General features: G+C 59.7%; 46 protein-coding genes and 1 tRNA gene (1 of these 47 cut by a window edge). 13 read left to right on the forward strand and 34 right to left on the reverse strand.

Translation table 11 applies throughout. The features are described from left to right. From uvrC to VWZ81_RS14325, 7 genes are all read right to left on the reverse strand, one after another. Nucleotides 1–817 carry the 5' end (the start) of an excinuclease ABC subunit UvrC gene (gene uvrC, locus VWZ81_RS14295; RefSeq protein WP_416543397.1) on the reverse strand. It extends 1,073 nt beyond the left edge of the window, so only the first 817 of its 1,890 coding nucleotides appear in the window; it begins with the start codon at nucleotides 815–817; its stop codon lies beyond the left edge, outside the window. A gap of 314 nt (nucleotides 818–1,131) precedes the next feature. Further along, nucleotides 1,132–1,908: an SDR family oxidoreductase gene (locus tag VWZ81_RS14300; RefSeq protein ID WP_416543398.1), complete on the reverse strand. Its 777-nt coding sequence runs from the start codon at nucleotides 1,906–1,908 to the stop codon at nucleotides 1,132–1,134. Nucleotides 1,909–1,943: 35 nt separating this feature from the next. After that, nucleotides 1,944–2,888, reverse strand: coding sequence for a calcium/sodium antiporter (locus VWZ81_RS14305; RefSeq protein WP_340544200.1), 945 nt, complete (start codon nucleotides 2,886–2,888; stop codon nucleotides 1,944–1,946). Further along, the gene (locus tag VWZ81_RS14310; protein WP_340544199.1) at nucleotides 2,885–3,082 is read right to left on the reverse strand and encodes a hypothetical protein; all 198 of its coding nucleotides are present in this window, start codon (nucleotides 3,080–3,082) and stop codon (nucleotides 2,885–2,887) included. The genes VWZ81_RS14305 and VWZ81_RS14310 overlap by 4 nt, the downstream gene beginning before the upstream one ends. Then, nucleotides 3,063–3,860 carry a S49 family peptidase gene (locus VWZ81_RS14315; protein ID WP_340544198.1) on the reverse strand — a complete coding sequence of 266 codons (798 nt, stop codon included), beginning with the start codon at nucleotides 3,858–3,860 and terminating at the stop codon, nucleotides 3,063–3,065. Before VWZ81_RS14315 ends, VWZ81_RS14310 begins: the two co-directional genes overlap by 20 nt. A gap of 223 nt (nucleotides 3,861–4,083) precedes the next feature. Next, nucleotides 4,084–4,845 (reverse strand): ABC transporter permease, encoded by a 762-nt coding sequence (locus tag VWZ81_RS14320; protein WP_340544197.1) that lies wholly within the window; start codon nucleotides 4,843–4,845, stop codon nucleotides 4,084–4,086. Next, a complete protein-coding gene (locus VWZ81_RS14325) occupies nucleotides 4,842–5,771 on the reverse strand; it encodes an ABC transporter ATP-binding protein (RefSeq protein ID WP_340544196.1) in 930 nt (309 codons plus the stop codon). The genes VWZ81_RS14320 and VWZ81_RS14325 overlap by 4 nt, the downstream gene beginning before the upstream one ends. A 195-nt stretch (nucleotides 5,772–5,966) precedes the next feature. Between VWZ81_RS14325 and VWZ81_RS14330 the strand changes: the two genes are divergently transcribed. Beyond that, nucleotides 5,967–6,623, forward strand: coding sequence for an NAD(P)-dependent oxidoreductase (locus tag VWZ81_RS14330; protein WP_416543399.1), 657 nt, complete (start codon nucleotides 5,967–5,969; stop codon nucleotides 6,621–6,623). Here the strand turns inward: VWZ81_RS14330 and pobA are convergent. Further along, nucleotides 6,620–7,801, reverse strand: a complete 1,182-nt coding sequence (gene pobA / locus VWZ81_RS14335; RefSeq protein WP_416537154.1) for a 4-hydroxybenzoate 3-monooxygenase — start codon at nucleotides 7,799–7,801, stop codon at nucleotides 6,620–6,622. The genes VWZ81_RS14330 and pobA overlap by 4 nt on opposite strands. A 90-nt stretch (nucleotides 7,802–7,891) precedes the next feature. On the opposite strand from pobA, the gene VWZ81_RS14340 reads away from it, so the two are divergent. Further along, nucleotides 7,892–8,764, forward strand: a complete 873-nt coding sequence (locus VWZ81_RS14340; RefSeq protein ID WP_416543400.1) for a helix-turn-helix domain-containing protein — start codon at nucleotides 7,892–7,894, stop codon at nucleotides 8,762–8,764. A 107-nt stretch (nucleotides 8,765–8,871) separates the two neighbouring features. On the opposite strand, the gene VWZ81_RS14345 is transcribed toward VWZ81_RS14340, so the two are convergent. From VWZ81_RS14345 to VWZ81_RS14385, 9 genes are all read right to left on the reverse strand, one after another. Further along, the gene (locus tag VWZ81_RS14345; protein WP_340544191.1) at nucleotides 8,872–10,218 is read right to left on the reverse strand and encodes a S41 family peptidase; all 1,347 of its coding nucleotides are present in this window, start codon (nucleotides 10,216–10,218) and stop codon (nucleotides 8,872–8,874) included. 3 nt (nucleotides 10,219–10,221) lie between these two features. After that, complete coding sequence (locus tag VWZ81_RS14350) at nucleotides 10,222–11,406, reverse strand: murein hydrolase activator EnvC family protein (protein WP_340544189.1); 1,185 nt, start codon at nucleotides 11,404–11,406, stop codon at nucleotides 10,222–10,224. After that, nucleotides 11,403–12,923 (reverse strand): 2,3-bisphosphoglycerate-independent phosphoglycerate mutase, encoded by a 1,521-nt coding sequence (gene gpmI / locus VWZ81_RS14355; protein WP_416540755.1) that lies wholly within the window; start codon nucleotides 12,921–12,923, stop codon nucleotides 11,403–11,405. The genes VWZ81_RS14350 and gpmI overlap by 4 nt, the downstream gene beginning before the upstream one ends. A 108-nt stretch (nucleotides 12,924–13,031) precedes the next feature. Further along, complete coding sequence (locus VWZ81_RS14360; protein WP_416543401.1) at nucleotides 13,032–14,114, reverse strand: bifunctional transcriptional activator/DNA repair enzyme AdaA; 1,083 nt, start codon at nucleotides 14,112–14,114, stop codon at nucleotides 13,032–13,034. A 138-nt stretch (nucleotides 14,115–14,252) separates the two neighbouring features. Further along, nucleotides 14,253–15,254 (reverse strand): endonuclease/exonuclease/phosphatase family protein, encoded by a 1,002-nt coding sequence (locus VWZ81_RS14365; RefSeq protein WP_416543402.1) that lies wholly within the window; start codon nucleotides 15,252–15,254, stop codon nucleotides 14,253–14,255. Then, complete coding sequence (locus VWZ81_RS14370) at nucleotides 15,251–16,297, reverse strand: ABC transporter ATP-binding protein (protein WP_416536388.1); 1,047 nt, start codon at nucleotides 16,295–16,297, stop codon at nucleotides 15,251–15,253. The genes VWZ81_RS14365 and VWZ81_RS14370 overlap by 4 nt, the downstream gene beginning before the upstream one ends. A gap of 12 nt (nucleotides 16,298–16,309) precedes the next feature. Further along, nucleotides 16,310–17,191, reverse strand: a complete 882-nt coding sequence (locus VWZ81_RS14375; protein WP_416536387.1) for an ABC transporter permease subunit — start codon at nucleotides 17,189–17,191, stop codon at nucleotides 16,310–16,312. 10 nt (nucleotides 17,192–17,201) lie between these two features. Further along, entirely contained in the window at nucleotides 17,202–18,083 is an 882-nt protein-coding gene (locus VWZ81_RS14380; protein WP_340544181.1) for an ABC transporter permease subunit, read from the reverse strand. A gap of 75 nt (nucleotides 18,084–18,158) precedes the next feature. After that, nucleotides 18,159–19,460 carry an extracellular solute-binding protein gene (locus tag VWZ81_RS14385; RefSeq protein WP_416543424.1) on the reverse strand — a complete coding sequence of 434 codons (1,302 nt, stop codon included), beginning with the start codon at nucleotides 19,458–19,460 and terminating at the stop codon, nucleotides 18,159–18,161. A gap of 264 nt (nucleotides 19,461–19,724) precedes the next feature. Between VWZ81_RS14385 and VWZ81_RS14390 the strand changes: the two genes are divergently transcribed. Continuing rightward, on the forward strand, nucleotides 19,725–20,738 hold the full coding sequence (locus VWZ81_RS14390) for a LacI family DNA-binding transcriptional regulator (protein ID WP_416537147.1): 1,014 nt from the start codon (nucleotides 19,725–19,727) through the stop codon (nucleotides 20,736–20,738). A gap of 35 nt (nucleotides 20,739–20,773) precedes the next feature. Here VWZ81_RS14390 and VWZ81_RS14395 read toward each other — a convergent pair whose 3' ends face one another. From VWZ81_RS14395 to pcaQ, 12 genes are all read right to left on the reverse strand, one after another. After that, a complete protein-coding gene (locus VWZ81_RS14395) occupies nucleotides 20,774–23,764 on the reverse strand; it encodes a Hint domain-containing protein (protein ID WP_416543403.1) in 2,991 nt (996 codons plus the stop codon). 378 nt (nucleotides 23,765–24,142) lie between these two features. Then, a tRNA-Gln gene (locus VWZ81_RS14400) sits at nucleotides 24,143–24,217 on the reverse strand. A 130-nt stretch (nucleotides 24,218–24,347) separates the two neighbouring features. After that, a complete protein-coding gene (locus tag VWZ81_RS14405; protein WP_416543404.1) occupies nucleotides 24,348–25,343 on the reverse strand; it encodes an NADPH:quinone reductase in 996 nt (331 codons plus the stop codon). 142 nt (nucleotides 25,344–25,485) lie between these two features. Further along, entirely contained in the window at nucleotides 25,486–27,150 is a 1,665-nt protein-coding gene (locus VWZ81_RS14410; RefSeq protein ID WP_340544173.1) for a tetratricopeptide repeat protein, read from the reverse strand. A gap of 395 nt (nucleotides 27,151–27,545) precedes the next feature. Continuing rightward, nucleotides 27,546–28,463 carry an MBL fold metallo-hydrolase gene (locus tag VWZ81_RS14415; RefSeq protein WP_416543405.1) on the reverse strand — a complete coding sequence of 306 codons (918 nt, stop codon included), beginning with the start codon at nucleotides 28,461–28,463 and terminating at the stop codon, nucleotides 27,546–27,548. 152 nt (nucleotides 28,464–28,615) lie between these two features. Beyond that, nucleotides 28,616–29,776 (reverse strand): ABC transporter substrate-binding protein, encoded by a 1,161-nt coding sequence (locus VWZ81_RS14420; protein ID WP_416536374.1) that lies wholly within the window; start codon nucleotides 29,774–29,776, stop codon nucleotides 28,616–28,618. 45 nt (nucleotides 29,777–29,821) lie between these two features. Next, nucleotides 29,822–31,765 (reverse strand): AMP-dependent synthetase/ligase, encoded by a 1,944-nt coding sequence (locus tag VWZ81_RS14425; RefSeq protein ID WP_416543406.1) that lies wholly within the window; start codon nucleotides 31,763–31,765, stop codon nucleotides 29,822–29,824. A 31-nt stretch (nucleotides 31,766–31,796) separates the two neighbouring features. Then, nucleotides 31,797–32,570 carry an ABC transporter ATP-binding protein gene (locus tag VWZ81_RS14430; RefSeq protein ID WP_340544168.1) on the reverse strand — a complete coding sequence of 258 codons (774 nt, stop codon included), beginning with the start codon at nucleotides 32,568–32,570 and terminating at the stop codon, nucleotides 31,797–31,799. Continuing rightward, complete coding sequence (locus tag VWZ81_RS14435) at nucleotides 32,570–33,337, reverse strand: ABC transporter ATP-binding protein (protein WP_340544166.1); 768 nt, start codon at nucleotides 33,335–33,337, stop codon at nucleotides 32,570–32,572. Before VWZ81_RS14435 ends, VWZ81_RS14430 begins: the two co-directional genes overlap by 1 nt. Further along, entirely contained in the window at nucleotides 33,334–34,419 is a 1,086-nt protein-coding gene (locus VWZ81_RS14440; RefSeq protein WP_260082436.1) for a branched-chain amino acid ABC transporter permease, read from the reverse strand. The genes VWZ81_RS14435 and VWZ81_RS14440 overlap by 4 nt, the downstream gene beginning before the upstream one ends. A gap of 4 nt (nucleotides 34,420–34,423) precedes the next feature. Next, complete coding sequence (locus VWZ81_RS14445; RefSeq protein ID WP_416543407.1) at nucleotides 34,424–35,299, reverse strand: branched-chain amino acid ABC transporter permease; 876 nt, start codon at nucleotides 35,297–35,299, stop codon at nucleotides 34,424–34,426. Between the two features lie 235 nt (nucleotides 35,300–35,534). Next, complete coding sequence (gene pcaQ / locus VWZ81_RS14450) at nucleotides 35,535–36,452, reverse strand: pca operon transcription factor PcaQ (RefSeq protein ID WP_416543408.1); 918 nt, start codon at nucleotides 36,450–36,452, stop codon at nucleotides 35,535–35,537. A gap of 86 nt (nucleotides 36,453–36,538) precedes the next feature. Here pcaQ and pcaC point away from each other — a divergent pair, with 86 nt between their 5' ends. The 4 genes from pcaC to VWZ81_RS14470 are packed head-to-tail and all read left to right on the forward strand — an operon-like array spanning nucleotide 36,539 to nucleotide 39,169. Continuing rightward, nucleotides 36,539–36,964, forward strand: a complete 426-nt coding sequence (gene pcaC / locus VWZ81_RS14455) for a 4-carboxymuconolactone decarboxylase (RefSeq protein ID WP_416536371.1) — start codon at nucleotides 36,539–36,541, stop codon at nucleotides 36,962–36,964. Next, on the forward strand, nucleotides 36,951–37,676 hold the full coding sequence (gene pcaH / locus VWZ81_RS14460; RefSeq protein ID WP_416543409.1) for a protocatechuate 3,4-dioxygenase subunit beta: 726 nt from the start codon (nucleotides 36,951–36,953) through the stop codon (nucleotides 37,674–37,676). The genes pcaC and pcaH overlap by 14 nt, the downstream gene beginning before the upstream one ends. Further along, nucleotides 37,676–38,323 carry a protocatechuate 3,4-dioxygenase subunit alpha gene (gene pcaG, locus VWZ81_RS14465; protein ID WP_416543410.1) on the forward strand — a complete coding sequence of 216 codons (648 nt, stop codon included), beginning with the start codon at nucleotides 37,676–37,678 and terminating at the stop codon, nucleotides 38,321–38,323. The genes pcaH and pcaG overlap by 1 nt, the downstream gene beginning before the upstream one ends. 9 nt (nucleotides 38,324–38,332) lie before the next feature. Then, nucleotides 38,333–39,169 carry a 3-keto-5-aminohexanoate cleavage protein gene (locus tag VWZ81_RS14470; protein WP_416540769.1) on the forward strand — a complete coding sequence of 279 codons (837 nt, stop codon included), beginning with the start codon at nucleotides 38,333–38,335 and terminating at the stop codon, nucleotides 39,167–39,169. A 296-nt stretch (nucleotides 39,170–39,465) separates the two neighbouring features. On the opposite strand, the gene cueR is transcribed toward VWZ81_RS14470, so the two are convergent. Then, nucleotides 39,466–39,876 carry a Cu(I)-responsive transcriptional regulator gene (cueR, locus tag VWZ81_RS14475; RefSeq protein ID WP_340544153.1) on the reverse strand — a complete coding sequence of 137 codons (411 nt, stop codon included), beginning with the start codon at nucleotides 39,874–39,876 and terminating at the stop codon, nucleotides 39,466–39,468. A 469-nt stretch (nucleotides 39,877–40,345) separates the two neighbouring features. On the opposite strand from cueR, the gene VWZ81_RS14480 reads away from it, so the two are divergent. Both VWZ81_RS14480 and VWZ81_RS14485 read left to right on the forward strand, forming a co-directional pair. Further along, nucleotides 40,346–41,461, forward strand: a complete 1,116-nt coding sequence (locus VWZ81_RS14480; RefSeq protein WP_340544152.1) for an S-(hydroxymethyl)glutathione dehydrogenase/class III alcohol dehydrogenase — start codon at nucleotides 40,346–40,348, stop codon at nucleotides 41,459–41,461. 164 nt (nucleotides 41,462–41,625) lie between these two features. After that, a complete protein-coding gene (locus VWZ81_RS14485) occupies nucleotides 41,626–42,291 on the forward strand; it encodes a GntR family transcriptional regulator (protein ID WP_416543411.1) in 666 nt (221 codons plus the stop codon). Between the two features lie 26 nt (nucleotides 42,292–42,317). On the opposite strand, the gene VWZ81_RS14490 is transcribed toward VWZ81_RS14485, so the two are convergent. The 3 genes from VWZ81_RS14490 to VWZ81_RS14500 are packed head-to-tail and all read right to left on the reverse strand — an operon-like array spanning nucleotide 42,318 to nucleotide 47,105. Next, complete coding sequence (locus tag VWZ81_RS14490) at nucleotides 42,318–43,826, reverse strand: SpoVR family protein (protein ID WP_416537135.1); 1,509 nt, start codon at nucleotides 43,824–43,826, stop codon at nucleotides 42,318–42,320. After that, nucleotides 43,813–45,150: a YeaH/YhbH family protein gene (locus tag VWZ81_RS14495; RefSeq protein WP_416537134.1), complete on the reverse strand. Its 1,338-nt coding sequence runs from the start codon at nucleotides 45,148–45,150 to the stop codon at nucleotides 43,813–43,815. Before VWZ81_RS14495 ends, VWZ81_RS14490 begins: the two co-directional genes overlap by 14 nt. Before the next feature lie 20 nt (nucleotides 45,151–45,170). Then, nucleotides 45,171–47,105, reverse strand: coding sequence for a PrkA family serine protein kinase (locus VWZ81_RS14500; protein WP_340544146.1), 1,935 nt, complete (start codon nucleotides 47,103–47,105; stop codon nucleotides 45,171–45,173). 704 nt (nucleotides 47,106–47,809) lie between these two features. On the opposite strand from VWZ81_RS14500, the gene VWZ81_RS14505 reads away from it, so the two are divergent. The 4 genes from VWZ81_RS14505 (at nucleotide 47,810) to VWZ81_RS14520 (ending at nucleotide 56,436) form a co-directional block, all read left to right on the forward strand. Beyond that, nucleotides 47,810–51,502 (forward strand): Ig-like domain-containing protein, encoded by a 3,693-nt coding sequence (locus VWZ81_RS14505; RefSeq protein ID WP_416543412.1) that lies wholly within the window; start codon nucleotides 47,810–47,812, stop codon nucleotides 51,500–51,502. Between the two features lie 100 nt (nucleotides 51,503–51,602). After that, a complete protein-coding gene (locus VWZ81_RS14510; protein WP_416537131.1) occupies nucleotides 51,603–52,907 on the forward strand; it encodes a TolC family protein in 1,305 nt (434 codons plus the stop codon). Then, nucleotides 52,904–55,270, forward strand: coding sequence for an ATP-binding cassette domain-containing protein (locus tag VWZ81_RS14515; RefSeq protein ID WP_416543413.1), 2,367 nt, complete (start codon nucleotides 52,904–52,906; stop codon nucleotides 55,268–55,270). The genes VWZ81_RS14510 and VWZ81_RS14515 overlap by 4 nt, the downstream gene beginning before the upstream one ends. Then, nucleotides 55,267–56,436, forward strand: coding sequence for an HlyD family type I secretion periplasmic adaptor subunit (locus VWZ81_RS14520; RefSeq protein WP_340544139.1), 1,170 nt, complete (start codon nucleotides 55,267–55,269; stop codon nucleotides 56,434–56,436). Before VWZ81_RS14515 ends, VWZ81_RS14520 begins: the two co-directional genes overlap by 4 nt. A 200-nt stretch (nucleotides 56,437–56,636) precedes the next feature. Here the strand turns inward: VWZ81_RS14520 and VWZ81_RS14525 are convergent, their stop codons facing one another. Next, a complete protein-coding gene (locus tag VWZ81_RS14525) occupies nucleotides 56,637–57,350 on the reverse strand; it encodes a trypsin-like serine peptidase (protein ID WP_416543414.1) in 714 nt (237 codons plus the stop codon). Between the last annotated feature and the right edge of the window lie 321 nt (nucleotides 57,351–57,671).

Genomic DNA, 57,671 nt, shown 5'->3' on the forward strand with positions numbered 1-57,671 from the left:
CGATCACATCGGCCTCTGCCACACCACGGGGGTTGATGCCCTGAGACGTCTGCACCTGAGTGAGCGCCTTGATCCGGTCGCGCAGGGCAGCGGCGCGTTCAAACTCCATGGCCTCGGATGCGGCGGTCATCTGCTCGGCGAGTTCCTCCTGGATCTTGGTCGAGCGACCGGACAGAAAACGTTCGGCGTCCCGTACGGATGCGGCATAATCCTCGGCCGATATCTCACCGGTGCAGGGCGCAGTACAGCGCTTGATCTGATATTGCAGACACGGGCGGGTGCGGCTTTCGAACATGGCATTGCTGCAATTGCGCAGCAGAAATGCCTTTTGCAGCTGATTGAGCGTCCGGTTTACGGCGCCCGCACTGGCGAAAGGTCCAAAGTAGCTACCTTTCTCACGCCGGGCACCACGGTGTTTCTTGATCTGGGGAAAGGCATGATCCTTTGCCACCAAAATATTCGGAAAGCTTTTGTCGTCACGCAGCAGCACATTGTATTTTGGCTTCAGCTGCTTGATCAGGTTCTGCTCCAGCAGCAGCGCCTCGGTTTCGGTCCGGGTTGTCAGGAACATCATCGAAGCGGTCGCCGCAATCATTCGTTCAATCCGCGGCGAATGGCCGGGACGAGAGTAATTCGACACCCGCGCCCGTAGATTGCGCGCCTTGCCGACATAGAGCACGCGGCTTTCGCTATCCAGCATCCGATAAACACCGGGCGAGTGGTCCAGTGTCTTCAGGTACTCCTGAATCACGGCATACCCCGTCAATGCCGGGGAAGATGCCGTTTCGGATGGGGTGTCGGGCTGATGGTCTGTCATGTTTCGAGATCTATGATTCCCGGGGCTGGTCTGCAATGTTAGCGCATCGGGATCAACAGCGAACAAATCCACCGATGCTGTGGATAAGTCTGGTAGTATCTTATGGCTATCCGCGATTTTTCCTTATTTTCGGCTGATTTCCAGCGTTTGCCTAATAATTAGGCACTATCATAAGTTATTGATTTCAATCGTAAAATTTTCCAATTGCTGACAAGTTTATGATTCCAAAAGGAATTTTGTAACGGATTTACGACGCGTTGACGCTACGTGCACAACTTCGCCGCTACCACTTTTGAACCAGGCCGCAGAGCCCCTTATTCCAACCCCACAACGTCGGGTGTTTCCCAGCTGAGATGCTGACCGCTGTCGATGCAGATCAGCTGCCCGGTGACCGAGGGTGCGCGCAGGAGATAGGCCAGAGCCGCGCGGATATCGGCCGGGTCAGCGCCGCGCTGCAACGGTGTATTTGCACATTGACGGGCAAATTGGCTCTCGCTCTGACGCGGGCCTTTCAGCGTTGGGCCGGGACCGATCCCGTTTACCCGGATGTGCGGGGCGAGCGCCTGTGCGCTGGTCCGCGTCAACGTCCAGAGGGCGGATTTCGCCAGCGTATATGTCATGAACTCCGGTGTAAGCTTGCGCACACGCTGATCGATCAGATTGATGACAGCGGCAGAAGCCAGCGGTCGCCCCTCATCGTCCATCTGCTGGGGCAGGTCCTGCGCGGCCAGCTGCTGTGTCAGAATGAACGGCGCGCGCAGATTGCTGTCCATGTGACGATCCCAGCTGCTGCGGGTCGCCGTTTCCAGACTGTCGTGCTCAAAGATTGACGCGTTGTTCACAAGGCAGGTAATCGGACCGCCCAGAGCCTCGGCAGCGGCGGGCAGCAGGGCGGCTGTCGCCGACTCCTGCAGAAGATCGGCCTGCAGGGTAACAGCCATGCGCCCCATGGCGCGGATCTCTTCCGCCGTGCGTTCCGCCGCATCTGCGGAACTGGCGTAGTGAACGGCGACGTCATAGCCACTCGCAGCCAATTCAAGTGCCATCGCGCGGCCAAGTCGCTTGCCCGCGCCGGTTACCAATGCCCGCATCTTGCTCTCTCCTCATCTGCCTGTTTGGCAATGAGTTAGAACAGCTGCACTAGGTAGACCACATAAACCGCCGATAAAATCACACCCCAGGTGCGGGTGATGTCCATTTTGAGAAAAACAAACGGCACCAGCAGCAGCGATGAGGCCAGCATCACCCAGAGATCCACCCGCAGGAAGGAGGGATCAACGCTGATCGGGCCGACAAAGGTGGCAACGCCGACAATTGCCAGCAGGTTGAACATGTTGGAGCCGATCACATTGCCCAGTGCCACATCCGCCTGCCGACGCAGTGCAGCCATGACGGTGGTTGCCAGCTCCGGCAACGAGGTGCCTATGGCCACCAGCGTGAGACCGATCACCGTTTCGGTAACGCCATAGGTCCGCGCGATGATCGACGCGTTGTCGACCAGCAGATCGGCCCCCAGCGGCAATCCGACCAATCCGAGGAACAGGTAGATCCCGATCCGCCAATAGGGCATATCGGGATCCGCCTCATCAATCTCGTCGAGGTCACTATCCTTGCCGTTGCGGCGATGGGCGCGCGCCTCGCGGAAGGCCACGCCCAGAACAACCGACAGCGCGCCCAGCAGGATAAGGCCGGACCAGACCGTGAAGGTTCCGTAAAACGCCAGCGCAATGAACAGAACCGATGCGATCAACATGAACACATAGTTCTTGCGGGTATCGCATTCGCTGGTGTGAAGCGATCGCATCAACGCCGGGATGCCGAGAACCATGAGGATATTTGCCGTGTTCGAGCCAACAACGTTGCCAAGGGCGATGCCGTCGGCATTGTCTCCGACAGCCCGGATGGAGATCAGCATCTCAGGCGCCGAGGTGCCAAAGGCAACGATGGTCAGGCTGACGATCAATGCGGGCACGCCGATCCGCAGGCTGAGGTTCACCGCGCCCCGTACTAGCGCATCCCCTGCCAACAGCAGGATGACCAGCCCAAGTCCAGATAACAGCCATGGCATCATTGCCGAGGCCCTCCATTCTTTTTGCAGGCACAGGGGCCTTTTCCGATCTTGAAGCGTCCGCAGCTGGCGCAGCGCCGCGAGGCCAGGCGCTTTTGCCCGGGCATCCGCAGCTTGCCGAACATCGCCAGCACAGCCATCACCACAAGAAACAGGGAAACGATTTTGAAGATCACGTCAGAGGCCAAACCGCGCATATTCAGCGCGTTCCTCGATACCGTTCAGCGCATCCTGCGCCATCTGCATACCGATCCGGCCCAACAGGGGCTTTTTGATACCATAGCGGCGGAACCGCACCTTGTCGCCGAAACGGGCCTGCATCTTGGGGCGCAGATGGCCGATGCCATCAATCAGCCCCAACGAGACCGCACGTCGTCCCAGCCAGATTTCACCGGTGTAGAGATCTTCGCTGGTGTCCAGTTTATCGCCGCGGCGATCTTTGACATGGGCGATGAAATTGTCGTGGATGTCCCCCAGAAGCTGCTTCAGACGCTTCACGTCCTCAGCGTTTTCCGGGCGGAAGGGATCGAGCATCGATTTGCTGCGGCCAGCGGTATAGACCCGCCGTTCGACACCCTGGCGGGCCAGAAAGACATGGGCGCCGAAGCCAGCCGATATCACCCCAATCGATCCGAGGATCGAGCTTTCGTCGGCCCAGATCTCATCCGCCGAGGCGGCCAGCCAATAACCCCCGGACGCGGCGACATCTTCGACGAAAGCGATGGTGGGAACCTTCAGTTCTTCGGAGAGGCGACGAATGCGGGCACCAATCAGGGCGCTTTGCACCGGCGAACCGCCGGGCGAATTGATTTCAAAGGCGACCGCTGCCGGCTTTCCCTTTCGAAAGGCGCGCTCCAACACCGGTCCAAGAGTGGCATCATTCAGCGCACCGCGACCGGCCATGCCAATGGCGCCATTGAGGCGCACAACAGCAACCAGCGGAGGCTTGTTCAAGAAAGGCAATCTCAGGTTCATGGCGCCGATGTAGAATGCCGACTGCCCTGAAACAAGGGATGGCACCGGAACGAGGCGAAAGCAGCAGCAAAAAAGCCGCGCACCTTGGGTAAAATTGCAACGTTCGCCACATACGTGCGGAATTAACCGGGCTTACCTTCCCTTGGGGCAGCGATGTTGCGGCTGCACCAAAGCCGCGCGGCGGGCGGGTTATGGTCCTATTCTGCCGCGCGGTTACTCAGGGTCAGGCGCGGATCCGCCAGCCGGTTTTGAAGATCCACCAGATCACCGCCAGGCAAAGCGCGGTAAAGCCGCCGATGGCCAGAAGGCTGAGCCCGACCGGCACGTCAGAGGTTCCGAAGAAGGACCAGCGAAAGCCGGAAATCAGATAAACCACCGGGTTGAACAGGGTGATTTTCTGCCAGATCGGCGGCAGCATCGAAATCGAATAAAAAGACCCGCCCAGGAAGACCAGAGGCGTGACAATCAGCAGCGGCACCAATTGCAGCTGTTCAAAGTTTTTCGCCCAGACCCCGATAATGAATCCCAGCAGCGCAAAGCTGACGCAGGTCAGCACCATGAACAGCACCATGGCGAGCGGATGCGCAATGGTCAGATCGACAAAGAGCGAGGCCGTCAGCAGGATCACCACACCGATAAACAGGGCCTTGGTGGCGGCGGCGCCGACATAGCCGATCACGATCTCAAGGAAGTTCACTGGCGCCGATAGCAGCTCGTATATAGTGCCGATGAACTTTGGGAAATAGATCCCGAAAGAGGCATTGGAGGTGGCTTGCGTCATCACGCTGAGCATGATCAGACCCGGCACGATGAAGGCACCGTAAGGCACGCCTTCGACCTGGTCGATCCGGCTACCGATGGCGGCACCAAACACCACGAAATAAAGCGAGGTTGACAGCACCGGCGACAGGAAGCTCTGCATCAGGGTGCGAAAAAATCGCGCCATTTCAAAGCGGTAAATGGAGGCGATTGCAGTCCAATTCATGTCGGTTCTCCTGAGACCAGCCCGACGAATATGTCCTCGAGGCTGGATTGCCGGGTCTGCACATCCGCCAGCGTCAGACCCGCGGTGGCCACGTCGTTCAGCAGGGCAGTGATGCCGGTCCGCTCGGCGTTGGTGTCATAGGAATAGATCAGGCCTCGGCCATCTTCTGTCAGGGTCACACCATAGCCGCTGAGACCTTCCGGCACGGCTGTTAGCGGTTCTGTCAGCTGCACCTCCAGCTGCTTCTTGCCAAGCTGTGCCATCAGCTTGTCCTTGTCCTCAACCAGCAGGATCTCTCCGTTGGTGATGACTCCGACCCGATCCGCGATGGCTTCGGCTTCTTCAATGTAGTGGGTGGTCAGGATGATGGTGACACCGCCGCGTTTTAGCTCTGCCACGACGTCCCACATATCCTTGCGCAACTCCACGTCCACCCCGGCAGTCGGTTCATCCAGAAACAGGATGCGCGGCTCGTGGCTGAGCGCCTTGGCGATCAGCACACGGCGCTTCATGCCGCCGGACAATTCCTTGATCTGGCTCTTGCGTTTGTCCCAGAGCGACAGCTTGCGGAGAATATCCTCAAGCAGCGCATCATTGCGCGGCTTGCCAAAAAGCCCCCGCGAAAACTTGATCGAATTCCACACCGTCTCAAACGGCTCAAGGTTGATCTCCTGCGGCACCAGCCCGATCAGGCTGCGCGCGGCCCGAAAGTCTTCGATGATGTCGTGACCGCCCACCGACACCTTCCCAGAGCTGGGGGTGGTGATGCCGCAAACGGTCGAAATCAGCGTCGTCTTACCTGCGCCATTCGGCCCCAGAAGGGCGAGGATCTCCCCCTTCTCGATCTCGAGCGAGACCCCTTTGAGCGCCTGAAACCCGCCTTCGTATGTCTTTTCCAAATCACGGATAGATAGGATGGCTGACATTGCTGCCTCCCTTAAAAGTAAACTGATCAGTTCAGTGCACGTTAGCGTCCAGGTCATCGGATCGCCAGCGTGGAATGCAGGCCAAATGTTTGCCTGCGCGCAATATTTTGTGCGTTTTTGCACTGCACCAAATATCTTGACGTGAAGATAAGCAATCAATACCCACTATCTCGATATCAAGATAAAAGGTTTGAAATGGATATTCTTCTCTTTGGGGCGACCGGCGATGTCGGGAGTGCGACCCTGCAACAGGCCATCGAACGCGGCCATACCGTGACCGCCGTCGCCCGTCATCCTGAACGGTCAGGCCATAGCGGCGACGCCCGGGTCACCGCCGTCACGCTGGATGTTCTGTCCAGTGCAGACCAGCTGGCGGGGCTGGCCCGGCAACACCAGATCATTATCAGCGCCCTCCGCCCGCTGCCCGGGCAGGATGCACTGCTGGTGGATCTGACCAGGGCGGTCCTGAATGCCGCCCGCTCCGCCGGGATCCCTGCCCTCATCACCGGTGGCGCCGCTCTGTTGAAGCTTGCAGATGGCAGCGGCGAGACCGTGCTGAGCGCACCTGGTTTTCTGCCCGAAGCGGTGCGCCCGATCGCGGAAGCCTGCGCTGCGCAGGATCAGTTACTGGATTCCACACCGGATGTGGATTGGACCTGCCTGCGCCCGCCAGTGATGCTACACGAGGGACCGCGCAAGGGGCGGTACGCTTGGGGAACCGACACGCAGGTCACCGATCACGAAGGCCAGTCACAGATTTCCTTTGCCGATTTCGGCGGTGCGCTTATGGATCTGGCGGAACAGGACCACCGGCCGGATAAACGGCTGACAGTGGCCTGGGGTAGAGCCTAATAAGGCAGGCCGACATAGTTTTCCGCCAGAGAGGCCTGGGCCGCATCGGAGGAAAACAGATAGTCGAGATCGGCCTGTTGCAATCGTACATCCGCCGGCGACATGTCGGGGAACCGATGCAGCAGGTTGGTCATCCACCAGCTGAAGCGCTCCGCCTTCCAGATCCGCGCCAGTGCGCGCTCTGAATAGCTGTCCAGCGCGCCGTCATCGCCGCGCTGGAAATGATCCGAGAGCCCCTCGAACAGATAGTAGATATCAGATGCCGCGAGGTTCAGCCCCTTGGCCCCGGTGGGTGGCACGATATGCGCCGCATCGCCTGCCAGAAACAGCGCGCCGTAGCGCATCGGCTCTGCGACGAAGCTGCGCAGCGGGGCGATGGATTTCTCAATCGAGGGGCCGGTTTTCAGACTGTCCGCAACATCCGCAGGCAAGCGCCTCTTCAACTCCTCCCAGAATTGCGCATCGCTCCAATCCTCGACACGGTCGGTCAGCGGCACCTGAATGTAGTAACGGCTCAACTGTGCATTGCGCATCGAGCACAGGGCAAATCCGCGTTCATGGCGGGCATAGATCAGCTCAGCCGTTGCGGGCGGCGTCTGTGAGAGCACGCCAAGCCAGCCAAAGGGGTAGACCTTCTCATATTCACGCAGCACATCCGCTGGAATTGAGCGACGGCTGACGCCATGAAACCCATCCGCCCCGACGATGAACTTGGTATCGATCCGGCGGGTTTCGCCCTGCAACTCATAGGTGACATAGGGTTGATCCGACTGGATATCATGAAGAGCGACATTCATCGCTTCGTGAATGATCTGCCCGCCCATGGCATCGCGGGCGTCGTAGAGGTCGCGCGTGACCTCGGTCTGGCCATAGACCATGACGGTTTGACCGGCGGTTCTGCCCGAAAGGTCGATCCGGTCCAGACGACCCTGATGAGCAATGTGAAATCCGTGATGAACCACGCCTTCGCGGTCCATACGCGCATTGGCTCCTGCCCGGCGCATCAGGTCCACAAACCCATGTTCCAACACACCGGCACGAATGCGACCAAGCACATAGTCGCGGGTCTGACGCTCAAGCACAATCGTGTCGATACCGGCCCGGTGCAGCAGTTGCGAGAGCAACAAGCCAGACGGGCCGCCCCCTACAATGACCACCTGTGTTGTCTGGTTCGGCATTCCGGTTCTCTCCTGTTCGCATCCATATCTTGCCCGGAGAAGGCAGGGTTGCGAATAGACCCTACCGCCGATTTCTTGTATATTTCGCACATGAGCGAAGAATACGCTATCAATACCTACTCCCTGTTTGGAGAGCATGGGGAGCTGGCAGACCTTCTGCATATCGAGAGCATCGAGGCGCGTTCCTCGCTGCATGATTGGGCTTTGAAACCACACCGCCACGCGCGGCTTCACCAACTGATCGTGCTGATGCGGGGCAGCGGTGAGGCTACCCTGGATGGCATCGCTCAACAGTTGACACCGCCTTGCGTGATCAATGTGCCACGCGGTGCGGTGCATGGCTTCCGCTTTGACAGTGACACCTGCGGCTGGGTGTTGACCCTGACATCAGACCTTATTGATCAGGTACTTGATGACATTCCCGATGTCCTGACCACGCTAGACCGCGCAACCATCACCCCGCTGGATGCGCCTCTGGAGCGCCTTGTCGAGAGTATCCGGGACGCCTATGAAACCGATGGATTTGCACGCCGCCAGATCCTGCGCGGGCTTGTCGACGCGCTTACCGGCACTGTCGCGCAGTCTATCGGCGCCTTGCGATATCGCAACGCGAGCCCCAAGGCCCACCAGCTGTTTGCGCAGTTCGAAACACTGGTGAACCGGGATTTCCGCAAACGGCGTCAAGTGAGCGACTATGCGCGCGAACTTGCCGTTTCGACAACACACCTCAATCGGATCTGCCATCAGGCTACCGGTCAGCCAGCCTCGCAACTTATCAGTGAGCGGATGCTGCGCGAGGCACGGCGACTTTTGATCTATACCGCGCTGAGTGCGGCAGAAATCGCCTACGAGCTGGGCTATTCGGACCCGGCTCATTTCAGCCGCGTGTTTACCCGGGGCACCGGGCTGCCACCACGCCGGTTTCGTCGCGATATCATTGCGGGAAAACCGCCCCGCGCGTGAGCCGCCCCGCCCTGGCCAAACCCCATTTGCGATCAAGATGGTCAAACTGAAACCGCCCCGGAACAGGTCCGGGGCGGTAATCATGGGTCATATCTGCGAGGTGGTGTTTACTGCTGCTCCGGCCCCAGCTTCGACAAGCCTTTCAGAATGTCGATGGCATAGGCCAGCTGATAATCCTCTTCGCGACGTTCGGCAGCGGCCTCGGCCTTGGCGCGGTCTTCTTCGATCTGGCGGATTTCATCCTCGGAAAGGCTGTCATTGTTCAGACGTCCGCGCAGGTCGGCCTCCGAACGGGTCCGGCGTGCTGCGGAGGCCTTCTCGTCCTCCTCCTCGGTATCCGGGGTGCGTCGGGGCTGTTCCACGACGATATCGGGTGAGACACCCAAGGCCTGAATGGAGCGCCCGGAGGGTGTGTAATAGCGCGCCGTGGTCAAGCGCATTGCGCCCTCTCCTTTCAGCGGCATCACCGTCTGCACAGACCCTTTGCCAAAGGATTTGGTGCCGACCACGATCGCGCGGCGATGGTCCTGAAGGGCACCTGCAACGATTTCCGATGCAGACGCCGATCCACCGTTGATCAGCACCACAATCGGTTTGCCGTCCACAAGGTCGCCCGGCGTAGCGTTAAACCGCTCGCCGTCCTCGGGGTTACGACCGCGGGTCGAGACGATCTCACCGCTGTCGAGGAAGCTGTCGGCCACCTTGATCGCCTGTGTCAGAAGGCCACCGGGGTTGTTGCGCAGGTCCAGCACGATCCCGTTGACATTATCCATACCACCGGCTTCTTCGAGCTGTTTTTTCAGCCCGGCTTCCAGGTTCGGCGTGGTCTGATCGTTGAATGTGGTCAGTCGCAGCACGACAGTGTCGTCTTCGGTCCGCGCCCGCACCGCTGTCAGCTTTATCGTGTCGCGGATGATCGAGACGTCAAACGGCTCCGCCTCGCCTTCGCGCACAACGGTGATGATGATTTCGGAACCAACCGGCCCCCGCATCAGCTCAACCGCATCGTCCAGCGAAAGGCCAAGAACACTTTCGCCATCCACATGGGTGATGAAATCACCGGCCTCGATCCCGGCTTCATCCGCCGGTGTTCCATCGATCGGAGAGACAACTTTGACAAAGCCCTCTTCCTGCGTGACCTCGATCCCGAGACCGCCGAATTCACCACGGGTCTGCACCCGCATCTTGGTGGCATCGTCGGGCGACAGATAGCTGGAATGCGGATCCAGCGAGGCCAGCATTCCGCCAATGGCGGCTTCGATCAGCTCGGTCTCATCGACGTCTTCGACATATTGCACGCGGATGCGTTCAAAGATGTCGCCAAAAAGATCCAGCTGTTCATAGACGCTGGCCTCTCGGCTGCCTTCCTGAGCCAGAAGCGGCTCAGCTACATAGGTGGTGGCAAGGATTCCTGCCAGCGTGCCGCCCACCGCGGCCATCGCAAATTTTCTCATGAACTAATTTCCATCCTTGTCGGTGCGGAACCAGGTTTCGGGGTCCACCGGACTGTTGTCCATTCTCACTTCTATATAGAGCGTTTCTGTGCGGTCAGTTCCAGCCCCTTCACCGCTTAGTGACAAAATGGCACCGATTTCGGGGCTTTTGCCCCCCATCAGGCCAACCGGGGTTCCTGCCGGGATGACCTCGCCCATGGTGCCGTAAACCTCAGCCAACCCGGAGAGTACAAACAGTGTCTCCGGCTGTGGTTCAAGAATGACCACATTGCCAAGATCCAGAAGCGGCCCCTGATAGCGGATCGTTGCCGCCGTGGGAGAGACCACCAGCGCGCGCGGACGTGCCGCAACAAGCCAGCCGGGCCGGGCGATGCCTGCGGCGTCTTTCTCGCCGTAGCCGCGCAGAACCAGCCCTTCGACCGGGATCGACAACTCACCCCGGAGGGCGCTGATATCAGCATCAGTCGTTGCAATCTCGCCTTCGGCGATTTCAGCAAGCCCGCTGGCAAATCCGCTGAGGGTTTCAGTGGATGAAATCAAAATAGCCGTCCGCACCGGGTCCTGGGTAAAGCGGCGCGGCAGGTCGGTCCGGTCGGCGATAGCGGCAGACAATTGCGCCCTCGCCTCCTGCACACCGTTAAGCCCCTCCTGCAACGTATTCGCCGCGTTCTGCTGCAACAGGCGCAAGGTCTGGACCTCCTCAAGGTCGCGACGCAGTGCGGTTGCGCGCGATTGAAGCGCCGGTGTCACCTCTGCCAGTGTCATGGCGGAGCGCGCCGCGCCAAGAGGGCCTGAGGGGTGCAGCATCAACACCGGCGGCGGCGAGGTTTCAATGGTCTGCAACACGCCAAGAAGATCCGCCACATCGTCCTCGCGTGCCTTCAGCTGGGCCGCCAGCTGGCCCTCGCGCTGCGCCACACGACGCAGCCCATCGCGCATCGCCGCAAGACCCGCCTCATAGGCCCGCACCGTCTCGGTCAGCGCGGCAACCCGGTCGCGCGCGCTTTCGGCGTCCTGCAAGGCCAGCGTCGCGGCTTCCAGCTGGTTGGCGGCCTGCTGCGCGGCAGCGGCGGGATTATCCGCGGCCGCCGCAGTCCCGGCCAGGATCGGCAGGACAAGCGACGCCGCCGATATCAGCAGAGCGCGCCGGATTACCGACAGTCCAGTGATGCCAAACGCAGGCCTCATACGAGCAAGCTCTCTCCAGTCATTTCATCCGGTTTCGCAAGGTCCATCAGCTCCAGCACGGTTGGGGCCAGATCCGCGAGCCGACCGTTGCGCAGCTTTGCGCCTGTCGGCCCACCAACCAGCGCGACTGGCACAAGATTGGTGGTATGGGCGGTGTGCGGCCCGCCTGTTTCGGGGTCCACCATCACCTCGCAATTGCCGTGATCGGCGGTGACCAGCATGACGCCGCCCGCCGCCGTCAGCGCGGCCACGACCTTGCCAAGACCCTGATCCACGGCCTCACAGGCCTTGATCGCAGCGTCGAGATCACCGGTATGGCCCACCATATCCGGGTTCGCATAATTGGTGACAATCAGGTCATACCCCGCTTCGATAGCCTCGATAAATCGCTCCGTCACCTCTGGCGCCGACATCTCCGGCTGCAAATCATAGGTCGCCACCTGCGGCGATTTCGGCATCGCGCGATCTTCGCCGTCCTCGGGATCCTCTTTGCCACCGTTGAGAAAGAAGGTCACATGCGGGTATTTTTCGGTCTCGGCCAGACGGAACTGGCGCTTGCCCTGTTTTGCCACCCATGCCCCCAGGGTGTTGACGATGGCCCGTTTGGGAAACACGGTCTGCATATAGCTGTTGTGGCCTTCGGAGTATTCCACCATGCCAAGCAGCGCCGCAAGATCCGGGCGTGCGCCGGTGTCAAAAGCATCAAAGCTCGGCTCGCCAATCGCACGCAGGATCTCGCGGGCGCGGTCGGCGCGGAAATTCAGGCAGAACAGGCCATCGCCATCTTTCACGCCATCATAGCCCTCGATCACTGTCGCCTTGATGAACTCGTCGAACTCCTCGCGGGTATAGCTGGCCTCAATAGCAGCCTCCGCTGTCGCTGCCCGGTGCTGGCCTTTGGCATGGATCATTGCGTCATAGGCCTGGCTGACCCGCTCCCAGCGATTGTCGCGGTCCATGGCGTAATAACGGCCTGTCACTGTTGCGATGCGCGCGCCAGCCGCCAGTTCCGATTGCAGGGCAGCGACGAAACCGGCAGCAGATTTCGGAGCCACGTCGCGGCCATCCGTCATCACATGCAGCCAGACAGGGACGTCGGCATCGCGGATCGCCTTCACCGCCGCAATGATATGGGTGATATGGCCGTGCACGCCACCGTCCGAAACAAGCCCCATCAGATGGGCCGTGCCGCCGGTCTGCTTCATCTTCGCAATGAAGGCTTGCAGCGCGTCATTGTCAAAGAATGAGCCATCCTCGATTGCGAGATCAATCTGGCCCAGATCCATCGCCACCACGCGACCAGCACCGATATTGGTATGCCCCACCTCGGAGTTCCCCATCTGCCCGGTCGGCAAGCCGACGTCCGGCCCATGCGTGATCAACCGTGCTGTCGGGCATGTCTTCGCAATCTCGTCCAGCGTCGGCGTCTTGGCCAGATAGGGCGCGTTGGCGGTTCCCGGATCGGCGCTACCCCAGCCATCAAGGATACACAGAACAACAGGTTTGGGCGTCGACATGGTTTAAGGCTCCGGCTCTGAGTGGCGTTACCGCCTTCTACAGATTTGCCGGGACTTGGGAAACCGCCGATAGGCCTTTGCAGGGCATCCGGGCGCCCTTTCCCGCCCTTACTTGCAGGATCTGGCGGTATGCCGGACGGGCGCGCGATACTGCCGCTCGATATCGAGCAGGCGCTGTTTGCGCCAAAGACCGCCGCCGTAACCGGTCAGCGACCCATCAGCCCCGATCACCCGGTGACAGGGCACCACCAGCGCGATCTGATTGGCACCATTGGCGCGTGCAACAGCGCGGGTCGCCTCTGGACGTCCGATCTGGCGCGCGATCTCCGAGTAGCTACGCGTCACGCCGGGCGGGATCTGGCGCAGAGCATCCCAGACCTGCTGCATGAAAGGTGTCCCGTGATAGGCCAGCGGCGTTTCAAACCGGGCGGAGATCCCGGCAAAGAACGCGTCCAGTTCCGCACGGATCTGCTCTCCGGGTGGTGTCGGACCAATACCAAGATCGCCCTTCACCGCCTTTTGCAGCTTGTCCAGCTCGCCCTTCAGCGCCTTGCGCTCCACAAATTCCAGCAGGTGCAACTCAGTCCGGCTGCTGACTGCGATCATGTCGCCGAGCGGTGTCGGGATCCAATCGGCCAGCAAAAGGCCTTCGCGGGTCAGGCTGCCGGGCGCCCTGCCCAGCAACCGGGCAAAGGCCGCACGAAACGCACTGGGAGAGTCGAATTGCGCATCCAACTGTGCCTCAATGACCTTGCCGCCGTCTGACAGCGCGGTGAAGCCTTCGCGAAGACGGCGCTGGCGCGCCATCTCAAGAAAGGTCATGCCGAACTGCCGCTTGAAGCTGCGCCTGACCGTGGAGAGATCAAGACCCATGCGGAGGATATCGCCCTCGCTCCAGCGGTGCTCCGGGCGTTGATCCAAGGCGGCCAACAGGCTGGCCACTGCCGGATCGGCCTCTGCCATCGGGCGCAGCGGGTGGCATCGTTTGCAGGCCCGGAACCCGGCTTCGATACATTCGCCGACGCTGCCGAAGAACTGGCAGTTCTCCCGCTTAGGTTTGCGTGCCGGACAGGTCAGGCGACAGAAGATGCCGGTCGTGGCCACGCAGACATAGGCCTGCCCGTCATAGCGGTCATCGCGGTTCAGCAGCGCCTGATAGAGCGCTTCGTGGTCAGGAAGATCAAACAACATGCGCCCTGTTTATCACGCGACCGCAGACCTGCCGCCGATAATCAGGCGTGTATTTTAATACCGCGGGCGTATAGCACCTCAGGGCCTTGACCGGCCGGACACATGCCGCCCGGTCAATGGATCAGGCCAGTGCCCGCATCAATCGAGCACGACGCGGCACCAGACGGCATCATGATCAGACAACGGGCGACCATTCTGATCAACCGAAGACAGCAGCCGACTCTCGGTCGCGCGCATATCGCGGGTGCAGAACCAGTCCAGCTTCATCTGCCGATCAGGATGCGGCGTGATGAGACTGGGGCGGGTGGTGACACCATCCGGGGTCGCGCTCCAGTCGTAGCCGTGGGAACGGGCCAGATCGAACAGCGTCTCGCGCTGCCAGTCGAAATCAGGCGGCAGGTGATTGCCTGTATTCAGATCACCGCCAATCAGTACCGGCATATCCGGCGCAAATGCGTCGATGGCGCGGAGCAGCCTGTCAAACTGCTGATGCCTATGGGCTGCGTCGGCGTTGCTCTCCAGATGGGTGGAAACCACGCAGATCGGTCCAGCCTCAGTCGGTAGAACCGCGGCAATCGCCATGCGGCCACCAAGGCGCGGCTGGTCCGGGTCAGCCGGCACCTCATCCGAGGCGAACCAATGCCCGTGATCATCCAACCGGATCAGCGTCACCCGTTCCGGCGGGACCGCCGACAGGATGGCATTGCCGTGCCAGCCGAACAGATTGAAATCATCGGTGCAGAACGCCTGTTCTGTAGGTCCACCCAGATCCAACTCGTGAAATTCCACACCAAAGACATAAGCCATGTCGAGTGCGGCAGCCATCTCCTTGGTGGTGTGGCGCTGACCGGTACGCGCCATGCCATGGTCGACCTCTGACAGCAGGATAACCTGCGGCGCCAGCGGGTGGATGTGGCCCGCGGTATCCTCAGGAAAAAGGCAGCGCTCGACGTTCCAGGCCACAACCGACACCGAGGAGGCCAGCGCCTCCAGATGACCCTTACCACCGCCTTGCAAGGCGGCCATCGCCGGCACCTCTGCCATGAGCGCGCGATGCGCCTCTGCAGTGCGCGGCGCTGCCTTGATCCGGGCCTGCATCTCGGGGGAAACCGGCGGCAGACTGTCCAGGACCTCGGTCATCTGCGTTTGCCGCTTTCTGCGTCAAACAGGCAGATCGCCGCCGGATCCACCGAGATCTGATGGGGTCCGGGATCAACCGGAATGTCCTTCAGGACGTGGATTGTGAACGGCTGCCCGCCGAGATGGCCATGCAGCAGGCGATGTGCGCCCAGTTCTTCGATCAGTTCAACGTTGATCGAAATACCACCTTCGCTGACCAGCTGCACATCCTCGGGGCGGATGCCGAGCTTGACGGCACCTGATGCGGCGCCATCCAGTGCCCCCATCGCCACACCATCCGGCAGGGTGACCTGACCATCGGAGATCGTGGCATCAACCAGGTTCATCGGTGGCGCGCCCATGAAGGAGGCGACAAAGACCGACGCCGGATTGTGATAGATCTCAGACGGGGTGCCAATCTGTTCGATCCGGCCACCGTTCAGGACAATGATGCGATCCGCCATGGTCATCGCCTCAACCTGATCGTGGGTCACGTAGATCGAGGTGACGCCCAGACGGCGTTGCAGGGCCTTGATCTCAATCCGCATCTGGTTGCGCAGCTTGGCATCAAGGTTCGACAGAGGTTCGTCGAACAGGAACAGCGCCGGATCGCGCACGATAGCGCGCCCCATGGCAACCCGCTGGCGCTGGCCGCCGGACAGCTGCGAGGGTTTGCGGTCCAGATATTCCTCAAGGTTCAACATCTTGGCGGCCTCGGCCACCTTCTGCTTGATCTCAGCCTCGGGGGTTTTGCGGTTCTTCAGGCCATAGGCGATGTTCTTGCGCACCGTCATATGCGGATAGAGCGCGTAGTTCTGAAACACCATCGCGATATCGCGATCCGCCGGATCGACATTGTTGACCACCCGGTCGCCGATTTCCAGCGTGCCTTCGGTGATATCCTCCAGACCGGCAATCATGCGCAGCAACGTGGATTTGCCGCAGCCCGATGGGCCGACCAGGACGACGAATTCGCCATCCTCGATCTTGAAGCTGGAGGAAGTGACGGCCTCGACCCCATTGGGGTAGACCTTGCGTACAGAATTCAGGGAAACCTGAGCCATTATTTGAAGTCCTTACTTATCGGATTCTGTCAGGCCCTTGACGAACCAGCTTTGGAAGAAAATGACGACTGCCACGGGCGGCAGGATGGCGATCACGGCGAGAAGATTTGCGCGACCGAATTCGGGGACATTGGTGCCTTCGAGGGTCTGGGTGATCTGTTTGATCCCCCGCACCAGCGTATACATGTCCTCTTCGGTGGTGATCATGGTGGGCCAGAGATACTGGTTCCAGCCAAAGACAAACATGATGATGAACATGGCCGCAATCATGGTCCGCGACAGCGGCACCAGAATATCGATGAAGAACTTCACCGGCCCAGCCCCATCAATGCGCGCAGCCTCGACCAGCTCTTCCGGCACAGACCGGAAAAACTGGCGGAAGAAGAAGGTTGCGGTTGCAGACGCAATCAAGGGGATGATCAGACCCTGGTAGGTGTTGAGCATGCCCAGCTGCTGCACCACCTCATAGGACGGCAGAATACGGACCTCCAGCGGCAGCAGCAGCGTGGTGAAGATCACCCAGAATGCCAGCGTGGCAAACCGCAGGCGGAAATAGACGATGGCATAGGCCGCCATCATCGCAATCAGGATCTTCCCAAGCGCAAAGCCGATGCCGAGAACAAAGGAGTTGAACAGCATCCGCGTGCCGGTGTTGGCCCCGGAAAAGCCGGAGGCCTCGAACATCGCCTTGTTGAAGTTCTCGTCGAACTGGTCGCCGATCTTCAGCTGCGGTCCGTATTTGATGATATCCACATCCGGCACGGTTGTGGTCATCACCACCATGATCAGCGGCACCAGCATGAAGAGCGAGCCGAGGATCAGAACGGTGTGGTCGCCAACGGCCCCCCAGTTGATGGAGCGGCGCGGCGTTTGAACGGGTGTTTGGTCAGCCATGTCAGCCCCCTCAGGTATAGTGGATCCGACGGTCAATCAGCCGGAACTGGAAGACCGTAAGCGCGAGGACAAGAACCATCAGGATCACCGACTGTGCCGAGGAACCGCCAAGGTCATTGCCACGGAAACCATCGACATAAACCTTGTAAACAAGGGTCATCGGATTGTTGCCCGGCTCGCCCTTCACCAGTGTATCGACAATGCCGAAGGTGTCGAACAGGGCATAGGTGATATTGATGATCAGGAGGAAGAAGCCCGTCGGCGCAAGCAGCGGGAACGTCACATCCCAGAACCGGCTGGTCGCCGATCCGTTGTCGATCAGAGCCGCCTCACGTACGGAACGCGGGATGGATTGCAAACCGGACAGGAAGAAGATGAAGTTGACCGGAATCTGTTTCCAGACCGAGACCAGAACCATCGCGGCTGCGGTATCGTTGAAGTTCACGCCCAGAACAAAGTCCCAGCCAAAGAAACCGGCAAGCCGCGTCAATGGTCCCCAGCTCTGGTCGAACATGATCAGACCAATGAAGCCGGCAACCGGCGGGGCGACCGCATAGACCCACATCAGAAGGGTCCTATAGGTGCGTGCGCCGCGCAGGACATTGTCCGCCTTCACCGCCAGCAACAGTGCAATCGCAAGCGAGAAGAAGGTCACCAAAACCGTAAATACAAGCGTGAAAACCGCAACGCGGCGATATTCACTGTTCCCCATAAGATCGGTGTAATTTTCCAGACCGACAAAGGTAGAGCCAAACCCGAACGGATCCTGCAGGTAAAAGGACGACTGGATTGCGTGCCAGGCGGGCCAATAGAAGAAAATAGCGATAATGACGAGCTGCGGCATCAGCAGCAGGATCGGCATCCACTTGGTCGAGAATCCGGCGCGTTTCACGGTGTGCCTCTTCGTTGTAATGCGTGACGGCCGCAGGGGCTGCGGCCGTCACAGGTAAGGGGGAATTCCCCGCGATTAGCCTTGGGTCTTGGCGAAACGGGCCAGCAGGTTGTTGGCTTCGGACTCAATCGCGTTGAAGGCGTCTTCAACCGAGGTTTCACCAGTCAGGATGCGACCGTATTCGCGGTTCATCACGTCACGGATCTGTACGTAGAAGCCCATGCGATAGCCTTTGGTGTTGTCACCAGCCGCCAGCGACAGCTGCTGGATGCCGACCTCGGCCGCAGGGGCGCGGTCATAATGGCCGTCCGCCTTTGCCATCTCATATGCGGCTTCGGTGATCGGCACATAGCCGGTTTCTTTGTGCCAGAAATACTGAACCTCGGCGGAGGTCAGGAAGTCGAAGAACGCAGCAGTTGCCTTGTTTTCTTCGGCATCATGGCCCGCCATGGCAAACAGCGAGGCGCCACCGATGAAGGTTTGCGTCGGCTCTGTTGTCACGGCTTCCCAATAGGGCAGCATGGTCGCGGAGAAATCAAACGGCAGGTCTTTCTTGCTCAGACCACCGAAGGAGCCGGAGGAGCCCAGCCACATCGCAACCTTGCCTTCTTCAAACGGCGTCTGGTTGTCGCCCCAACCTGTGCCGAACCATTCGAAGTAGCCGTTTTTCTGCCAGTCGGTGACAGCTGTGAAATGTGCCTTGATCGCGTCGTTGTTCACCAGGATCTGGGTGTCGACCCCATCATAGCCATTGTTGTTGGTGGCAAACGGCAGGTTGTGGCGCGAGTGGAAATTCTCGGTGAAGATCCAGGGCAGATGTGACTGCGACAGGGCGGTATAGCCTGCCTCTTTCAGCGCTGGTGCAGTGACGGTCTGGAACTCTTCCCAGGTCGTGGGCGCGGAAACGCCCGCTTTTTCCAGCGCCTGGATGTTGTAATACATGATCGGCGTGGAGGAGTTGAACGGCATGCCGATCATCTTGCCATCGCTGTCGGCGTAGAAATAGCGCACGCCGGCGATGTAATCGTTGATGTCGAATTCAACACCATTGTTGGCCAGCAGATCCTGAACCGGAATGGTCGCGCCCTTGGCGCCGATCACGGTTGCGGCGCCAGCATCAAACACCTGCATCACATTCGGCTGTTCGCCTGCGCGGAAGGCAGCGATGCCTGCGGTCAGGGTCTCTTCATAGGTGCCCTTGAAGACCGGGGTGATCTTGTACTCATCCTGGCTCGCGTTGAAGTCGGATGCGATCTGGTTGACGGTGTCGCCCAGCGCGCCACCCATTGCGTGCCACCAGGTGATCTCGGTTTCGGCAAACGCAGCGTTTGCAGCAAAAGCCAGCGTCGCAGCGGTCGTAAACGTAATACGCTTCATCATCAGTCTCCGGTCTGCCGTTGCCCAATCGGGCCAACGATTCAATTGTCCAAGGCAGCCGAAAACGGCCACCGATGGTGTTTTTTGAAATGGCCTCCCCTAGGCCTGTGCGGCTCGCTGCGTCTTTCCGCCCTGTGTCTTTTGCCAGGAGCTTGTCCGTTGCACCAGAACTGCACACGTGTTCATATAGGGGCGCTATGTAACGGTTGTGTCAAGGGTTTCGGTGTCTCACAAAAAAAACATCACGCCCGAAAGGGACGACAGATGAAGCGACAAGGGTCAGCTGGCGGCAAACGCCAATCCCGGGTAACAGCCGCAGATGTGGCTGAAATCGCTGGCGTTTCGCGTTCGGCTGTTTCTCGGGCTTTCACCGAGGGCGCCTATCTGGATCAAGAAAAACGTGAACGGATCCTGCTGGCGGCACATGAACTCGGCTACCAGCCCAATGCGCTGGCCGCCAGTCTGCAGGGGGCGCGCTCCAATCTGGTTGCGGTTTTCGCCGGTGAGATGCGCAATGAATACGACAAGGAGGCGACCTCTGCCCTGATCGCCGGCCTGAATGCCGCGGGCAAATGGCCGGTGGTGATCGCCGGTGGTGGCGACCATGCCCGCGATGCGGTGACCCAGGTGCTCCGCTATCCGCTTGATGCGATGATCCTGCGTAGCGGCAGTCTTGCGACCGAAATCGTCGAACTCTGTAGCAAACTGCATATCCCGGTCATCGCCTCTGGCCGAATCATCGCAGCAGAGGGCGTCGACAACATCTGTCTGCGCAACCACGAAGCCGCACAGATGGCGGCGGATCTGTTTGCGCAACGCGGCCGTCGCCGGGTTGCGATGGTGGGCGGTCCGGGGGAATTCGGCGCGACCGCTGAACGCCGCAGCGGACTGCTTGCCGGGTTGACGGCCAAAGGCATCACACTGGCGGGGGAGATCACCGGAACCTACACCACCGAGAGCGGATATTTCGCCACCCGCAATCTGCTGGAACAGACTGATTTCGATGGGATATTCTGTGCTAATGATGCCATGGCCATCGGCGCACTCGGTGCGCTGCGGGATGCCGGTCGGGTGGTTCCCAACGACGTCTCGGTGATCGGTTTTGATGACATCGAAATGGCCCGTTGGCCGACCATACGACTGACCACGTTGCGAAACCCGATTGACGGCATGGTTGCCGCCGTATTGCGCTGCCTGGAGCGGCGCTTGGATTACCCGCAGGCCCCCGAAGAAACGGTGAGGCTGGACGCAGAAATGATCCTGCGCGACACCCACTGACCATGTCCACACAGCTGATAGGGTGAGACGACTGCCTACCCTGCTGCGGCGCCGGATTGAAAGCTGTACCGCGGCGAATACATTGCCTGCCAGCCGCCCGTCTCGGCCCACTGCTCCGCGGGCGGGTGCCGAGATATGTCACCGATCAGCCAGGGCACCAGGTCTCCGGCGCGGGCCAGTGATTGCACCTCCCGGCGTGTCAGAACGGGCAGAACACGAGGCCCATAAGCCTGCTCTACCGGATGGAGGATCAGCTGCGGCAGGCATTTAAACAGTCCCAGGCGATCTGCCGGGCCAAGCGTGGAGACCGCCATAGGGCCGGGATAAAACGTCTCGCTGGGGATTCCGTTCGACAGGATATTCTCGTGCTTTTTCAGTAGTACATGAACATAGGTAACCTGCGTCACCTCCCGTGCGAACGATGCAAATCCGGTTACCTGTGCCAGATGCTTGGCGCGCACATGCACCGGGCGCCCGCTACTGCGCTGTTTCATCAGGACGCAATGCTGAGGCGAAACAAGCAGCGCCCGCTCACCTCCAAAGGCGTCCGGGTCCAGTCGCACCGGCATCAGCGCCTCCGATAGGCGCTTGCGCGTGGCGGTGAACGACGATGCCCCAACCCATAGGATTTGCTGGGCACCCGCCCCCATTGTGCTGACACAATCACCGGGGCTGAGGTATTCGACCTTGACGCGCCCGGTTGGCGTCTGGATCAGCGTCCCGGCCGTAAAACAGGGTATGCCCATCGCGTGCATTTCGGGCCCGTTGTCCACCTGCGACCGCTGCACCCCGACCAATGTGATGCTCTCCCCATTGGGGAAGGTCATGATCGCATCGCCGGTCCCGTCACCATTGGTATCGGTCACCACGACATCACCGATTTTAACTGGATCTCCAGCCAAATTGGTGAGCCCTGAAACATCCAGCTGATCAACCGTGGTCCCGTCACCGCTGTCCGTCAGATCGAAATCATAGATCAGATCGGATCCCGCCCCATCGGCCAACACCAGCTGATCGCGATCTGCATCCGCAGTCAGCCGAATGGTGTCGTCGCCAATGCCGCCGACAATCGTATCAGCACCAGCCCCGGCAACGATGGAATCGCTGCCGCTGCCGCCCTTGATGGAATCGGCACCCGCGCCGCCGGTTATGGTGTCGTCACCGCCTCGAGCATCTATATCGACCCCGGCACTATCCGCACTGGCATTCACGACATCGGCCTGCTCGGTCAGGTTCAGACGCTCGATCTCCGAGAAACTGACCGTATCGGTTCCGTTGGTGATCGTCCCCATCTCGTCGCCGGTATAGGTCACAGTCACTGGCCCGGTCAGGCTCGACATGGAAAGCGTATCGCTGTCGTTGCCCCCTTCACCACCAACAATGGTGTCGTTGCCGAAGCCATCCTGGAGAAGGATGAGGTCCGCGTCGTCCCCGGCATCTATGCTGTCAGCGCCGGTTCCGCCCGCAATGGTGTCATTCCCGGCACCGCCATAGATGACGTCTGCGCCGGCACCGCCAATGATGCTGTCGCCCGAGGTATCCGTGTCACCCGGCAGAGCATAGTCGGCATCTACCCGGGTTGCGGTGACGTTTGAGTAGCCGACAACAACACTATCAAGCGAAATACTCTCGATCGTCTTGCTGGTTAGAAGAACGTTCTCGGCGTTGTTCGAGGCTTCCGGCATCATGTAGACGTGGCCGTCCGTGGTCTGGATGACCACAGCCGTGAACGTCCCGGTGGTGCCGTCGGTGAACGTTACCGTTGCGTTATAGACCATGCCGGTGTCGACGAGCTTGTCTACACCGTTGATATTGATCGTTTCCGGCGCGGCTTCGTCATCGAAGTCGATGCGCGTATTCGCATTATCGTCTGACGCGATGGCAGTCTGGAAGTTGTTATATAGCTCGGCCCCCGCGCTCCCGTATGTCCCCAGTAGAGCGTTCGGGTTTTCGTTGGCGGCGTTCCCCTCGACGCTGTCGACCTCGGACGCCGTCCCAAGATGAATGACCGTATAGGTGTTCCCTGCGGTATTGCTTCCGCCGACCGAGGTTGCCGGGTTTTCACCCCCGTAGATCGTGTCGTCGCCCAAGCCCCCATCGATGGTGTCAGACCCTGTGCCACCGTAGATGAGGTCGTTGTCGTCCTGACCAAAGAGCCTGTCGGCCCCGGCGCCGCCGTCAACCGTGTCGGACCCTACCCCGCCCCAGACAAGATCGTCGCCTGCGCCGCCGTCGACCACATCCGCTCCCGCGCCGGTCGATATCGTGTCATCACCAGCCCCACCCGTAACACTGTTGGCACCGCTGCCGGTTTGCACGTTGAGCGCCGAAGTCGCCGCAGAGCCGTCCAGCGTGTCGTCTCCCGAATGGAGATAGAACCGCTCAAACTCCCAGAAATAGGCCGTCTGCCCCGCAAATGTGACGGTTCCGTCCCCATCGCCGGTAAAGGTAACGTTGACATCAACACCCGCATAATCGCCGTAGACCTCAAGCATATCGCCCAGGGTCTCTCCGGTTTCGCCACCGTAGAGCGATTCGCCATCCATGTTGTCATAGATTGCAACCCAGTCATCTCCGCCCTCACCGTAGAAGGTGTCATTGCCGGTATCGGTATCGTAGTTATCGTTCCCCTCGCCGCCGAAGATAATGTCATCGCCCGAGGAGCCGGTCAGGTAGTCATCACCATCACCGCCATAGATAACATTGTCATTGGCGTCGCCGTTGATTGCGTCATTACCCGATGTGCCCGACATCGAATTGGCAGGGATCGTCGTCGCACTGCCGGATCCGCTGGTCGTGTACCAAGTATCTGGAACAAAATAGACATTCCCGTCACTTCCATAGTGATAGGTGCCAGTGTCACTGATGTTTGAGTAGGTCTGACCGTCGCCCTGATAGACACCGCTCCAGGTCCAGCTGCCAGTCCCGATGACGTCGGCTGAAGTAAAGTTGGATTGGTTCGCAGAAATCCCGTCGCCGGCATCCAGTGTGCCGTCGCCAAGAGTGACAAGATACCCAACCGTCATGGCCAGCCTCCGAGTCTACCGTTCCTCGAGTGCGCGCCGGTGGGCCTGCCGCGTCTCGACGGGTGCATCAGGTTAGGCTGTTATGGTTGAAACAAAATGAATACAGGGCTTGCAACGGTCCGAAAATCGATACTGCTTTGTAAAATATATTAAAATTTAAATAGTATTTGCCTCTTATCCATTCTGATTTGACGAGCACCAGAGGCATTCAGCACGGATATCGCAGCTGAACAGAGCGAGACTACAACCGTAGAGCGCGCCTCCCCTCGGTCTTCACCTAAAGACGAATATGCCGCGAGGTATCAGTTGGCCACACCGATACGCCAACTGTGGCCAGAGGAGCCAGACCCTTAAAAAGCATCATAATATGTGGATAAATGGCTGGGGTGGTAGGATTCGAACCTACGATCTTCAGTACCAAAAACTGTTGCCTTACCACTTGGCCACACCCCATCGGTGAGCGGGTGTCTAATGCCAGATTTCAGCAGGTGCAAGAGGATTTTTGGAAAAAAATGCAGTTTTCATGCTTCCCTTTGGCTGGTCTGTTCTGACCCGGAAATACTCAGCTCTGGTGCTGGGTTTCTCAATCTCTTCCGGTCCTTACAAGGATGGAGCCGACGCGATGCCCCCGTTCGACGGCTTGATGCGCCTTGGCGGTGTCGACCAGATCGAAAACCTCAGCGATGGGCAGATGCAACGCCCCAGCGGCTGCGGCATGTTCGATACGTTTGATCGCTGCACGACGGGCCACGGGCGGCAGCAGATAGACCAGCATCATCTCCAGCGTCACCGATTTGAACATCAACGGGTAGAACGGCAGCTGCGGTGTCATCTGCTGCGCCGACCCATAGGCCGTTACCCGACCATTTGGTGCAATGACCTCGGTGTCGACGGCACAGTTCGCACCAAACTCAACTTCGACGATATGGTCGACGTGGCGACCATCATTTGCCGCCAGGATCTGCTCTGTCAGGTCCCCGTCGGCATAGGCCAGGGTGGCGTCAGCTCCGGCCTGCCGGACCCGGTCCGCCGCGTGAGATGCGCAGGTCGCGATCACCCGCGCCCCGCCCCATCTGGCCAGCTGCACGGCCAATAGACCAACGGTGCCGGCACCGCCCTGAACGAGCACTGTTCGATCGGTGACATCCCCACCCGAGAACACCGCATGAGCAGCCGTTAGCGCCGGGATCCCCAGAGCCGCGCCCTGTTTCAGGTCAAGCCCTTCCGGTAGCGGAACAGCCTGCTCAGCCGGCAGCGTTATGGAGGTGGCGGCGGTCCCGAACGGCCGCTGCCACTGACCGTTCCAGATCCAGACGGCCTCCCCGATACGCGCCGGATCGACACCCTCGCCGACCTCCGCAATCACGCCCGACCCGTCACTATGGGGAATGATCACCGGATAGGGCAGCTCAGTCACTCCGGCGCGGGCGCCGGCCCTCGCCTTCACGTCAGAGGGGTTTACGCCGGAATAGGTCAGTTCCACACGCAGCTCACCTGGCCCCGGTGCGATATCGGGCAGGTCTTCCAGCTGCAGGACGGTTTCTGCCGCTCCAAACGCGCGATAGGTGACTGCCTTCATGATAGGGACCTCTTCGTGCTGGCGAGCGCGATGCACACCCTCTGCTGCCCCCGTAGATGAGCGAAGACACGGCAGGCCTGCAAGCCCCCGCGTCTCCACTGCTCTCACCGGGTCGATGGTCCGCCCGATGGATTTTTACCGCTCAGGCAGGCACACCCGCTGACCGCAGCGCCTTGCTCCAATCCTTGCCGAAGGGGGCATTGGATGCCGCGTGATCTTTTTCGTAACGTGCAATGTTGAACCCCGGCTGCACGGTGAGCAGCGATTTCACGACATCCCGCGCCTTGTCCGATTGCCCCAATGCCTGCAGGGCGATGGCTTTGGTCCGTAACGTTGCCGGGAAGGTCGGGTTGGCCTGCAAGGACCGGTCTGCCAGGTTGACTGCACGCTCGTAATTCTGCGCGCCCAGATTGGCCGTCGCTGAATATGAATCGAAGTAATAGCGCTGCGGTCCCAGCGGAGAGAGCCGCCGTGCGGCATCCGTCAGCCTTACCGCATCCTCCGGCTGGTTCTGATAGGCAAGGGTTGTGCCCTTCAGCAGCAATGCCAATGCTTCGTTCGGATTGTCCTTCAGTGCGAGGTCATAGGAATCCTGCGCCAGATCGAACCGGAACATCAGGTGGCTGGCGATCAGCCCCCGCACCGTCAGTGCCAGAGAGAACGTCGGATCCTGGGCAAGTGCCGCTGCCACCAGCTGGTTGGCGAGATGCGCGTCAAGCTGACGATCCGTGGAGAAACCTTTCTGCACGCGCATCACATGCCACATCGCCATCCACGTCAGGGCAACCGGGTGCTGCACTTCACGTTCCAGCAGGACTGCGAGGATTTCCTGCGCCTGGTTGAACTGCGGCATCTGCATGTCCTGCATCAGCGCGATCGCCGCCATCAGCAAGGTATGGCTATCGTGTTTGGACAGTGGCCTGAAGCCAACCAAACGCACCGCTTCACCGACCACGGTCCAGCCGATCTGCGCGGTAACATCTCGCAAAGCCATGCTGCACCCATTGGTCAGCATCGCGAGGGTTTCGGTGAAGTCTCGCGACCAGATGACCCGCTCCCGCTCGGCGTCATGCAGGTCAACCTGCAAACGGTAGGTCTGGCCCGTAACATTGACGGTCCCCGATACAAGATAGCTGGCACCCGCCATCGAATAGACTTCGCTAGGGCGGATCTGATGCGGATCGAACTGCCGCGACGCCAGATATGACGTGACGCAAAAGGCATGGCTGCGCGACAGGTGGCGCACCAACTCCTCCGAGAGCAATGCCCCAAGCGGAGATTTTGCATCCCCCGGCGCGCGGTGCACAAACGGCAGAACGGCGATCGGCGGCAACAGGCTGTCCAATACGGCGCGGCTGTAGTCACGCAGCATGCCCGTGGCGGCCCGATTGCGGGCATCGGCGCGCGTCAGCTCATTGCGCTGCTGTTCCAACCAGACCGCAAATGTCGTTTCATGCGGCAGCTCAAAGCCTTCCATGAAATCGCCCTTGGCAGGGTCTGCATCTACTTCGATTTTCGACAGATCCAGGACCACGCGCTCTCGATTGGCGGACAGAAAGGACGCACATTCGCTTCCAAGATGCCGACGGAGAGTCGAGAGCGCGGTTCGCAAACTGGCCTTCGCCTGCTCTGGCTGGGCCAGACTCCACAGGGTACGCTCCAAAAACGCTCGTGTTCGCACACCGCCTTCTGCAGTAGACAAAAGTGCCAACAGTGCCTGGTGCTTTGAGCCGAGGAGAAGACTGTCTCCGTCGGGCAGAAAAACTCCAAACGCGCCAAAATGGCGAATTCTAAGTTTATTTTCCATATCCCAAACCCATTACCTCTAGCAATACAACCGGAACCTATAAACCCCAACTCCGACCGAATTGATTACCCACTCATTAACCATCTCACAAGAATCAATAAAAGTCATCACAAATAATACAACCTAAAGGATTTCAGTATGTTTGGATAACGCACACTTGTGGAGTATTCCCTCCAGCATCCAAACTACTGATCGGCATCCAGCTATTGACCACGGCTGAATGAGACGACAGCCGCAATATATTGCCTCCTCCAGATGGAGAAACTGCACATCCGGTGTCAGGACAGCCGAGCCGCGCAGGCGGAATAGCCGTCACATCCGACGCCGTTCTCTAACAGTCATTGATCGGGAGACCGGATACGGATGCGAAATAATGCACCCTATGATTGTTTTGATTAATTTTCAGATATAAACCGATACCCGCTGCCGACAGTATCGACACGACCCACGCCACCATTCGGTAGGTGATACCCTACAACCATCAGCTGCTCAGATGACAGCCGCTGCAACAGCTTTTGCCGCATCCTGGCCGCGGGGGCCGGGAGTTGATCGGATGCGATTTCCCAGCCCGGCTCGGAGAAGCTGACATGTGCATTGGTGATCGCATCACCCAGCACCATCACGTTATCCGTCCCACCTGAAATTTCAAACGACATATGGCCGGGTGAATGGCCAAAGGTCGCGTGTGCAGCAACACCTGGCAGGATCTCGGCGCCATCATCGAACAGGGTGATACCATCGGCAAGGATCTCCAGACGTCGGCGTGCGCCAACCGCCATGGACTCACGCGCCGCGCCGATTGACCCCACGGTTGCAGGATCAAACCAGTAGTCCCATTCCTTGCGCCCCATCATATGTTGAGCGTTGCTAAAGAGCGGTTCGTCGAAATCATCCAGAACGCCCCAGAGATGGTCAGGATGGCAATGCGTGAACACCACATGCGTGACATCCTCCGGGCTGATCCCCACGGCAGCTAGCGCATCGGGCAGCTGTCCAGTCCCATCCTGAAAGGCGGGCCCCGCACCGGTATCAAACAGAATGATGTGATCCTTGTCGCGCAACAGCGTGACATTCACCTCCGGTGTGAGCGGCTCATCAGGAGACATCCCATGCTCCGCAAGGACACGCGCAAGCGCAGATGGCTCCAGATCCCCATACAGAAAAGAGGGTGGCAACTGCATTCGGCCATCTGAGAGGCTGAGCAGCTCCGCTGCGCCGAGCGACACTCTGGTTTCCGCCCAAACACGCCCGAAGGGCACCAGCGCGAGCCCGGCCCCCAACCCCTGCACAAAATGCCGTCTTGTTACTGCCATGGTTCAACTCCCTCTTCCGCAAGAGTAATAATATTCAAATATGTGCATAAAATGAAGCCCAATACGCCGGATAGAGGGCCTGATCCAAGAATAGCAAAAACCGACAGATAGAAACCTGTCGGCTTTTTCCTTTTTGTTTTCGAGGCGGTCGCCTATTTCCGGCTCAGCTCTTTCCAGACGCCATTCTCTACCACCGAGATGACAATGACATCGGCGCCCCTATGGTCATCCGGCCCATAGGTGATCTGGGTATCGGTCAAGGCATCAAAGAAATCGAGGCTTTCCATCCCCTTGATAAAGCTTTCATGAGTCAGATCGGGGCCTGCGGCCTCCAGCGCATTCACCACGGTATTGGCTGCACTATACCCGAGCATGGCAAAGCCACCGGCGGGCTGGCCGAACTTTGCTTCGTAATCCGCCATAAACTTCGCCGGAACGTCGTCCTCAGCCCGCGCGATCAGGTCAGCCCAGCCAGCCGCAGCATAGAGCCCCTCCGTTACGCCGCCGGGCACCGCCGCCACCACCTCAAGAAAACCGGCGGAGGTGTTGAGGAATTTCGCCTCGGTCCAGCCCAGTTTCTTGGCGGTGCCAACCACGGTAATCCCCTGCCGCACGCCAAGAGCCATGGTGATGATATCGCATCCTTCGGACTTCAGCTTCGTCAACGAACCGACGAAGTCCAGCTCATCCGGCTTATGGGTCGTCTCGGCAGCGAAACTCAGCCCTAGTTCGGCAGCAACATCCTGGCTGCCCTCCTTGATCTCCTTGCCGAAATCCGACGGGATATACATCGAGCAGACTTCTTTCGCATCGAATTCTTCCGCCAGATAGGTCACACCGGCGCGGACCTGATCGTAATAGCTGGAAAACCCGATGAACTTATTGTCGATCGGCTCCTGCAACATCTGACGCGCAGCTGTCAGCGGGCTGATATTGGGAATGCCTTTCGGATCCAGCAATTTGAACCCTGCGATATTCATGGGCGTTCCCAACGACAGGAGCATTGCAAAGACCTGATCGCGATTCAGAAGCTTATTGTAGCCCTGCATGGCCCGCGGAATCTGATAGCCATTGTCTTCGACCACGAAACGAATTTGGCGGCCGTGAATGCCGCCATTGGCATTGGCCTCGTCAAACCGCAAATTGGCGCCGTTTACGGCCGGCACACCAACAGCGGCAAATATTCCACTCAGGTCATTGACCGAGCCGAGCACAATTTCACTGTCGCTCACTCCTTGGGTCTGCGCCATCGCCTGAGGCGCAAGCCCCGCCGCCAGTGCGGCCCCGATAAAGCCCGCTGTCCATCTCTTCATCTGCGCTTACTCCCTTGTGTCCCCCGGCGCGGATGCGCCTGTTTGTCAGTACATCTGGTCGATCAGGTTCTTGTGCTTTTTCTCCACCAGCCCACGTTTCAACTTCATGGTCGCGGTCAGCTCGTCATCCTCGGCCGTGAGCAGAACGTTGATCAGACGGAAATCCTTGATCTGCTCGACACGCGCGAAATCACGGTTGACCGCATCGACCTCACCCCGGATCAGATCAACCACCGGTTCCGCAGCACAGAGCGAGGCAAAATCACTAAACGGGATTTTCCGATCCTGCGCAAATTTCTCGACGTTTTCCTGATCAATCATGATCAGGCAGGTCAGGAATTTGCGCCGGTCACCGATCACCACTGCGTCGGAAATATAGTGGCTGAACTTTAACCGGCTTTCGATTTCAGCCGGTGTGATATTCTTGCCGCCAGCGGTGATAATGATGTCCTTGATCCGCCCGGTGATGGTCAGGAACCCATCTTCGTCCAGCCGCCCGACATCGCCAGTGCGCAGCCAGCCGTCCTCGGTATAGGTCTCAGCCGTTTTTTCAGGCTTGCGCCAATATCCCTGGAAATTGTTGAGCCCCCAGAGCTGAATTTCCCCATCCGCCGCGATACGAATATCAACGCCCGGCACGGCCTGGCCAACAGTGCCCGGCCGATGCGACAACACCCGGTTTGCCGCGGTAAGTCCTGCGTTTTCGGTCATTCCGTAGCCCTCGATCAGCGGCACGCCAATCGACCAATACCAACGCAGCAATTCAGGCGAAATCGGTGCCGCCCCGGTGCCGCCCCGGCGCAGCCGGTCCAGCCCGAGCATTCGGCGCAGATTACGCAGAACCAGCATATCCCAGATCCGATAGCGCAGGGCGATACCCGCAGGGACGGGTTTTGCGGCCAGCACATACTCGGCCCGCGCAGCCCCCGCAGCGACCGCCCGACCAAAGGCCCAGCGCCCCAGCCAGGTCGCCTCCTGCGCCAGGACCAGAACGCGGGAATAGACTTTTTCCCAGACACGCGGCACCGCAAAGAAGGTGGCCGGCGACACTTCCTGCATATTGTCGAAAACGGTTTCCGGGCTTTCGGCGAAATTCACCGTACTGCCGGCCGCCATTGGCAGGTAGACGGAGACGTTGCGCTCAAGGATATGGCAGAGCGGTAGGAAACAGAGCTGCTCATCCGTGGCGTAGCATTCCAGTGCACGCGCGCCTGACTCCATCGTCGCGAGGATGTTCTCGTGACTCAACATGGCGCCCTTGGGCAGGCCAGTGGTGCCCGACGTATAGATCAGCAGCGCGGTTTCATCTGGCCGCGACCGGGCCACCGCGTCCTCGAAAGCGGTTGGATTTGCCATCTTGAAGGCCGCGCCCTGATCATAAAGCTGATCGAGAAACAGGCATCTGTCATGCTCCAGATCATGCAGCCCGTCGCGCTCCAGAATGATAACCCAGCGCAGATGCGGGACCTCGGCTTCGATCTCCAGGAACTTGTCCAGCTGCTCGTCGTTTTCCACCACCAGAAACCGGCTGCCGCTGTCATTGATCAAATAGGCCAGCTGCTGGGCGGAATCTGTCGTATAGACGCCAGACGCAATGGCCCCGGCGCCCTGGATGCCCATATCGAGATAGAGCCATTCCTTGCGGTCTTCGCTCAGGATCGAAACAACTTCACCTCGCTCGAGCCCCAGCGCCATCAGGCCCAGGCCGATCTTTTCCGCATGGTCCCAGTAGTCCTGCCAGGAATAGGCCTTCCAGATGCCCATATCCTTTTCGCGATGAGCCGTCCGTTTGCCCAGTTGATGACAGCGCAGCGAAAACAATTTTGCCACGGTATCGCAGCCATCGACCATGACGGGCCGCTGCCCCGGCGTGGCATTGTAGCTGGCGCCGTTCAGTTCAACCTGAGGAAGCGGGGCCGCATCGCCGCCCGCCTGTGTTGTTATGTCTGCCGCCGACGCTGTCTGTGTCACCGCTGTCCTCGCATCCATTCAGGTCCCTAGTTGATCTCAGTCGCGCCGATCAGCGCCATGTCTTCTTGCGCTTCCAGCGTTTCTCGCTGCGCTGCCCGGCCTCCTGATGGCCGAGGTAAAACGCTTTGATATCCTCGCTGTCCATCAGCCGGTCGGCGCTGCCATCCATGACGATACGCCCGATTTCCATGACATAGCCGACATGCGCCAACTCCAGCGCGATCCGCGCGTTCTGTTCCACCAGCATCATGGTCACCCCCTCATCGCGGTTCAGCCGCTTCAGGATGCCAAAGATTTCCTGTACCAGCAGTGGCGACAGGCCAAGGCTTGGTTCATCCAGAAGCATGATGCGCGGACGGAGCATCAACCCACGCCCGATCGCCAGCATCTGCTGCTGACCGCCTGACAGTGTGCCAGCCTCCTGATGGCGCCGCTCAGCCAGGATGGGGAAATAATCAAACACCATCTGGCGGTCGCGCTCGATCTCGGCCTGATCGCGGCGGGTATAGGCCCCGAGGGTCAGGTTTTCGTCAACGCTGAGCAACGGAAAGACCTCGCGCCCCTCGGGCACATGTACGATGCCCCGGCGGACGATCCGATGCGGTTCCTCACCTTGGATTTCTTCGCCGTCGAAGCTGACCGTGCCCTTCTCAGGATCCATGATACCCGAAATCGTCTTCAGCAGGGTAGATTTTCCAGCGCCATTGGCGCCCAGAACCGTGACGATCTGCCCGGCCTGAACCGATAGCGAAACACCGCGAATGGCCATGATCGGCCCGTAGAAACTCTCAAGATTGCGAATGTCCAGCAAGGCCGCGCCCATCACACCGCCCCCGCGCCCAGATAGGCTTCGATAACAGCCGGGTCGGCCTGCACTTCAGCCGGGGTGCCTTCGGCCAGTTTCGCGCCATCGGCGAGGGCCAGAACGCGGTCCGACACGCTGGACACCAGACCCATGTCGTGTTCCACCATCAGGACAGTGATCCCCATCTGTTTGCGGATATCGTCGATCCACCAGCGCATATCCTGGGTTTCCTCCACCGATAGGCCGGAGGCGGGTTCATCCAGCAGCAAAAGCCGCGGCCCCGAGGCCAATGCACGGCCAAGCTCAACAACCTTGCGGATGCCATAGGGCAACCCGGCAATCATCTTGTTGCGGTAGGCTTGCAGATCCAGGAAATCGATGACCTCCTCAACAGCAGCCCGGTGCAACCGTTCCTCGCGCCGGACACGTGGCGCAAAAAACAGCTCTTCGATCAGGGTAGTGCGCCGATGACGATGCCGACCGACCAGCAGGTTCTGCAGCACCGTCGCATGATCGAACAACTCGATATTCTGAAACGTCCGCGCAATGCCCAGATCCGCCACCGCATCCGCGTTGCACTGCAACAGGTCACGCCCATCAAAGCGGAACTGGCCGGAATGTGGCTGGTAGAACCTGGAAATCAGGTTGAATACGGTGGACTTACCCGCCCCATTTGGCCCGACGATGGCATAGACCTCACCTTCCTCAACCGAGAAGCTGAGATCATTCACCGCCACAACGCCACCGAATTTCAACGTGGCATGTTCAATCTCCAACAGGCTCATCTGAGGCGCTCCGTCTTGAGATAGGATTTCTGACGCCGGAACATATCCTTGCGTGCGAAGGGGAACAGCTCGAACCAGATGCGAATCTTCAGCCAGCGTCCATAGAGGCCCATCGGCTCAAACAGAATGAACAGGATCAGGATCATGCCAAAGACGCCGGTTTCCAGACCCGGAATGGCAACCCCGCTGCCGAGCACGCTGTCTTTCAGGATCGACAGCCCCTGCGGCAGAAAGGCGACCACCACCGCGCCAAAAAACGCGCCATGTATTGATCCCAGCCCGCCAATCACGATCATCATCAGCAGCGTAATCGAGATCACCAGAGAGAAGGTCTCATTGTTAAAGGCACCGGCGTAATAGCCCATCAGCGCCCCGGCCCAACCGGTGATCATGCAGCTCAGCCCAAAGGCGGTTGCCTTGGTCCGGGCGATATGTACGCCCATCGCTGTGGCGCTGACTTCACTGTCGCGCACCGCTGCAAAGGCCCGGCCAAGCGGTGACCGTAATAGATTGCGGTAAAACAGCGTTGAAATCACCGTGACACCAAGAACCAGATAGTAAAAGCGCACCGGCATGGTCCAGCGTTCAATCTCGATCCCAAAGAGACGGATCACGTCAGGAAATTTGCCCGACACACCACCGGTCCAGGGTTCAAGCAGAACGATGATGTCATCGGCCAGGATCGACAGGGCAATGGTAGCAATCGCCAGATAGATCCCGTGCAATCGCAGGGCCGGAATGGCGATGATGGCCCCAACAACCCCGGTCAGGACCCCTGCCAGCGGGAACGCCAGAACAAAGGGCACCCCCTGTTCAATCAGGATGGTATTGGCATAGCAGCCAATCGCCAGAAACGCAGCATGGCCAAGGCTGGCCTGTCCCGTCTGGCCGGTCAGCAGCATCAGCCCCAGCCCGGCAATCGCCCAGATCAGAACATTGGTGACCTCGCCGATGTAGAATTCGTTGATCAGCAGTGGCAAAGCCAGCGCCAGCACAATCAACGCACCATAAACCAGCAGGCTATGACGGTCAGGAAACAGGCGGATGTCGTGGTCGTAGCTGGTTTTGAACTGAATCCGCATCGCCTTATACCTTCTTTGTGCGCACTTGGCTGAACAGACCATGCGGACGGAAGACCAGCACCGCAAGCAACAGCACATAAGGAGCAATCTGCGAATAGCCAGCCGCCAGGTAACGCGCGGCAAAAGGTTCGATAACGCCGACGATCAACCCGCCCGCCAACGCACCCGGAAGCGAGCCGAAGCCACCGATCACCGCCGCAGCAAAGGCCTTGATGCCCAGCAGCCCGGCATTTGGATCAATCGCGCCCTTCGACGCAAAGAGGATTCCCGCAACAGCCGCCGTCGCTCCCGAGAGCCCCCAGATGAGCCCCTGCACCCGCCTGACCGGAATGCCCATGAAATAGGCCGCCATCTGGTTTTGGCTGGCCGCCTGCATGGCCAGACCCAGCTTGGTGCGCTGAAAGAACTGGTAGAGCAACCAGGTCAACAGCACCGTGACAACAATCACCGCTATATCGGCCAGCCCCAGAACGACGCCGGCAAGCTGTACATCTCCCAGCGCCAGCGGGCTCTCAAGCGTCTGTGGCTCGTGGCCCCAGATCGCACCGGCAAAGAAGCGAATGACAAAGCCCAGCGCGATCGTCAGGATGACAACCGCCGTCTGGTTCTGCCCAAAGAGATGACGCAGGATCAGCAGGTCAAGCAGATACCCAAGCCCGGCCATGATTGCGATCGACAGCGGTGCCGCGACCCAGAAGGGTAAGTCCAGATATTCAGCATTGGTCAGTCCCAGCGTAACGAAGGCGCCAAGCATCATGAAATCGCCCTGAGCGAAATTGACCGCCTCGGTCGCCTTGTAGATCAACACGAAGCCAAGCGCGATCAGACCGTAAACACAGCCGTTCGCGAGCCCGCTGACCAGCAGCTGCACTCCGTCCAAATTGTCCTCCCCCACCCGTTCAAGGCGGCTTTTCTTTTTTGCGCAGGTCCTATGCGTTTCAGACCTCCTCAAGCCAAAACGCCGCTGCGATTAAACCCAGAGTAGAGAGGTTGAAATTCACCTGTCAATCCGCGCGACACTGCGTCAGCGCCAGAAAAACAGGCTACCGCATTCGAAAAATGCCTCTACCATTCGCGGCGCAATCTTGGGCCGAACCGGTGCGCGAGGTGACCAGTCAGCCGCAGACGCTCTTTAGCGCAGCGCAGAATCTCGCGGCCGCTGCCGACAAGCGGTGCTCACTCCGCAGGCAGAGCCCCACCGGCCCAAGGGTGCTGTCAGTGTCCAGCGGCAGCTCTACCAGGGCGCCGCTGGCGAGGTCAGATTTCACCACCCCATGGCTGATGATCCAGACCGCCTGATGTGCCAATGTGAACTGGCGCCCAAACGTCGACGAGACTGTTTCGATGGCGGCCTCAGGCATCGAAATGCCCTGTTCCAAGAACATGCGTTCAACCGAAGGGCGAATAATTGACTTCGGCGGCGGCATCAAAACCGGAAACGCGCCGAACAGCGCATAGGGGAGATCCTGCGGTGCCAGCTCCGTCAGCGGATGGCCCGGTGCGACGACCACGGTTACCCGCTCACGGAACAGCGGATCGAAATCCAGGCCCACCATATTTTCGGGTGCCGGTAGTCGCCCTACGACCACATCCAGCTCTCCGCGTCGCAACAGATCCAGCAGATGCTGATTGTCTCCCGACATGACGGAAAACCGGTTGCGCGCGCCCTGCGCCCAGATATTGGCCAGTGCCTCCGGGACAACGGTTGCCGAGACCGTCGGCAAAGCCCCAATCGCGACCTTGGATCCTGCGGCCTCGTCCATCCCACGTAGCAATTCGACACCGTCGCGTGTCAGGGCCAGACTGCGCCCCGCATAGTCCCTGAACATCTCACCATAGCTGGAGAGTCGAATGCCGCGACCGTGTTTCTCGACCAGAGGTTTATCGCAGACGGCTTCCAATTCGCGCAGCGCCCGCGTCACTGCCGGCTGGGTCATGCCCAGGCGCTCCGCCGCTTGGGTCACGCTCATCTTTCTGGCAACCTCGACAAAGACCTCCAGATGGCGGAGCTTCAGCTGAGATGAAAGGCGCATATCATTTTCGACATAAAAATATCCACACAAGGGGATTATACAGACCAATTACGATATGAGATAAGGGATAATCCATGGAGGAGCATATGCACAAGCCGCAGTATGACGCAGGGATGAAGGTTCGTCGCGAGGTATTGGGCGAAGCCCATGTGGCCCGCGCAGATGCTGCGACAACAGCGCTGGATGCACCTTTCCAGTCCCTGATTACCGAAGCAGCCTGGGGGACAGTCTGGGCCTCTGAGCAGATCAGCCGACGCGAACGCTCGATGCTGACGCTGGCCCTTCTTGCGGCACTCGGCAATTTCGATGAGATCCCGATGCACATCCGTGCAACCGCAAATACCGGTGCAACGCCCGAAGATATTGCTGAAGTTTTCCAACATGTTGCCATCTACGCGGGGGTGCCGCGCGCCAATCATGCGCTGAAGCTCGCCAAGAGGACCTATGCCGAAATGGCCGCCGAAGAACGAGGCGACGCCACCCCCGCAGGAGACAGCTGTGACGCCCCCTGATTATTTTACCCGCGACCGCCGCTGGCACCCTCCTGCCTTCACGCCGGACTACAAAACCTCGGTCAGCCGATCCCCCCGATTGCCGCTGCTCAGCCTCGAAAAAACTGCCAGCGAAATCACCGGCCCGACGTTTGCGCCCAGCGATATCGCTCCCGGAGACAATGACCTTCTGACCAATTTCGCCCACGATGGCGGCAGTCCGATCGGCGAGCGCATATTGCTGCATGGGCGTGTTCTGGACGAAAACGCACGTCCCGTTCCCAATACACTGGTCGAGATCTGGCAAGCCAATGCCTCGGGCCGCTACCGCCATAAAAAGGACGGCTATCTGGGTGCATTGGACCCCAATTTTGGCGGCTGCGGTCGTGTTCTGACCGATGATCAGGGCGCCTATGCCTTTCGCACAGTGAAACCGGGGGCCTACCCCTGGCGCAATGGCATAAACGACTGGCGGCCTGCACATATACACGTTTCGGTGTTTGGCCGCGCCTTTGCGCAGCGGCTGATCACCCAGCTCTACTTCGAGGGCGATCCGCTGATTGCCCGCTGCCCTATCGTTAGCACCATCCCCGATCCCGCCGCCGTTCAGCAACTGATTGCGCGGCTCGACATGGACGAGACGCTGCCGTTTGACATGATTGCCTATCGCTTTGATATCGTGCTGCGCGGGCGTCGCTCTACCCTGTTTGAAAACCGGCCGGAGGGGAACTGATGGTGCCGCCACTGAAGGAAACCCCGTCTCAGACCGCAGGCCCCTATGTGCATATCGGCCTAGCGCCCGGTGCCGCCGGGTTTGAAATCTATGAGGCCGAGCTGGGTCAGGATATCGCCGGGCCTAATGCCAGGGGCCAGCGCATTCGGGTTCAAGGCCGGGTCTTCGATGGCACCGGCGCAGCTCTGAAGGACGTTTTGATCGAGGTCTGGCAGGCCAATGCCGATGGGCGCTATCCGCACCCGGAAACTCCGACATCCGATAACACGCGCGCGCCGGTCGAACCCGGCTTTCGTGGCTGGGGCCGCGCGATTTCTGATTTCGACACCGGGGACTGGCAGTTCGATACCGTGAAACCGGGAGGTGTCATCGGGCGTGACGGGAAGACCATGGCACCACATATCAACCTCTGGATCGTGGCGCGTGGCATCAACATCGGGCTGAATACCCGGCTCTACTTCGACGATGAGCCGGAGGCCAACGCCAGCGATCCCATCATGGCGCTGATCGAGCAGACCGAGCGGCAAAAAACCCTGATCGCCCGCCGCCAGGATCACGGCAGGGCGGACGATGCGCAGGCACCCGTGACCTATCGCTTTGACATTCACCTGCAAGGGCCGGACGAAACCGTGTTCTTCGATATCTGAGGGCTGATCATGACCAATCCCTGTATCATCTGCGTCGCGATAACCGGCTCTGTGCCGCGCAAGGCCCATAACCCGGCCGTGCCGATCACTGTTTCCGAACAGGTAGAGAGCACACAGGAAGCCTATGAAGCCGGTGCCAGCATCGCCCATTGCCACGTCCGCCAGGACGACGAAACACCAACTTCCGATCCTGACAGGTTTGCTGAACTGATGGATGGGATCCGGCGGCACTGTCCCGACATGATTGTCCAACTCTCTACCGGCGGCCGCTCCGGCGCTGGTCGCGAACGCGGCGGAATGCTGTCTCTACGGCCTGATATGGCTTCGCTCTCGGTGGGCTCCAATAATTTTCCAACCCGCGTCTACGAGAACCCGCCGGATCTGGTCGATTGGCTGGCTGCGCAGATGCAGGCCTACGACGTGAAACCGGAAATTGAGGCCTTTGATCTCTCCCATATTCATCAGGCGGTGGCGATGTCGCGTGACGGCCGGTTGAAGGCCCCACTCTACGTCCAATTTGTACTGGGCGTGAAGAATGCAATGCCGGTGGATCGTGATGTGTTTGACTACTACGTCAAGACCATGCAGCGCCTTGCCCCGGATGCGCAGTGGTGCGCGGCCGGGATCGGAGCCGGACAGATCGAGGTCAACGAATGGGCCATCGCGGCAGGCGGGCACACCCGTACCGGGCTGGAGGATAATCTGCGACTGGACCGGCATACGCTTGCCCCCTCCAATGCCGCACTGGTGCGCCGGACGGCGGATCTGTGCGAACGCTACGGGCGACCCGTTGCTACCGCTCATCAGGCCCGCAGCATTCTGGGCCTGCGCGCAGCCAACGGCTGAAACGGGGCGACCGGCTATCACCTATCAGCGCAGCAATAGGCCGACCCAAGACACCTCTTTCGGCTGTTTCATGCCCAACCCAAGGGACGCGGCGTCAGCCAGCCTGCCCCCCTTGCCTGCGCGCATATCGCACCCTATCTCGAGGATGCGCGCGACGCATTCGCAGCAAGAGCCGCTCCTCCCTCGGCTGCTGTAGCCTGATTGCCTAACCCTCCCGAGTTGCACAGGGCTTGGAATGCGCCGCGCGTTACCATCCCTCGCATCCCATTGGCCATGAGATATAGCGCCAAGCCTCCTCAATCCGCGACGTCTTGCTGCTCCGGGATCTGCGACAGATCACGCAATATCGGGCAGTCCGGGCGATTATCGCCGGAACAGCAGGTGACCAGTTCCGACAATGTGTCCCGCATCGCTTCCAGATCCGCGATCTTGAGGTTGATCTTGTCCAGATGTTCTTGCGCCAGTTGTTTGACATCTGCGCTGGCACGGCTCTCATCTTCGTAAAGCGCAAGAAGCGTGCGGCAGTCCTCGATCGTAAACCCAAGCGCGCGGGCACGACCCAGAAACGCCAGCTTGTGAAGGTCGGTCTCCGCAAAACAGCGATACCCGTTTTCGCTGCGCCGCGGTTTGATCAGCCCAATGTCCTCATAGTATCGAATGGTCTTGGCCGGTAGGCCGGAGCGGTTCGCCACATCGCCTATATTCATGGTCGCACCTCTGCCAATTGCTGCGCGCCTCGCGCGTTTGGGAACTTTCCTAAGGGATCTATTTCGGAACTCATCCGACGCAAGCCCAGGCTGTTGCCGAGGCCGGTCACCTTAACGTTCAGTTTTCTGACACGCGCCTGTTCCATGGCTCGCCCCTTTCGACATCTGATCATCCCCTTTTGCGGCAGATATGAGGCTTCCAGTCAGGGGAAGGTCAAGGGCAGATAGCGCAGGTTTCTCGAACAGATGATGTGGCCATACTTACGCCCACCGGACCGGCAGGTGACGGGAACGAAGAGGCCCTCGTCGTATTCTTCTGAGGCGCAGCCAGCCGAAGCCGCTAGTGTGGTAGCGCAAGAAATACACATCCCGCGACGGCCGATGGTTTACGCCCCCCCAATAGGTCTGCCAATATGCCGCTCAGCGCAATTGGCGCCTGCCGTCACTGACAGAACAAAGGAATTTCGCAATGATACGCACTCGCGCCGCTGTGGCCGTTGCCCCGGGCAAACCGCTTGAGATCATGGAAGTGAACCTCGAAGGTCCGAAAAAGGGCGAGGTGCTGGTCGAAATCAAGGCAACCGGCCTCTGCCACACGGATGAATTCACCCGCTCCGGGGATGACCCGGAAGGGATCTTCCCGGCCATCCTGGGCCACGAGGGCGCAGGCGTCGTGATCGAAGTTGGCGAAGGCGTCACCAGCCTTGAAGTGGGCGATCACGTCATTCCGCTTTACACCCCCGAGTGCCGCGAATGCGAGTATTGCCTCAACCCAAAGACAAATCTGTGTCAGGCGATCCGCTCTACCCAAGGTCAGGGCCTGCTGCCGGACGGATCCACCCGTTTCTCGATGCTGGATGGGACACCGATCCACCATTACATGGGCTGTTCGACCTTTGCCAATCACACAGTGGTGCCTGAGATCGCCCTGGCCAAGATCCGCAAGGACGCCCCCTTTGACAAGGTCTGCTACATCGGATGCGGCGTCACCACCGGCATCGGCGCGGTGATCAACACCGCCAAGGTCGAGATCGGGTCGCGCGCGATTGTCTTCGGCCTTGGCGGCATTGGACTCAACGTGATCCAGGGTCTGCGACTGGCAGGTGCGGATCAGATCGTCGGCGTCGACCTCAACCCCGGCAAGGTTGAGATGGCCAAGAAATTCGGCATGACCGACTTCGTAAACCCCTCAGAGGTGGAGGGCGATCTGGTGGCGCATCTGGTTGAGCTGACCAAGGGTGGCGCCGATTACACATTCGACGCGACGGGCAATGTGCAGGTCATGCGGACCGCGCTTGAAGCGGCGCATAAAGGCTGGGGTGAGAGCATCATCATCGGCGTGGCTCCGGCAGGCGCCGAGATTTCGACCCGTCCGTTCCAGCTGGTCACAGGTCGCAGCTGGCGTGGCACCGCCTTTGGCGGCGCCGCCGGGCGTACCGACGTGCCCAAGATCGTGGACTGGTATATGGACGGCAAGATCGAGATCGACCCGATGATCACACACAAACTGTCGCTGGACGAGATCAACCATGGGTTCGAACTGATGCACGAAGGAAAGTCCATCCGCGCCGTGGTCGAATTCTGATCCACCCGCATACCCGAGATCATGACGCAGGCCGCAGGGCCTGCGTTTTTTTTGCACTTCATCTGCCTGCATTCGGCGAACGTCCTGCCAGCAAGGGGTGGCGAGCCGCGTCAACCAAAGGCATAATTGCCCGGCACCTACCCCGCTTTGGTTGAGGACCTTGCTTGAAACTACAAGCCGTTGACATCTCCCGGACCGAATCCGCCGCGACGATCATCTTTCGCACCCTGCGCAAGGCGATCATCACCGGTGAGCTGTCGGATGGAACCCCCCTGCGGCAGGATGAAATCGCCAAGGCCTTTCACACCTCGCGCTTTCCCGTCCGCGAGGCGATTGCCCGCTTGGAACAGCAGGGGCTGGTCACCTCCCAGCGCTACAAGGGTGCCGTGGTCGCAACCCTGTCGATGCAGGACGCCTCAGAAATCTTTGACCTGCGCGCCAAGCTTGAAGCGGATATCATCCGCGCCGCCGTCCCGAACATGACCATCGACATCCTCGCACAGGCGCGCGCGCATCTGGATGCCTTTGCCGCCTGCGATGCGCCAATGCAATGGGGGCCGCTGAACCGAAAATTTCACGGCACGCTCTATAGCGTCAGCGGCTTGCCCTATCACGTCGAGATCGTCGAAACCTCGATGGACCGGATTGATCGCTACCTTCGCGCGCAGCTTATCATGAGCGACGGCATGGCCCGCAGCAGCAGGGAGCATCGCGCGATACTGGCAGCTTGCGAAACAGGTGATGCCGATCTCGCGGCCCAGCTGACAGCAGAGCATATTCTGGCTGCCAAAACCTCGCTTGAGGATCAGCTACGCGCGCAGATCCCCTAACGCCGCACTGCCGCCCTACCGCACCTCTAGGATCCGGCGTCCACCGCCTCAAGGCTGACATCGTAGCCCCACAAGCGACGCAGATGCTTCAACACCTCGTCGCGGTCATCCTCCGACAGGTGAATGCCGTCGCGCACCGTATGGGTCAGCTTCAGCTCGCGGTCACCTTTCAGATCGGCATCGGTGACCTGAATATCAGGCTCTAAATAGGCCAGATCGTAGGAATGCGCGAGATCGCGCCGCACCGAGCGATAGCCGCTGCGATTGTGGATCTGGCTCACCACCAGATGTGACTGCTCGGCGTCATCAGCGAGGGTGAACAGTTTGAACTTGCGGATGAGATGCGGCGACAGGAACTGCTGGATGAAACTTTCATCGCGGTAATTGGCCCAGGCATCCCGCATCACCCGGCGCCAGTCGGGATCACCCGCGAAATCCGGAAACCATTCGCGATCTTCATCGGTCGGGTTCTCGCAGATGCGGCGAATGTCCTGCATCATCGCAAAGCCCAGCGCATAGGGATTGATGCCAGAATACCGCGGGTCGTCATATTCCGGCTGGAGCACCACATTGGTATGGCTGTGCATCATCTCCATATAGGCACCTTCGGTCAGGCGGCCCTGCTCGAACAGCTTGTTGATAATGTAATAATGCACAAAGGTCGCGCAGCCCTCATTCATAACCTTGGTCTGTTTCTGGGGGTAAAGATACTGCGCCAGCATCCGCACGATGCGCAGGATTTCAGATTGCCAGGGATCAAGAACCGGGCTGTGTTTCTCCAGAAAATACAGCAAGTTTTCCTGCGGCAGATTCATCAGCTTGCGACGGGCACTATAGGGCTCGTCCCTGATCTGCTCCAGCTTGTCGCCCCCCATGGTTGCATCGGTCCATATATCCAGAACGCTCTGACCGCTTTCATAACCTTCACGCACCTTCTGCATCGCTGCCAGTTCTTCGGTGGTGGGTTTGGGCGGACGGCCATAGCGAAAGACCCCCTGCGATTGCAGCGCATGGGCCGCGTCCAGGATCTCCTCTACTGCGCTGAGCCCGTAGCGCTCCTCGCAGGCGGCGATGTAGTTCTTGGCAAAGGCCAGATAGTCGTGAATGCCGGCCGCATCAGTCCATTGCTGAAACAGGTAGTTGTTCTTGAAAAAATGATTATGCCCAAAGGCCGCATGGGCCATGACCAGCGTCTGCATGGCCATGGTATTTTCTTCCATATTGTAGCTGATACAGGGGTTTGAGTTGATGACGATCTCATAGGCCAGCCCCTGCCGCCCGGTCCGATACAGCGCCTCGTCGCGGGCGAAATGCTTGCCGAATGACCAGTGCTGATACATCAGCGGCAGACCGACGCAGGAATAGGCATCCAGCATCTGCTCGGCCGAGATGATCTCGATCTGGTTCGGATATACATCAAGCCCCAGATCATTCAGCGCAATATCCTCAATCGCGTCCCGCGCAACTTCCAGAAGTTCAAAGGTCCATTCCGGCCCCGTAAACAGTGGCTTCGCGATAGTATCACCCGCCTGCATTCTGCGCCCCTTTTGCCTTGGGGAGGAAGAACTCCCTGAAAATCGGATAGATATGGGAGGGTTGCGACACACGCTGCATCTCAAAATGCGGGACCTGAGCCTTGACCTGCCGGTAGTTCTGCCAGAGATCCTCACCCGCCTCGGGATTGCTCAACAGCATCTCGGCGTTCTCATCGACGATTTCGACATAGGCGTAGTACTGGCAGACCGGCAGCAGCTCTTCCAGAAGCAGCGCCTTGCAACGCGCCGAGTCATTGCCGAAATTCTCCCCATCAGAGGCCTGCGCCCCGTAGATGTTCCACTCATCCGGCGGGTAGCGTTCGGCGACGATCTCCTTCATCTTTTCTAGCGCGGTCGACACGATGGTGCCGCCTGTCTCGCGGGCATAGAAGAAGGTTTCTTCATCAACCTCCTGCGCGTGATGGGTGTGACGCACAAAGACCAGTTCGGTATGCTCATAGCTGCGCGCCAGGAACAGATGCAGCAGCAGGAAGAACCGTTTGGCCAGATCCTTCTCCCGCTCCTGCATGGAGCCAGAGACGTCCATAAGGCAGAACACGACCGCACGGGAGTTGCGGATCTTCTCCGGCACGTGGGTGTCATATCGCAGATCCAGCGGGTCAATATACCCCACCACGCGACGTTTGCGCTCCAGAGCCTCCAACCGGAGGATCAGCTCTTCAAGATAGGCTTCCTGTTCGGTGCTGCGTTCCGCCAGCGCTTGAAGCTCCTCGATCTGTTTTTGCAGCTCGGCTATGGATTTGGCAGTCGGGCGTTGCAGTGCGATCCGACGTCCCAGCGAATTGCGCATCGTCCGCACAAGGTTGAGGTTGTTCGGCGTGCCCGCAGTGGTCAGCCCGGCACGGCGTGTCCCGATGGTTTCAGTCTCTACAGAGGCTTTTTTGACCAGATCTGGAAGCTCAAGGCCATCAAACAGGATCTCAAGGTATTCGTCGCGCGTCAGGGTAAAGGAAAATTCATCCGCGCCATCGCCATCCTCGGACGCCTGTTTGCCGCCCTCTCCTGCGCCCCCCTGCGGTCGCTTGAGCGTGTCGCCGACAACAAAATCCTTGTTGCCGGGCAGCACGTGACGGCGGCGCCCCCCCTTGGCGGAATGGTGAAACCGGGGTTCTTTCAAACCCCGTGAGGGAATAGTGACCTTCTCACCTTCGGCAGGAATACCGCCACCATCCTTGATCGATTTGTCGCGGACCGATCTGTCCACGCGCTCCTTGATGCTTTCGCGGGCGCGTTCGAGGAACCGTTGCCGGTTCCCCAAACTCTTGCCCTTGGGATTGGCGCGCCTGTCGATAAAGTGATGCATCTGCCACCCACCCTTTGCTGTTAGCCCGCCTTATTTACGCGCATGTACCATTCCACCAACCTGCGAACCTGCCGGTCGGTATAGCCGTGGCTGCGCATCCGTTCGACGAACTCCTGATGTTTGCCTTCGGTCTTGCTGTCCTTCTTCGATCCGAAGGAGATAACCGGAAGCAGTTCCTCGACCTGGCTGAACATGTGTTTCTCGATCACATCCCGCAGCTTCTCGTAGGAGTTCCATGCCGGGTTCGAGCCGGTATTGGCGCGATGACGCAGGGCGAATTTGACCACCTCATTGCGGAAGTCCTTGGGGTTGGCGATGCCTACCGGTTTTTCGATCTTGCTCAGCTCGGCGTCCAGAACCTCGCGGTCATAGAGCTGGCCGGTGTCCGGGTCCTTGTAATCCTGCTCCTCGATCCAGGCATCGGCATAAGAGATATAGCGATCGAACACGTTCTGCCCGTATTCGGTATAGCTCTCCAGATAGGCTTTCTGGATTTCATTGCCGATGAATTCCTCATAGCGCGGGGCCAGTTCCGTTTTGATGAAGGCAAGGTATTTCGCCTCTGTCTCCGCCGGGAATTGTTCGCGTTTGATCATCTGCTCCAGCACATACATCAGGTGCACCGGATCCGCCGCCACCTCATCGGTGTCAAAGTTGAAGGTGGTCGACAGTACCTTGAAGGCAAAACGGGTCGAAATCCCGTTCATCCCCTCGTCGACACCGGCGCGATCCTGATACTCCTGCACGGTCTTGGCCTTCGGGTCGGTGTCCTTCAGGCTTTCGCCATCGTAGACGCGCAGCTTGGAATAGAGATTTGAGTTTTCATGCGGTTTCAGCCTGGTCAGCACCGAAAACCGGCTGAGGATCTTCAGAGTTTCAGGCGCGCATGGGGCCGCAGCCAGCTCGCTGTGTTCGATCAGCTTGTCGTAGATCTTAGCCTCTTCGGAAACCCGCAGGCAGTAAGGCACCTTCACGATCGACACACGGTCGATGAAGGCCTCGTTGTTCTTGTTGTTCTTGAACTGCTGCCATTCACTCTCGTTGGAATGGGCAAGGATCAGCCCGGTGAAGGGGATCGCGCCGAAGCTCTCGGTCCCCATGTAATTGCCTTCCTGCGTCGCCGTCAGCAACGGATGCAGCATCTTGATCGGCGCCTTGAACATCTCGACGAACTCAAGAACGCCCTGGGTCGCACGATTCAGGCCACCTGAGAAACTATAGGCGTCGGGATTGTCCTGGCTGTAATGTTCCAGCTGGCGAATATCGACCTTCCCGACCAGCGTGGAGATGTCCTGATTGTTCTCATCGCCCGGCTCAACCTTTGCAACGCAGATCCGGCGCAGCCGCGACGGATAGAGCCGCACCACCGAGAATTTGTTGATATCGCCGCCGAACTCATCCAGCCGCTGGACCGCCCAGGGCGACATCAGCCCCGGCAGCCGGTGTTGGGCGATGCCATATTCATCGCTCAGCAATTTGCCCATCCGCACCGGATCGAAAAGGCCAAGCGGGCTCTCGAAGATTGGCGACAGCTGATCTCCAGCCTTCAGCACGTAGATCGGCTGCTCCTCTACCAGACGTTTCAGACGTTCCGCGAGCGAGGATTTACCACCGCCGACCGGACCCAGCAGGTAGAGGATCTGCTTGCGCTCCTCCAGCCCCTGCGCGGCGTGGCGGAAATAACCCACGATCCGCTCGATCGTGTCCTCCATGCCGTAGAAATCTTTGAAGGCAGCGTATCGCTTGATGGTGCGGTTCTGAAAGATCGGACCCAGTCGCGCATCTTTTGACGTATCAACCAGCTCCTCTTCGCCAATCGCCTTGAGCATACGTTCGGCGACATTGGCATACATGCTGGGATCATCTCGACAAGCATTCAGATAGTCCTGTAACGACATCTCCTGCTCGCGCGTTTCGCCGTATTGTTCGGCAAAAATTTCGGCAATGTCTTTCATCTGGCTCTAGCCTCCTAGTTACTGCGCGCCGGTCCTCCTGGGGTCCAAGATCGCACACGGACAGAGGGCGCCCAGCGCGAGGGCCAAGTAATGTCCGCGTGAAAATATTCGTCTGAATTCTGCTCGGCGCCGGATCCGGCGATACAAGACCAGCGGGTCACTCTGAGCGGTGACATTCCAGCTGTGGCCTGGGTTTCGGCGTCGTGTACTTAGGATCAACTCTACACCAATTATGTCCTTCAGCCTATCTGAAACTGGTGTCTTTTTGGTTAATTGCCAGTGCGTTTTAATAGAACGCTTGTTCACACATTGGCGATATAGACGTGACCCGAACAGCCGAAACCGGCCCCCTTTCTGACGGCTCTTCAGCCTGCGGACACATGGAACCACCATAAACAGAAGGCAAATAAACGCAGCGCCCATCGCAAATGCACCGCAAACCCACCGCAGCCACCTCCCTAACGTCAACCAGAGGGGATCATTAACAAAAACCGACGGATAAACTTCGATGCAAATTGAATACAAATTAGCCACACCCTGATCTTTTCGGTAAAAATCCGCTCATCAAAACCTAGACAAGGCCGCTGGGAAGGCAGCAATATGGCGGCAATATGGCCGCGGAGACGGCTGATGGGCAAAACAATGCAGGCTACCTGGGCGTCACAGTTTCGGCGCTTTGGTCTTTTGACGAGCGGTATATAAAAATGAGTACGGTTGGATACATCGTCCGCGACATGGCGGGCACCAAGCAGCATGGTACATCTGCTGACACCCCCCAGGCGACAATTGCGACAGCAACCGCGAAAGACATTTCGCTGAACCTCGGACCCTCCGATGTCGAAAGCTACGCGCGGCGGGGCCAGGACCTGCATATTACGCTGATCGACGGTCAGGTGGTGGTGCTGGACGATTTCTTCAACACCGATGCGACAGGTGGCAAGAACCTGTTCCTCAGCGAGGAAGGCAACTTCATCGAAGTGGTTCTGGAGGACCGCACCGATGGCATGCTCTATGCCAGCTACGAACCTCTCGACATGAGCGGCAAGTGGAGCGCCTACGATGACATGGTGTTCCTTGACGTGGACCGCATCGAACCGGTTGTTGCCCCCCTTGTGGCCCCGCTGATCGGCGGCCTCGGCACCGCAGGCGCTGCAGCTGGCGTCGTTGGCGCAGCGGCCATTGTTGGTGCAGGCGGCGGTGGTGGTGGCGGAGGCGGCGGGGCCGTCACGCCAACCGTCGACAATCCCGATGCGACCTATCCGGTTGCAGGCTCGACCACCGAAGATGTGATCGTCAGCGGCACTGGCGCCCCCGGCTCCACCGTGGAAGTCACGCTCGGCACAATTACCGAAACCGTCACGGTCAAGGATGATGGCACCTGGGTTGCCAACTTCCCGGTGACCAACCTGCCGCCGGATGGCTCCTACGAGACCACAGTCTATGTAAAAGATCCGGCCGGGACCGAATTCAATCTGGATGGTCCCTCGGTCATCATCGACACCACCCCGCCGCCAATCGACGTCAACACTGTCGAAGGCGACGATCACATCAACTATATCGAAGTGGCCGACGGTGTTGTGATCAACGGCACCGGCGAAGCAGGGGCCAGCGTCAGTGTTGTGTTCCAGGGTGTGACCCGCACAACCACCGTGGCCGATGATGGAACATGGTCGGTGAACTACAGCGTGAACGAAGTGGCGACGGGCATCTACAGCTCCACCATCGAAGTCACCAGCGCCGATTCCTTTGGCAACACAAGCACCACGACTCACACGGTCGACGTCGACACCGAAACCCGGGTCACGATCAACACCCAAGTGGGCACTGATCACATGATCAGCGGCGCGGAACAGGCAGCGGGCATTACCCTCACCGGTACAGCCGAGGCGGGGTCGAGTGTTGTGGTGACCTTCCAGGGGGTCAGCCGTACCGTAACCGCAGATGCACAGGGCAACTGGTCGGCCAGCTATCTCAGCTCTGAAATCGCAACCGGCACCTATGACGCAGGCGTCTCTGCCGTGGCAACAGACACCAGCGGCAATACCAGCTCCACCTCCACCAAGATCCCGGTCGATACTGAAACCATGGCGTCGCTCGACGCGGTTCAGGCCGGCGACAATGTGATTTCCGCGCCGGAAGTCGCCAGCGGCGTAACCTTGACCGGCAAGGCCGAGCCAGGCGCCAGTGTCGCGGTGACGCTCGAGGGAACGACACGCACGGTCACTGCGGATGCGCAGGGCAACTGGAGCGCCGATTTCACCAGCAGCGAGATCCCGACCGGTGAATATGACGCCAATATTTCGGTGACAGCAACTGATGCACTAGGCAACACTGCCTCCACCACCGGCACCGTCCGTGTGGATACCGAAACCGATATCACCCTCAGCAATCCGCTGGCGGGCGACAATATGATCAATGCGGCAGAGGCCAACAACGGTCTGGACCTGACCGGCACCGCCGAAGCGGGCGCCAGCGTTGTGGTCCAGCTGGGGACAGCCACCCGCACTGTGACAGCCAACGCCCAGGGGCAATGGACGGCCAGCTTCGCCGGGTCGGATATCGCCGATGGCACCTATGACACAACGGTGACCGCAACAGCGACCGATGCCTACGGCAATACCGCCTCCACCAGCAGCCAGATCCGTGTGGATACCACCACCAGCGTTGGGCTTGATAGCGGGCAGGCCGGTGGCGACGATGTGCTGAACGGTGCCGAAGCCGCAGGTGGTCTGACCCTGACCGGCAGCGCCGAGCCTGGCGCCTCTGTCGCGGTGACCTTCCAGGGCATCACCCGGACCGTCACCGCCGACGCACAGGGCCGCTGGAGCGCGCCCTACGCAACCAACGAAATCACCCCCGGCGAGTATGACGCCCCGATCAGCGTCACCGCGACCGATGCGGCCGGCAATAGCGAGAGCACCTCCGGCACCCTGCGTGTCGATACCTCGACCGCTGTCAGCATTGATGCCAACCAGGCAGGCGGCGACAATATCGTCAACGCAGCAGAGGCGCAGGCCGGTGTCACGCTCACAGGCAACGCCGAGCCCGGCTCCGTGGTTTCGGTGACCGTTGCAGGCGTGACCCGCAGCGCAACCGTGGCTTCAAATGGCAACTGGAGTGCGCTGTTCGAGCCCGGCGCGCTGGCTGCTGGCGAATACAATACCTCGGTCACAGTGTCGGCAACGGACGCGGCGGGTAACACCGCTTCGGCCTCCTCTGCCCTGCGGGTAGACACCGTTGCGGGCACTGTGACGCTATCTCCCGACCCGATCGAGATCGACGACGTGATCAACGCTGTCGAACGCGCCGACGGTGTCGAAATCAGCGGCACCGCGACGCCGGGCCTGACCGTGACCGTTGGCCTTGGCACCGCAAGCCGTCAGGTCGTCGCCGATGCAAACGGCGACTGGGCGACCACCTTCCCGGCGGCCCAGATCCCGACCGGCACCCGCAACCTGCCGATCACCGCCTCCATCATCGATGACGCGGGAAATACTGCGAGCGTTTCCGATAGCGTTGCGCTCGATACGCTGGTGACGCCGTTGACGGTGCAACCGAACCAGACCTCGGACGACATCGTGAACAAGGCAGAGCAGCAGGCGGGTGTCACCTTCAGCGGAACTGTCGAAGCAGGATCGACGGTGGTGATCAACGTTGAAGGCAAAGAGCAGACTGCCACAGTCGACGCCCTCGGCAACTGGACGGCGACGCTCGACGACGCAACATTGCCGGACGGTGACCGCACCGTGACAGCCTCCATTACCGCGACCGACGCTGCCGGTAACGAACGCAGCATCACCGAGCAGTTCGACATCGACACATTGGTTGATCCGGCGTCCATCTATGCGCTGAAAATCACTGGCCAGGGCATTCTTGAGCTGGAAACCAAGGACGCGACCGACAATTACGCTGTCAATACGCTGAACCCGGCAGGCACTGTTGGCTCTCCCGCGGCGACCAAGACGGTCGACCCGCAGGATGGCACCGAGTTTGCCTTCGGCACGCCGATCCCGGATGGCACACATCTGGTCCTGTCGCGCAGCGATGATGTTGGCAATACCTCCAGCACCTTGGTGATCTTTGATGACAACGCAACGAACAGCGGCACCATCAATCACGCCGGGCTGGGCCAGTTCAACATCGACCATCTGGACCTGCAATTTGCAAACGATGTGCACCTCACACTCAATGAAGCTGACATCAAGGCACTGTCGAACAATTCCGACACCCTGACGATCCACGGCAGCGACAATGACAACGACCAGATCACCCTCACCGGCGGCAACGCCGCGAGCGCGGGCACCCGTGTGGTCGATGGTGAACTCTACAATGTCTATACCATTGGCAACGATGGCACGACGCTGATCGTCGATCAGGACGTTCAGGTGGTCTTCTGATCCACAGCGATCACCCGAGGGCCGTTTGGCGCAAACCAACGGCCCCCGGCAAAACTACCCGGCAACAAGGGTAAGGGCACAGGCGATGCGAGGGGGCAGAATGCAATTGGGACGACCCATTGGCGCGGTGGCACTGTTGTGCTGCCTGTCGGCCTGCATGCAGTCCCTGCCCTTTGCCAAAACCGGCGAAGGCGCCGAAACCGATGTCAATCGGCGCGCCAGCAGCTTTGCCCAGCCGGATGCCAAAAACCCCTCGGTGGTGATCTCAACCCTGATGCAGCGTCAGTCCCTGCTTGAAGACGGCAGTGTCTATGACGTTGTTGCGCAATCCGCGATTTCCGCCTCTGCCCGCGCTGCCGAGGCCGAGCTGACCAGCGCCAAACTGCGTGCGGAGGCAAAATCCAAGAACTGGCTGCCGACGCTTGGCCCCTCTGTCAGCCTCACCGATCTCGGGGATCTGGTGGCGGGTATCCTGATTGAACAGGTGTTGTTCGACAATGGACGCCGCAAGGCCGAGCGCGCCTTTGCCGCCGCCGATGTCGAAGTCGCAGCGGTCAACCTCTCGATTGACATGAACAGCCGTGTAGAGACGGCCTTGGGCCTCTATGTCGCGGGCCTGCGCGGTGCTGAGAAAGCTGCGATCGGCACCCGCGCCCTGTCGCGGATGTATGAATTTGAACGTATCGTGAAGGGGCGCGTTGATGGCGGCGTGTCGGACCGGTCCGACCTCAACGTAGTGCAGAGCAAGATCAACGGCATCCGCTCAGCCGTGGCCACGGCCAAGGACGCCACCGCCACCTCAACAGCCGAACTCAGGGCGATGACCGGTCAAAGCTTCGACGGGACGCCAAGCCACCTGCAACTGGCGACCCCGCCGGAGGCCGGTGCCTATCTCACCGTTCTCAAAGCCGAAGCCGAGGCCACCCGCAGTGTCGAACAGGCCAAGATGGAGCGCGCAGGGCTGCTGCCGCAGGTCTCAGCCGCGGGCAATGTCACCAGCGATGGTTCGGGAGCCGGACTGACCCTTGATCTGGCGCAGCCCTTTGGCCTTGGCACGCCTGCGGCGCTGAAAGCGATCGAAGCCTCCAAGGAAATTGCCAAACGGCAGGTATCCGAGGCCGAGGAAGATGCACGCCGCGATTTCAGTCGCCAGATGCAGCGCCTCGCCTCTTATCGTAGGCAAGAGGCCGAAGCGGCATCCCTGGCGCAGACCAGCCGCGAGACTTATCGCCTGTTTCAGGCACAGTTTAAGGCCGGGCAACGCTCGGTCATGGATGTGGTATCCATCTACGAAGAGGTGGTACGCCGCGAACACGCCCATATCGACGCAAAATACGAAGTCGTTCTGATCCAGCTGGCGCTGGCAAGCGATATGGGACTATTGGCCGATGGGGACCGGATTTGAGCAATTCCAACCGCCCGACAGATGACACCGTGCTGCGGACCGTCCCCCCTGCCCCGCGCGACACTGGGACGGCAGGACGTGCCAGTGGTGGCAAACCGGTGCTGCGCGCCATTGATACCCAGTCGACGCCACATCTGGCGCCGGCCGCGGCTGCCCCTGCGCCGGCCCCCGGTCCCGCGACCCCACCGATGCCCGATGTCGATCTGACCGGCCTGCTGGAGGATGGAAACGTGGGCGAGGTCAGCGCGCTGATCGAGGACGCAACAGCGCGTATTCAGCATCGCGCCGCGCTCATCGCGACCTTTGCAGCCCTTAAAGGCACGAATGTCGCCCTCAGCGACCTTGCCGAACATATGTGGCGCAATGATCCGGGCGATGTCTCCGTCGACTCGCTTGCCCGCGCGCTTCAGACCACGGGGATGCAGGCGCAGATCAATCATCAGGTGCCGCTCATCCCCGAAAGCTGGCCCGCGCTGGCCATGATGAACAATGGTCAATGCGTTCTGGTCCTGTCGCAAAGCCGGGATATGCTGAGCGTCTATGACACCACTTGCACAGATAATCGCGCGGATGTGCCGGTGGCCGAGTTCGGCCCCTATTTCACCGGCACAACGCTGGGCGCACGCAATTCCCTGAAACAGATCGCCGCCCGCCATACACCGCAGCTGGAAAGTGATCACTGGTTCTGGGGTGAGTTCCCCAAATACCGCCGTCAGGTCGGCGAGATCATGCTCGGCTCGCTGGTTGCCAATATTCTGGCCGTCTCAGTCGCGCTGTTCTCGCTGCAGGTCTATGACCGCGTGGTTCCTCACCAGTCCCATGCGACGCTCTGGGTGCTGGCAGTCGGCGCCTTCCTTGCGATCATGCTGGAAGCACTGCTGAAGCTGGCGCGTGCCCGGCTGACAGATGCTGCCGGACGCCAGATCGAGCTGTCGGTGCAGAACAACCTGATGCGGCGGTTGATCGGGATGCGCTCTGACAAGAAACCACTGCCCCCCTCAGGTCTGTTTGCCGCGATGCGCGATTTCGGATCGGTGCGCGAGTTCTTTACCTCCACCACGATTTCAACACTGGCCGACATTCCGTTCATCGCCGTGTTCCTGCTGCTGGTGGCATCGATTGCGGGCCCGATCGTCTGGATTATCATTGCAGGTGGCATCCTGATGCTGCTGCCCGCCTATTTCATGCAGAAGCGCATGATCGCGCTGACACGTCAGACACAGGGCGCAAATGCCAAAGCCGGACGCCTGCTGCATGAGGTCGTGAACGAGCTGGACACGCTGAAGAGCCAGCGTGGCGAAGACCGGGTTCTGCGGCTCTGGGATGAGCTGAACACGCTCTCCACTCATGCCGCGACCGAGCAGCGCCGCCTTGCCAGCGCGCTTACCCATTGGTCGCAGGGGGTCCAGCAGGCCACCTATATCGGCTCTGTCGTGGTGGGCACTCTGATGGTTTTCGCCGGTGAGTTCACCGTCGGTACCATCATCGCAACCGGTATTCTGACCAGCCGCACGCTGGCACCTCTGACCCAGTTTGCCGCCACGCTGGCCCGCTGGAGCAACGTCAAAGGTGCGCTGGAAGGACTGGACGCCATCGCCAACTCCGCTCAGGAAAAAGAAGACGAACGCTCTTATCTGCGCCGCGACAGCCTGCAAGGCCGGTTCGAACTGCGCGAAGTGATGTTTCGCTATGACGAAGACGGCGCCCCGACGCTGGACGTGCCGGGCGTTGCCGTTACCCCCGGCCAGCGGGTTGCGGTTCTTGGCGTCAACGGCTCCGGGAAATCGACGCTGTTGAAACTGATGTCGGGACTTTATGCGCCGGACCGTGGACGGGTGATGATTGACGGCACCGACATGACCCAGATCGACCCGCGCGACCTGCGCCGCCATATCGGCTATCTCAGCCAGGATGTGCGGCTGTTTGCCGGGACGCTGCGCGAGAACCTGAACCTCAACCAGCTGGAACGCGACGACGACCGGCTGATGACGGCGCTGGATTTTGCAGGCCTCGGCGCCCATGTGCGCAATCACCACAAGGGCCTCGATCTGGAAATCTTCGACGGCGGCGGCGGGCTGTCCATCGGGCAGCGCCAGTCGATCGGCTGGGCGCGCCTGTGGTTGCAGAACCCGTCAATTGTGCTTCTGGATGAACCCACTGCCGCACTGGACCAAACGCTGGAACGCACATTGGTCAGCCGTCTGGAAACCTGGCTGGAGGGTCGCACGACAGTGATTGCGACACATCGGATGCCGATCCTGTCGCTGACCAACCGGACGCTGATCCTGCAATCCGGGCGCATGGTGGTCGACGGACCGCGTGATCAGGTTCTGGCACATCTTGCCGCAGGTGAGGGCAAATGACCTCGACCGGCTACGATCTTCGCGAAACCTCGCGCGGGGCGAGCCGCATCATCTATCTGGCGGCGGGCGCTCTGGTGGTGTTTCTGATCTGGGCCAGCTTTGCTTGGGTCGACGAAATCGTTCGTGCCGACGGCGAGGTTGTGTCCTCCTCGCGCTCTCAGATCGTGCAGAACCTTGAAGGCGGCATTCTTGCCGAACTCCATGTGCATCAGGGCGACACGGTGAAGGCCGGGCAGATCCTCGCCCGTCTGCAGGATACCAAGTTCCGCGCCGCCGCTGATGATCTGCAGGACCGGATCGACGCGCTGGAAATCAAACAATACAGGCTTGAGGCCGAACTGGAGGGTGCGTTTGATTTCAATGTTCCCGACGATCTGGCCGAACGCTCCCCAGGCATCTACACCTCGGAGCGTGCGCTGCTGAATGCCCGGCAGACCGATTTCACCAGTCGCCGCGCCAGCGCCCGCGAGATCCTCGACCAGCTGAAGGACGAACTGGCCAATATGCAGCGTCTCTACAAGAAAGAGATCGTGGCGTTGATTGAGGTCAACCGCGCGCAAAAGGCCGTGAGCGACGCCCAGGCCAAATACAATGAAATTGGCACCCAGTCAGAGCTGGAGCTGGCGGAGGATTACTCCAAAACCCTTCGCGAGCTGACCTCGTACCGGCAGGAGCTGCGGCTGGCGCAGGATCAGCTTGACCGAACCGTGATCACCTCGCCCATGGCCGGGATCGTCAACAGCCTTGCGGTCACCACCATCGGCGGCGTGATCCGCCCCGGTGAGGAAATCGTCGAGATCATCCCGCTCGGCGAGGAAATGTTTGTAGAGGCACGGGTGAAGCCCGAAAACATCGCCAGCGTCCAACCCGGCCAGGATGCCACGATCAAGCTTTCAGCTTATGATTACACCATCTACGGATCGCTGCGCGGCAAGGTGGATTTTGTCTCGCCCGATACCTTCGAAGACGAGCGCAATCCCCGTGCAGAGCCGTACTACCGGGTGACGGTGAAGGTTGATCGTTCCGAATTTACCGAACGCCAGCAGGCCATCGAGATCCGCCCCGGGATGCGCGCCACCGCTGAATTGCAGACCGGCAGCAAAACGATCCTGAACTACATGCTGAAACCGCTGTATAAATCCCGCGAGGCCCTGCGCGAACCCTAAGGCAACACATCCAGAAACCCCGCGATCCAATTGGATGCAGGGGGGCTGTCTAAGAGGTTGATCGCTTGGAGAAAACCGGTGTGCATCCGCGGCCGTCAGCTGGTTTCCTCGGATCGGTGCTGCCTAAAGATCCTTCGCAAGATGGATGAACGGGGTCTGCTCGACCGGTCTGAATGCCGGTTTGTCCCCGTATCGTACCATCAGCTGGCGGACCGCATCATCGCCAGAACGGTCTGATCAAACGAAGTTCCGATTGAGACCCGACGATTGCCCATCGCCGCTTTGGCCGAGATAACCGAGACCAGTCGCGGCATCCGGCCCGGAACGACGTCAAAGACAGGCGCGCCTGACGCACCGAAATCAACCCGGCACGTCATCACCACGACCTGCGCCTGTCGCGCCAGAACGTGGCAGTTCTGTTCCAGATTTGGACGGTTCTGCTGCGTCATCGAATAAGACAGCACTTCAACCGACGCCCCGCGCGCCGGACGATTGGCCAGTTCAAAGGGCTGGATCATGTTGCGGCTGATTGGCCGATCCAGACGCAGGATCGCAATATCGCTGCCCAATTGTGAATCGCCGAGTGGCTGATACTCGTAGCTCGGGTGGACAACCGCCTTGGTGACAGACCGCGCCGCCTTGGCATGTCGCCCGTTCAGCCCCGCTTCGAACCGGATGCTGGTCGGATCAACCTGGCGGCCGGTGTCGGGGTTGTAGACGCAATGCGCCGCCGTCACGACCAGATCGGGTGCCACCAAGGCCCCGGTACACATATTCCGTCCTGAAATGTTCAGCCGACCCACGGCTTCCCATCCAATAACGGAGGTGATGCTCGACTGCGGATCTTCCGCAGCAGAGCTATCAGGCATGCCAAACAGGAGGCATGCCGCAAATGCAGCAAAAATGCGTTTCATCGCCCACTCCAAATTCCCACGCTCACACCTTGGTTCAAGCGTGCGGCTGGAATGAGACGCAAAACTGCCCGACATGGCCGAAACCATGCGCAAAATAAGTCTCTCTACACAAATCAGGACCCCCCCCAGGGTTTTGATGGCCCATCATCGCAAAAAAACCGCAGAGCGCACACAATTTCTCGGGTGTTTTATTAATTTTTTAGCAAACCTTTGTGATCGCTTAATAAATTCTCACGGTGGCAAATCAGGCTGCAGCCGGTCGCTGGCAGCTGACGATGGCATTACGGCCACCGTGCGGCAGGGTTGCCACATTGCCGCAGG

It is taken from the genome of Phaeobacter sp. JH20_34 (assembly GCF_048056095.1).
Taxonomy (GTDB): domain Bacteria; phylum Pseudomonadota; class Alphaproteobacteria; order Rhodobacterales; family Rhodobacteraceae; genus Phaeobacter; species Phaeobacter bryozoorum.

Coding starts and splice junctions, on each gene's coding strand:
- VWZ81_RS14300 (WP_416543398.1), bottom strand. CDS start 1,908: ATGCGGGCATTGGTAACCGGCGCGGGCAAGCGACTTGGCCGCGCGATG.
- VWZ81_RS14305 (WP_340544200.1), bottom strand. CDS start 2,888: ATGATGCCATGGCTGTTATCTGGACTTGGGCTGGTCATCCTGCTGTTG.
- VWZ81_RS14310 (WP_340544199.1), bottom strand. CDS start 3,082: ATGCGCGGTTTGGCCTCTGACGTGATCTTCAAAATCGTTTCCCTGTTT.
- VWZ81_RS14315 (WP_340544198.1), bottom strand. CDS start 3,860: ATGAACCTGAGATTGCCTTTCTTGAACAAGCCTCCGCTGGTTGCTGTT.
- VWZ81_RS14320 (WP_340544197.1), bottom strand. CDS start 4,845: ATGAATTGGACTGCAATCGCCTCCATTTACCGCTTTGAAATGGCGCGA.
- VWZ81_RS14325 (WP_340544196.1), bottom strand. CDS start 5,771: ATGTCAGCCATCCTATCTATCCGTGATTTGGAAAAGACATACGAAGGC.
- VWZ81_RS14330 (WP_416543399.1), top strand. CDS start 5,967: ATGGATATTCTTCTCTTTGGGGCGACCGGCGATGTCGGGAGTGCGACC.
- pobA (WP_416537154.1), bottom strand. CDS start 7,801: ATGCCGAACCAGACAACACAGGTGGTCATTGTAGGGGGCGGCCCGTCT.
- VWZ81_RS14340 (WP_416543400.1), top strand. CDS start 7,892: ATGAGCGAAGAATACGCTATCAATACCTACTCCCTGTTTGGAGAGCAT.
- VWZ81_RS14345 (WP_340544191.1), bottom strand. CDS start 10,218: ATGAGAAAATTTGCGATGGCCGCGGTGGGCGGCACGCTGGCAGGAATC.
- VWZ81_RS14350 (WP_340544189.1), bottom strand. CDS start 11,406: ATGAGGCCTGCGTTTGGCATCACTGGACTGTCGGTAATCCGGCGCGCT.
- gpmI (WP_416540755.1), bottom strand. CDS start 12,923: ATGTCGACGCCCAAACCTGTTGTTCTGTGTATCCTTGATGGCTGGGGT.
- VWZ81_RS14360 (WP_416543401.1), bottom strand. CDS start 14,114: ATGTTGTTTGATCTTCCTGACCACGAAGCGCTCTATCAGGCGCTGCTG.
- VWZ81_RS14365 (WP_416543402.1), bottom strand. CDS start 15,254: ATGACCGAGGTCCTGGACAGTCTGCCGCCGGTTTCCCCCGAGATGCAG.
- VWZ81_RS14370 (WP_416536388.1), bottom strand. CDS start 16,297: ATGGCTCAGGTTTCCCTGAATTCTGTACGCAAGGTCTACCCCAATGGG.
- VWZ81_RS14375 (WP_416536387.1), bottom strand. CDS start 17,191: ATGGCTGACCAAACACCCGTTCAAACGCCGCGCCGCTCCATCAACTGG.
- VWZ81_RS14385 (WP_416543424.1), bottom strand. CDS start 19,460: ATGAAGCGTATTACGTTTACGACCGCTGCGACGCTGGCTTTTGCTGCA.
- VWZ81_RS14390 (WP_416537147.1), top strand. CDS start 19,725: ATGAAGCGACAAGGGTCAGCTGGCGGCAAACGCCAATCCCGGGTAACA.
- VWZ81_RS14395 (WP_416543403.1), bottom strand. CDS start 23,764: ATGACGGTTGGGTATCTTGTCACTCTTGGCGACGGCACACTGGATGCC.
- VWZ81_RS14405 (WP_416543404.1), bottom strand. CDS start 25,343: ATGAAGGCAGTCACCTATCGCGCGTTTGGAGCGGCAGAAACCGTCCTG.
- VWZ81_RS14410 (WP_340544173.1), bottom strand. CDS start 27,150: ATGGAAAATAAACTTAGAATTCGCCATTTTGGCGCGTTTGGAGTTTTT.
- VWZ81_RS14415 (WP_416543405.1), bottom strand. CDS start 28,463: ATGGCAGTAACAAGACGGCATTTTGTGCAGGGGTTGGGGGCCGGGCTC.
- VWZ81_RS14420 (WP_416536374.1), bottom strand. CDS start 29,776: ATGAAGAGATGGACAGCGGGCTTTATCGGGGCCGCACTGGCGGCGGGG.
- VWZ81_RS14425 (WP_416543406.1), bottom strand. CDS start 31,765: ATGGATGCGAGGACAGCGGTGACACAGACAGCGTCGGCGGCAGACATA.
- VWZ81_RS14430 (WP_340544168.1), bottom strand. CDS start 32,570: ATGGGCGCGGCCTTGCTGGACATTCGCAATCTTGAGAGTTTCTACGGG.
- VWZ81_RS14435 (WP_340544166.1), bottom strand. CDS start 33,337: ATGAGCCTGTTGGAGATTGAACATGCCACGTTGAAATTCGGTGGCGTT.
- VWZ81_RS14440 (WP_260082436.1), bottom strand. CDS start 34,419: ATGCGGATTCAGTTCAAAACCAGCTACGACCACGACATCCGCCTGTTT.
- pcaQ (WP_416543408.1), bottom strand. CDS start 36,452: ATGCGCCTTTCATCTCAGCTGAAGCTCCGCCATCTGGAGGTCTTTGTC.
- pcaC (WP_416536371.1), top strand. CDS start 36,539: ATGCACAAGCCGCAGTATGACGCAGGGATGAAGGTTCGTCGCGAGGTA.
- pcaG (WP_416543410.1), top strand. CDS start 37,676: ATGGTGCCGCCACTGAAGGAAACCCCGTCTCAGACCGCAGGCCCCTAT.
- VWZ81_RS14470 (WP_416540769.1), top strand. CDS start 38,333: ATGACCAATCCCTGTATCATCTGCGTCGCGATAACCGGCTCTGTGCCG.
- cueR (WP_340544153.1), bottom strand. CDS start 39,876: ATGAATATAGGCGATGTGGCGAACCGCTCCGGCCTACCGGCCAAGACC.
- VWZ81_RS14480 (WP_340544152.1), top strand. CDS start 40,346: ATGATACGCACTCGCGCCGCTGTGGCCGTTGCCCCGGGCAAACCGCTT.
- VWZ81_RS14490 (WP_416537135.1), bottom strand. CDS start 43,826: ATGCAGGCGGGTGATACTATCGCGAAGCCACTGTTTACGGGGCCGGAA.
- VWZ81_RS14495 (WP_416537134.1), bottom strand. CDS start 45,150: ATGCATCACTTTATCGACAGGCGCGCCAATCCCAAGGGCAAGAGTTTG.
- VWZ81_RS14500 (WP_340544146.1), bottom strand. CDS start 47,105: ATGAAAGACATTGCCGAAATTTTTGCCGAACAATACGGCGAAACGCGC.
- VWZ81_RS14505 (WP_416543412.1), top strand. CDS start 47,810: ATGAGTACGGTTGGATACATCGTCCGCGACATGGCGGGCACCAAGCAG.
- VWZ81_RS14510 (WP_416537131.1), top strand. CDS start 51,603: ATGCAATTGGGACGACCCATTGGCGCGGTGGCACTGTTGTGCTGCCTG.
- VWZ81_RS14520 (WP_340544139.1), top strand. CDS start 55,267: ATGACCTCGACCGGCTACGATCTTCGCGAAACCTCGCGCGGGGCGAGC.
- VWZ81_RS14525 (WP_416543414.1), bottom strand. CDS start 57,350: ATGAAACGCATTTTTGCTGCATTTGCGGCATGCCTCCTGTTTGGCATG.